Genomic DNA, 55,547 nt, shown 5'->3' with positions numbered 1-55,547 from the left:
TTCGAGGGCTTCACCAGCTGCCGCAACGAGGCGCGCAACAGCTTCGGCGACGACCGCGTCTTCATCGAGAAGTTTGTCGAAGAGCCACGCCACATCGAGATCCAGGTGCTCGGCGACTCGCATGGCAACGTGATCTACCTCAACGAGCGCGAATGCTCGATCCAGCGCCGGCATCAGAAGGTGATCGAAGAGGCACCGTCGCCCTTCATCAGCGAGGCCACGCGCCAGGCCATGGGCGAGCAGGCCGTGGCGCTGGCCAAGGCCGTCAAATACCAGAGCGCGGGCACGGTGGAGTTCGTGGTCGGCAAGGACCAGAGCTTTTACTTCCTGGAGATGAACACACGGCTGCAGGTGGAGCACCCGGTGACCGAGTGCATCACGGGCCTGGACCTGGTGGAGCTGATGATCCGCGTGGCGGCCGGCGAGAAGCTGCCGCTGGCGCAAGCCGACGTCAAGCGCGAGGGCTGGGCCATCGAGTGCCGCATCAACGCGGAAGACCCCTTCCGCAGCTTCCTGCCGAGCACGGGCCGCCTGGTGCGCTTTCAGGCGCCGAAGGAGAGCATGTTTGCATCCGATACCGTCAACCTCATGGGCGTGCGGGTGGACACCGGTGTGCAGGACGGTGGCGAGATCCCGATGTACTACGACTCGATGATCGCCAAGCTGATCGTGCACGGCAGGGACCGCTTTGATGCGATTGCCAAGATGCGCGAGGCGCTCAACGGCTTTGTGATCCGGGGTATCAGCAGCAACATTCCGTTCCAGGCCGCGCTGCTGGCACATCCGAAGTTCGTCACGGGCGAGTTCAACACCGGCTTCATTGCCGAGCACTACGGCAAGGGTTTTCATGCCGGGGACGTGCCGCATGACGATCCGGATTTTCTCGTGGCGCTGGCGGCCTATGTGAACCGCCGCATGCTGGACCGGGCCGCCGGCATCAGCGGCCAGCTGCCGGGGCATGGCGTGACGGTGGGCGAAGAGTTTGTGGTGGTCACGCTGGGCGCGGGCGGGCAGAACACGCGCAGCGATGTGCTGGTGACAAATTTTCAAGCGCAATCGGGCTCCAGCCGGGTGGATACGGGCGCCAGAAGCTATGAAATTTGTAGCAACTGGCATTTGGGCGGGGCCCGCATCCGGGGCACGGTCAACGGCCAGCCGTTTGTGGCCCAGGTTGAGCGCGGCGTGGGCCGCAATCCGCTGGCCATCCGCATCGCGCACAACGGCACCCAGCTGGATGCGCTGGTGTTGTCGCCGCGTGCGGCCGAACTGCATGCGCTGATGCCCTACAAGGCGCCGCCCGACATGAGCCGCTATGTGCTGTCGCCCATGCCTGGCCTGCTGGTCGAGGTGGCGGTGCAGCCCGGCCAGAAGGTGCAGGCCGGCGAGCGTGTGGCCGTGATCGAGGCCATGAAGATGGAGAACGTGCTGTTTGCCACGGCTGACGGCGTGGTTGGCAAGGTGCTGGCTGGCAAAGGCGAGTCGCTGACGGTGGACCAGCCTATTGTGGAGTTTGTATGAGCACTGGTAAGGGTGACCATTTCGCCGCCGGGCCGTCCCAAGGCGAAATAGCCCCCTCGGGGGGCAGCGCAGCACACGAAGTGGCAAGCGTGGGGGCCAGTTCTCGCCCTTTTAAGGTTTTAGGCATCCAGCAAATCGCCATCGGCGGCACCAGCAAGGACCGGCTGCGCACCTTGTGGGTGGACATGCTGGGCCTGGAAGTCACCGGCAATTTCGTCAGCGAGCGTGAAAACGTCGACGAAGACATCTGCAGCATCGGCAGCGGCCCGCTCAAGGTGGAGGTCGACCTGATGCAGCCGCTGGATGCGGAGAAAAAACCGGCGGTGCACACCACGCCGCTCAATCACGTCGGGCTGTGGATTGACGACCTGCCCAAGGCCGTTGAATGGCTGACCGCGCAGGGCGTGCGCTTTGCGCCCGGTGGCATTCGCATGGGTGCGGCCGGCTTTGACATCTGCTTTTTGCACCCCAAGTCGAATGACGAGTTTCCGGTGGCGGGTGAGGGCGTGCTGATCGAACTGGTGCAGGCGCCGCCCGAGGTGATCAAGGCCTTTGCCGCATTGGCCTTGGTCTGAAGCGGCAGATTCGCAGCCCTCAGCCCAAGGGCGTGGGCACGTTTTGATGCAGGTAGTCGGTGAACGCGCGCAGGCCGTGTGTGAGGTGCTTGTCCTTGTGAAGTACCAGATGCAGTGGGCGCACCAGGCGCGGCAAGCCTTCACGCAGCGCGACCAGGGTGCCGCGCGCCAGGTCGTCGCCGACCACATGCAGTGACAGGCAGCTCACGCCGAAGCCGCTCATGACCGCGCGCTTGATGGCTTCGGCATTACCGAGTTCGAGCGCAAAGCGCAGCGGGCCCAGGTGCGGCACCAGACGCTCCTCGATGATCTCGCGCGTGCCCGAGCCCGGCTCGCGCACCACCCAGTCCGCTTCGCGCAGCGCGGCTGCGGTTGCGCTGGGGCTGGTGCGGGCCAGCGCATGGGACGGGCTGACGACCACCACCATCTCGTCATCGCACCAGTGGCTGCTGAGCAGATCACCGACCTGGCAGTGGCCTTCGACCAGGCCGATGTCGGCCTCGAATTTCAGCAGCGCCTGCAGCGTCTCCCGGGTATTGCCAATGCGCATGTCCAGGGAGCAGGGCCCGCTTTGGGCATGGCGAAAGCCGGCCAGCAGGGCGGGCAGGATGTAGCTGCCAATGGTGTTGCTGGCCGCCACGCGCAGTTGCACGCCCGACGGCAGCGGCAGGCGCTCCAGCTCATGGGCCTGGTCCAGCAGCGACAGGGCGCGCGGAAACAACAGCCGGCCGGTCTCATTGATCATCAGCCGGCGCCCGAAGCGGTCGAACAGCGGGCTGTCGAGCGCCTGTTCCAGGTCGGCCAGCGCGCCACTGACCGCTGACTGCGACAGCGCCAACCCATGGGCGGCCCCCACGGTCGTGCCCTGTTGGGCCACGGCCACGAACACCTGGAGCTGGCGCAGCGTGAGACGAAGAGGGCGTGTTTCCATATCGTTGATATAGATAAGTAATATGTATATTACCGATTTTACTTATCTGCATGCGGAACTTAAGCTCCGGCCTGTCTTGACCCGGTCTTCTTGTCTTTTTGTCTTTTTGTTCTGTACATGTCGCCTTTATCCACCGTTCCCAACGCCGCCACAACTGCCAAAAGCATCAGCACACCAGCGCCCCTTGTCTGGTGGCGCGACCGGCTGCTGAGCTTGTTGCCGCTGGGCCTGCTGGCGGCGCTCACATTGGTGCTGACCCGGTGGTCGGCTTTGGCAGGCACGGGCCTGTCGGCGCTGACGCTGGCCATGGGGCTTGGCATGCTGGCCGGTAATCTGTTGCCCAGGCGCTGGCTGGCGCCGCTGGCCCCTGGCGCAGGCCTGGCGCGCCAGCAGTTGCTGCGGCTCGGCGTCGCCTTGTATGGTTTGCGGCTGACGTTTGGCGCCGTCGTGGCGCTCGGGGCGGCGGGCGTGGTGGTGCCACTGCTGATGCTGGCCGGCACCTTGCTGGCGGGGCTGTGGCTCGGGACCCGGTTGCTGGGCCTGGGCTGGCGCGAGGCCCTGGTGATCAGCGCGGGCAGCGCCGTCTGCGGGGCGGCTGCGGCGATTGCGGTGGCCTCGGTGGTGCGTACCGACGATCGCCAGACCGCCGTGGCGGTGGCCACCGTGGTGCTGTTCGGCACGCTGGGCATGTTTCTGTACCCCTCTTTGCATGAGCTGGCCGTGCAGCAGTGGCAGTGGCCCGTCAGCGCACGCCTGTTCGGCATTTTCACCGGCGCCACGCTGCACGAGGTGGCGCAGGTGATCGCCTCCGGCCAGATGGTCGGCCCGGCGGTGGCCGACGCGGCAGTGGTCGCCAAGATGGTGCGGGTGCTGGCCCTGGCGCCCTTGCTGCTGCTCATTGCGCTGTGGCCACAAGGTGCCAAGGAAGCGGCGGCGCCTGGCACGGCATCGGCAGGGCTGGGGCGCCCGGTGCTAAAGTGCGTGCCGTGGTTTGCGCTGGGCTTCATCGCCATCATGGCGCTGCACTCCGCGGGCTGGGTGCCGGCCGAATGGAAACCCGCCTTGATCGTCTTCGACGACTGGCTGCTGGCTTGCGCGATGCTGGCGATTGGTTTGCACACGCGTTTGAGCGACCTGCTGCATGCGGGCCGTCGTCCTTTGGTGCTGGCCGGTCTGCTGTTTGTTTTCCTCATCAGCGCTGGCGCGCTGCTGTGCTGGGCCGTGGCCTGAGGGCGTGCGGATCTGCGGGCTTGACCAAACTGTCGGCCTACGCTTTCTTCTCGCGCTGCGCCCGGGCCTTGGCCAGCGCGGCTTCAATCACGGCGTGCTTTTTGTCGATCACGGCGGCATCGGTGTGCTGCGTCTGTGCAGGCAGGTCGGCGAGTTTGGCGGCTGCTTTCCTCTCAAGCCTTTGATCGTTCTCTTCCTTGCTGCGCTTGCGCTGCAAGCTATGAAATTCATAGCGACCCCTGGCCGTGTCCGCCTCGGCCTGTGACCAGGCGGCCCAACCGGTGCGCTGCTGCGTGACGTTTTCCAGGCTGATGCAGTCGACCGGGCACACCGGAATGCAGAGCTCGCAGCCCGTGCAATAGGGCTCGATCACGGTGTGCATCTGCTTGTTGCTGCCCAGGATCGCATCGGTCGGGCAGACCTTAAGGCACAGCGTACAGCCTATGCACCAGTCCTCGTCGATGACGGCCACGCTGCGCGGACCTTCCGTGCCGTTGGCGGGGTTCAGGGGGATCACCGGCTGGCCGGTCAGCGCGGCCAGCCGCGCAATGCCTTGTGCACCGCCGGGCGGGCACTGGTTGATGGGCGCGTCGCCTGCGGCTATGGCCTGGGCGTAGCCGGCGCAGTCCGGGTAGCCGCAGCGGGTGCACTGGGTCTGCGGCAGGGCGGCATTGATACGATTAATACGGTCAGCGAGGGAGCGTTCGGCAGGTGGGTTCACCCGCCTATTGTCCTCCCAGTGGCACCGCCCCGGGGCAATTCACTTGCGGCGAGGGGTCTTTGGGGCCGCGGTGCGGGTGGCTGCGTTTGCTATCTTTTTGGTAGCTGCTTGCGCACGTGCAACAGGGGCTACGGCCTTGATGGCTTTGTTGTTTTCCATGATGAAGGCCTTGACCTGCGGGTAGACGATCTCGCGCCAGCGGCGGCCGCTGAAAATGCCGTAGTGGCCGGCGCCCTTGACTTCCAGATGTTTCTGGCGCGCCTTCGGCACGTTGTAGCAAAGGCCGTGGGCGGCTTCGGTCTGGCCGGCGCCGGAAATGTCGTCCAGCTCGCCTTCGATGGTGAAGTGGGCCGTGGTCTTGATATCCTGCGGGCGCACGCGCTCCAGCTTGCCGTCCACGCCCTTGACGTCCCAGGTGCCGTTGACCAGCTTGAATTCCTGGAACACCGTGCGGATGGTGTCCAGGTAGTAATCAGCGTCCATGTCCAGCACGGCGTTGTACTCGTCATAGAACTTGCGGTGCGCCTCGGTGCTGGCGTCATCGCCCTTGATCAGGTCCTTGAAGTAGTCGTAATGGCTGGACAAATGGCGGTCCGGGTTCATGGCGACAAAGCCGGTGTGCTGCAAAAAGCCCGGGTAGACGCGCCGCCCGGCGCCGGGGAAATTGCTCGGCACGCGGTAAATCACGTTGTTTTCAAACCATTCAAAGCTCTTGTTCATCGCCAGGTTGTTGACGGCCGTCGGCGACTTGCGCGCGTCGATCGGCCCGCCCATCATGGTCATGCTCAGCGGGGTCGACTCGCCGCGCGAGGCCATCAGCGAGACGGCGGCCAGCACCGGCACGGTGGGCTGGCAGACGCTGATGACGTGGCAGTTGCCGTAAATGCCCTGGATATGGCGAATGAATTCCTGCACGTAGTTGACATAGTCGTCGAGGTGGAAGGCGCCGTCTGTCAGGGGCACGGTGCGGGCGTTTTTCCAGTCGGTGATGTAGACCTTGTGGTCCTTGAGCATGGTGCGCACCGTGTCGCGCAGCAGCGTGGCGTAGTGGCCTGACAGCGGCGCCACGATCAGCACGGCGGGCTCGCCCTTGAGGCTGGTCAGCGTGGCGGGGTTGTCGGAGAAGCGCTTGAAGCGGCGCAGCTCGCAAAAGGGCTTGTCGATTTCCACGCGTTCGTGGATGGCGACATCGGTGCCGTTCACATCCACGGTCTTGATGTCAAAGCTCGGTTTTTCATAGTCCTTGCCCAAGCGGTAAATCAGGCTGTAACCGGCTGCCACCCGCTGCGCAAACGGGTTTTGTGCCAAAGGGGACAGGGGATTGCCATAGAGCTTGGCCGCCGCTTGTGCAAAATCGACAAAAGGCTCCATCAGCGTGCGCTGGGTTTCATAGGCTTGGTACAGCATGGGTGATGTCTTTATAACCGTGGGAAACTGGGTATGTTGCAATGCAATATAACAGGCGCCGGGAACATTTGGGTAAGCGCAAACACCAACTCGAGCCGCTTGCAGGTTAGAAGTGACAAAGCGCGCGCAGCGCGCATCGGCAGCGTGCGCTGGCCGATCAGGCACCGCCTGTTCGGCGGTATCGAGGGGCGCCAAGCCTGCGCGGCGGGGATTGGCTTTAGCCCGTCCCCTGGAGGCAAGCGAAGCGCGCAGGCCAGAAAGCAGGGAAGGCCCAAGGCGTCAGGGATCAAAGCCTAATGGGCGAGGCGCCCTAGCGGCTCGGGGCTGCGCCCAAGAGCCCGGCGGCATCCGCCGAGAGGTACAAGCCTTATTCGCTGCGCAGTAAATATTGCCAAAAAGCCGAATATTCGCTAGAATGCCATTATTTACTGAACAGTAAATAACCTCCACCCACCCATAATGCTTGAGTCCTCCATGACCGAACGGCAGTTGATCGTGCGGTTTCTTGAAGCCCTCCGGGAGTTGCCGGGGGTACACGCCGACCTGGATCAATGGGAACCTGCCGGCTCGACAGGCGACCGTGGGCATGACGCCCAGATCGACCTGCATGTGGGGGGTAAGTCCTTCATCTTGCTAATCGAAGCCAAGAAAGCCGTTTATCCACGAGACGTCCGTCAGGTGCTCTGGCGGTTCAGGGAGGCCAGTCATGGCCGACCTAAGGGGCAGGGCAAAGAGCCCCTGTCGCTCTTGGTCGCCGAGTCCATTTCTCCGGGAGCCAAGGAACTGCTCAGAGACGAGCGCGTCGGATACTACGACAGCGGCGGCAGCCTCTACTTGCCCGCACCGGGGGCTTATCTTTACATCGACAAGCCCCCGCCCAAGACCCTCGCGAAGTCGGTTCGCTCCCTGTTTTCGGGACGGCGCGCGCAAGTGCTTCACGCCTTGCTGGTCCAGCACCAGGACTGTCAGGACTGGTTTGGCGTCAAGGAGCTGGCGCAACAGGCGATGGTGTCCCCGGCCACCGCTTCGCAGGTGCTGACGGAGCTGGAACGTTTCGACTGGCTGGTGTCGCGCGGACAAGGTCCTAGCAAGGAGCGCCACCTTCGCGAGCCCGCAGCCTTACTGGATGCGTGGGTGAAGCAAATTGCATCAATTCGGCCCCCGAACCTGCGTCGCTATTACGTGCCCGCCACGAAGGCAGACACGTTGCTGGAACGGGTCGGCGAAGTCTTCGACGCCCATGATGCCGCTTACGCGATCAGTCACGAAGCAGCTGCGCAGCGATACGCGCCATTTCTCTCCAGCGTCTCGCAGGTGCGCACCCGGCTGCTGATCGGTTCAAACGCCGACGCCGCCATCGCCGACCTCGGCGCACGCGTCGTCAACGAAGGCGCCAACCTGGCAATCATCGAAGCGAAGTCGCCCGGTGAGTTGCTGTTCCGCGAACAAGTCGGCGGCATCTGGCTGGCCAGCCCGGTTCAGGTCTACCTCGACCTGCTGCGCGGCGAAGGCCGCTCCAAAGAAATGGCCGAGCATCTGCGCAAAGAAAGGATCGGCTTCTGATGGCCAAACCCGCAACCCTCGATGGCTACAGCGACCAGTACACCCTCGACTGCGAACGCGTCCTCGTGACGTTGCTGCGCGGGCTGGGTCCGTGGAAGGACTCGGTCTATCTGGTCGGTGGCCTCACGCCGAGATACCTGGTCGCCGCCCGGCCGCCGGTGGTTCCTGCGCATGCCGGCACCCTGGATGTCGATATCGTGATCGACCTGCAGATTCTGGCCGATACCGAGGCGTATCACACACTGGAGAACAACCTCAAAAAAATGGGCTTCGAGCGGGCCGAGAACGACAAAAAGCAGAAGCTCTCCTGGCGCTGGCAGACCCGCACCGAACACGGCGCGCTGATGGTGCTCGAACTGCTTGCCGACGCGCCGCACATCGCTGGCGGCAAGGTGCAGCCGTTGCCGACCGAAGGCACGATCTCGGCGCTGAACATTCCGCACTCGTCCATCGTTTTCGACCTCCACCAGGTCGCTGAGATCCAGGCGGAATTGCTTGGCGGCAATGGCGTGGCGACCGAGAAGATCAAGCACGCCAATCTAGTGAGCTTCACCTGCCTGAAGTCGTTCGCATTCGACCAGCGCTTCGAACGCAAGGACGCGCACGACCTGATCTATTGCATTGAACATGCGCCGGAAGGCCCAGACGCCGTCGCCGAAGCCTTCCGCAAGGAACGCGATGGCAAGCACGGCGCCGTCATTCAAGCTTCGCTGGCGATCCTGCGCGATCGCTTCGCACAGGACGACAAGACGGAGGGCTATCGCAAAGACGGCCCGGTGTCGGTGGCCAAGTTCGAGCTTGGCGACAGCGACGAACCCGAGCAGCGCGAGGCGAGGGCGTTACGGCAACGCCAGGCAGGTGACGTGATTGAACAACTCCTGAGACGAATCGGATAGGGGGCGGCGTGGCGATCAAAGCGATCTTCGTTGGCATCGATAAGCAAGCCATGGGAGGCAAATTGGATTCGAAGTCGTCCAGGCCAAGAAGCAGGGCGTTGTCTTCGGCCTCCTTTGCCATGCGGGCTTGGAACGCTGAGGGGGCGCGGCACCTGATCGTCTGGCAGATAGCAGGCGATGCCGTGGAGTTGTTCGGACAGCGGCAGCGCGGACGCAACACTTTATAAAAGCACTTAATAAATAATATGCAACGCAGAACTTTCATCACGGCCGCCCTGGGGCCTGTGATGGCCCCTACAGGAACCCTCATGACTTCTCTTGCCGACGCCGCCTCCCTGTCCCCGCTCCAGTCGCTGCCCAAAACCGACAGGATGCCGGTGCTTTTCGTCGGCCATGGCAGCCCCATGAACGCGATTGGCGACAACGAGTACCGCCGCAGCTGGCAGGTGCTGGGTGCGGAGTTTGGCGTCAAATGGCCCAAGCCGCAGCTCATTTTGTGCATTTCAGCCCATTGGCTGACCGAGGGCTGGTGGCTGACGGGCATGGCCCAGCCCAAAACCATTCATGACTTTGGCGGTTTCCCGCAGGAGCTGTTTGACCAGCAGTACCCCGCGCCCGGCGCGCCCGACGCCGCCCGCGAGATCAGCCAGGTCGTCAAGCAGCGGGCTTCCGCGCCGCTGGGGCTGGACATGAAGGCGTGGGGCCTGGACCACGGCACCTGGTCAGTGCTCAAACCCATGTTTCCCAAGGCCGATATTCCGGTGGTCCAGCTGAGCATGGACTACAGCCGTGCGCCCGAGGAGCACTACGCGCTGGCGCAGCAGCTCAAGGGCCTGCGCGAGCGCGGTGTGCTGATCGTGGGCAGTGGCAACATCGTGCACAACCTGCGCGCCACCCAGCGCGGTGCCGCGGCGAACCAGGCTTACGATTGGGCACTGGAGTTTGACCAGACCATTGGTGGCTACTTGCAGCAGGGCAACCTGGCTGCCTTGCAGAGCTTCCTGAAGCTCGGGCAGGTGGCCAAGATGGCGCACCCCACGCATGACCATTATTTGCCCTTGCTGTATGCCGCAGGCGCCGTCGGTGCCAGGGAGCCGCTGCGGTTTTTCAACACCAATTTTCAAAGTGCATCGATTTCGATGCGCTCGGTGGTTTGGGGCTAGGCCCGGCGGTTCAACCCAGGCAATTTGCTACTAATTTGATAGCTAATTACGCCCGTTTTTACTGGGCTACAGGCATTTTTCTTACAAGAAATACCGGAAATACACCCTGCAATTTTTTAAGGGTGTATTTCCAGCCAGCCCCAGCGAGCCCGGTAGTCCAGCGTCTTTTGCTCGAACAGCGGGCGGTGGTTGCACAGCGGGTTGGGGGCCAGAACCCCTTGGTACAACGCGTTCAGCCCGTTCGGTGCATAAAGCTCAATGCCTGAAGGCCCCTGGCTCAAACCGACGCAGGTGCAGCGCACCAGAAAACGGTCAATGCCCTCGCGCGAGCTGCGCAAGGCCGGGTAGGGGAAACCAAAATACGCTTCATACCAGGTGTGGACGCGGGCCTGGTTCTTCGCTTCGATCAGCACGCCGAGGTCGGCAAAGCAGGCCTGGACCCGCTCGTTGACCTGGGCTTCGGCCGCCTCTGGCAAGTCAGCGGCGTCGAAGTAGAACAGGTCGTAGTCCTTGATCTGCGCCTCGGGCAGCCGGCCTGAGCGCAGGTTCCAGACGGTCTGGAACAGGCAGCCCGCGACCAGCCAGGCGTCGGGCAGCTTCAGGGCCGGCAGGCGCTGCAGGATGGCGCGGTTGTGGCCGTTTTGCAGCGCGTCCCGAATGAACTGCGCTGGGGTGGCCGTGTCAGACGACCTTGGCAATCGAGGCGCAGACGTAGTCGATGTTTTTGCTGTTCAGCGCGGCCACGCACATGCGGCCGGTGTCGGTGCCGTAGACGCCAAACTCGTTGCGCAGGCGCACCATCTGGTCTTTGGAGAGGCCCGAGTAGCTGAACATGCCAATCTGCGTGGTGATGAAGCTCATGTCCTGCTTCACGCCGGCGGCCTTCAGGCCGTCGACCAGTTTCTGGCGCATAGCCTTGATGCGCACGCGCATCTCGCCCAGCTCCTGCTCCCACAGGGCGCGCAGTTCGGGGTTGCCCAGCACGGCAGCGACCACGGCCCCGCCATGGATGGGCGGGTTGGAGTAGTTGGTGCGGATCACGATCTTGAGCTGGCTCAGCACGCGGGCGGCTTCTTCCTTGTTCTCGCACAGCACGCTCAGGGCGCCCACGCGTTCGCCGTACAGGCTGAAGCTCTTGGAGAACGAAGTGGAGACAAAGAAATCCAGGCCGGCCGCCACAAATTTGCCGATGACGGCGCCGTCTTCGGCAATGCCGTGGCCAAAGCCCTGGTAGGCCATGTCGAGGAAGGCAACGAGGTCCTTGGCCTTGACGGCGGCGATCACCTGGTCCCACTGGGCGGGGGTGATGTCGTAGCCGGTCGGGTTGTGGCAGCAGGCGTGCAGCACGACGATGGTGCCGGGCGCGGCGGCGTTCAGGCTGGCCAGCATGCCCTCGAAGTTGACGCCGCGCTTGACCGCATCGTAGTAGGCGTAGCTGTCAACCGTGAAACCGGCTTCGGTGAACAGGGCGCGGTGGTTTTCCCAGCTCGGATCGCTGATCAGCACCTTGGCGTTGGGATTGAGGTGCCTGAGGAAGTCTGCGCCTATCTTCAGGCCACCGGTGCCGCCTATGCCCTGGACAGTGGCCACGCGGCCGGAGGTGACGGGTTCGCTGCCTTCGCCAAACACCAGGCCTTTGACAGCTGCGTCATAGGCGGGAATGCCGTCGATCGGCAGGTAGCCGCGTGCCGATGGCGTGGCCATCATGGTTTTTTCAGCGGCCTGCACGCAGGCAAGCAGGGGCAGTTTGCCGTTGTCGTCGAAGTACACGCCCACGCCCAGGTTGACCTTGTTCGGGTTGGTATCGGCGTTGAATTGCTCGTTGAGGCCCAGGATGGGATCGCGCGGGGCCATTTCGACAGCGGTAAACAAAGACATGAAAAAATCCTCAGAAAGTTAAGAAGCAATCAACGGGTAATGAACGGTACGGGCAATTAGCGGGACGGCCCCGGTTTTCTGACCGGGTTTTATGCTGACATTCAGCTGCCATTCAGGGTGTTTCGGGCCTGCAATCCCAAATTTCATCCGAATGTCGTATTCTGTCTGGTTGCCCTGAATTTTAACGGGCTCAGATTGAGGTTGTATGCCAGAAGTCACTGAAGTCATGACCGATTCGCCAGATTTATCCCGCCCCGGCGAATTCGTCAGTTTTCCCGATTCGCCTTTTCAGCTGTTCATGCCCTTCCCGCCGGCGGGCGACCAGCCCACGGCCATCGCCCAGCTGGTCGAGGGCGTCAACGACGGCGAGGTGTTCCAGACCCTGCTGGGCGTGACCGGTTCGGGCAAGACCTTCACCATGGCCAATGTGATTGCCCGGCTGGGGCGGCCCGCCATCGTGTTCGCGCCCAACAAGACGCTGGCGGCGCAGCTTTACAGCGAATTTCGCGAGTTTTTCCCGAAGAACGCGGTCGAGTACTTTGTCAGCTACTACGACTACTACCAGCCTGAGGCCTACGTGCCGCAGCGCGACCTGTTCATTGAAAAAGACTCGGCCATCAACGAGCACATCGAGCAGATGCGCCTGTCCTGCACCAAGAGCGTGATGGAGCGGCGCGACGTCGTCATCGTGGCCACGGTCTCCGCCATCTACGGTATCGGCCAGCCGGAGGCTTACCACCAGATGGTGATGACGCTGCGCGCCGGCGACAAAATGGGCCAGCGCGACGTGATTGCCCAGCTGATCCGCATGCAGTACCAGCGCAATGACCAGGATTTTTCACGCGGCAAGTTCCGCGTGCGGGGCGACACCATCGATGTGTTTCCGGCCGAGCACAGCGAGCTGGCGATCCGCATTGAGCTGTTCGACGACGAGATCGAGTCGCTGCAGCTGCTGGACCCGCTCACCGGGCGCATCCGCCAGAAAATTCCGCGTTTCACGGTCTACCCGCGCAGCCATTACGTCACGCCGCGCGACAAGGTCCTGACGGCGGTGGAAACCATCAAGCTGGAGCTGGCCGAGCGGCTCAAGGAACTGGTCGGCATGGGCAAGCTGGTCGAGGCGCAGCGGCTGGAGCAGCGCACCCGGTTCGACCTGGAAATGCTCAGCGAGGTGGGCCATTGCAAGGGCATTGAGAACTACACCCGGCACCTGAGCGGCGCGCAGCCGGGCTACCCGCCGGCGACCCTGTGCGACTACCTGCCCAAAGACGCCCTGATGTTCCTCGATGAGAGCCACGTCATGATCGGCCAGCTCAACGCCATGTACAACGGGGACCGTTCGCGCAAAACCACGCTGGTGGAGTATGGCTTTCGCCTGCCCAGCGCGCTGGACAACCGGCCGCTCAAGTTTGAAGAGTACGAAAGCAAGATGCGCCAGGCGGTTTTTGTCTCGGCCACGCCGGCGGCCTACGAGCAGGAACATGCCGGCCAGGTGGTCGAGCAGGTGGTGCGGCCCACCGGGCTGGTGGACCCGGAAGTCGAAGTGCGGCCGGCCACGCATCAGGTCGATGACGTCTTGCAGGAAATCCGCATCCGGGTGGAGAAAAACGAGCGCGTGCTGATCACCACGCTGACCAAGCGCATGGCCGAGCAGTTGACCGACTACCTGACCGACAACGGCGTCAAGGTCCGTTACTTGCACAGCGATGTCGACACGGTGGAGCGGGTCGAGATCTTGCGCGACCTGCGCCTGGGCACCTTTGACGTGCTGGTGGGCATCAATTTGCTGCGCGAGGGCCTGGACATTCCCGAGGTGTCGCTGGTGGCGATTCTCGATGCCGACAAGGAAGGCTTTTTGCGGGCCGAGCGCAGCCTGATCCAAACCATAGGCCGCGCGGCCCGAAACCTCAATGGCCGCGCCATTTTGTACGCCGACCGCATCACGGACTCGATGCAAAAGGCCATCAGCGAAACCGAGCGGCGCCGCAACAAGCAGATGGCCTTCAACCTGGCAAACGGCATCACGCCGCGCAGCGTGGTCAAGCGCATCAAGGACCTGATTGACGGGGTGTACAGCGAAAAATCAGGCAAAGAGGCCGAAAAGCTCGAGCTGCAGAAGGCGCTGGTGGAGGACATGAGCGAGAAAGACATCGCCCGTGAAATCAAGCGGCTGGAAAAACAGATGATCGAGCACGCCAAAAACCTGGAGTTTGAAAAGGCCGCCAATGTGCGCGATCAGCTGCACGTTCTCAAGGCGCAGGCTTTTGGGGCGCCGGGGACCGATAACGTACTTGTGATTGCGTCGGCCAGCCCCAAACTGGTTTAAGTCTCAGCCAGGGTAAACCCGTAATTTGTAAATTGAAGTGACGCCAAGCAAGGGAATGGTACTTTACAGGTCAAATGAAGACTGATAAGTATTTTTGTCCGAGTGGAACGTTTGGGCTTGTGTTATACTTGACTTAAACAGTCAACAACAAGACTAAAGACTCACAAAACAGCGATGAACGGGACGGCGCTTCATGTCCATGAGGTGCCGTCAAATGGGCGGAGACGGGGCCTTAGCGTGCAGATACAGGCGTGCGAGGTGTTTTAACGGTGAACAAGCCAACTAAAGGAGCTTGCTATGCGTCTCACGACTAAAGGCCGCTTTGCGGTCACTGCCATGATTGATCTGGCCCTGCGCCAGAACAAAGGCCCTGTAACTTTGGCTGCGATCAGCCAGCGCCAGCAAATCTCCCTGTCTTACCTCGAGCAGTTGTTTGGCAAATTGCGCCGTCACGAACTGGTCGAATCCACCCGAGGCCCTGGCGGCGGTTACACATTAGGTCGAAAAGCCACAGAAATTACCGTGGCCGACATCATTGTGTCGGTGGATGAGCCCATCGATGCAACGCAATGCGGCGGCAAGGAAAATTGCCAGGGCGAGGGCGGGCGCTGCATGACGCACGAGCTCTGGGCCTCCCTGAACAGCCGCATGGTGGAGTTTCTTGACTCCGTGACCCTGCAAAAACTGGTCGATGACCAACTGGCCAAGGGCGTCGTGGTTGAAAATACACCCCAGGTGAAAAAAGCGATCTTTACCGCGCCTGCGGTCAAGCCTATCCGTGTCAATGCACCGAACTCGGTGTTTGCCTTGGGTAACGTCTTTTCAAAGACCTGATTTTTCAAGGTCACATCAAAAGCCCCGAGCCTGAGTCACCGTCCCGGATGCTTAGTCATCGTCTTTTTATGCTGTCAGCCAGCCTGTGAAGTAAAGAGCTAGCCACTTATGGATACCCCACATTTCCCGATTTATATGGACTACAGCGCCACGAACCCGTGCGACCCGCGGGTGGTGGACGCCATGATTCCCTGGTTGCGCGAGCATTTCGGCAATCCCGCTTCGCGCAGCCATGCCTGGGGCTGGGAGGCCGAAGCCGCGGTCGAGAAAGCCCGCGGGCAAGTGGCGGACCTGATCGGGGCTGACCCGCGCGAAATCGTCTGGACCAGCGGCGCGACCGAGTCCAACAACCTGGCCATCAAAGGGGCCGCCCAGTTTTACAAAACCAAGGGCAAGCACATCATCACGGTCAAGACCGAGCACAAGGCCGTACTCGATACCTGCCGCGAACTGGAGCGCCAGGGCTTTGAGGTGACGTACATGGATGTGCAGACCGATGGCCTGCTCAATCTGGATGCGCTCAAGGCCACCATCCGCCCCGACACGATTCTGGTCAGCGTCATGTTTGTGAACAACGAAATTGGGGTGATCCAGGACATCCCGGCGATTGGCGCCCTGTGCCGCGAAAAAGGCATTATTTTCCATGTGGATGCCGCCCAGGCCACGGGCCGGGTGGATATCGACCTGGCCACGCTGCCCGTTGACCTGATGAGCCTGACCGCGCACAAGACCTACGGCCCCAAGGGTATTGGCGCCCTGTACGTGCGGCGCAAACCCCGTGTGCGGCTGGAAGCGCAAATGCACGGTGGCGGGCACGAGCGCGGCATGCGCTCCGGCACCCTGCCAACACACCAGTGCGTGGGCATGGGCGAGGCCTACCGCATTGCCAAGGCCGAGATGCACGAAGAAAACAAGCGCATCCAGGCCCTGCACGACCGCATGCTGAACGGTCTCAAGGACATCGAAGAGGTGTTCCTGAACGGGCACCCGGACAAGCGCGTGCCGCACAACCTGAACATGAGCTTCAATTTTGTCGAAGGCGAGTCGCTGATCATGGGCATCAAGGGGCTGGCCGTATCGAGCGGCTCGGCCTGTACCTCGGCCAGCCTGGAGCCCAGCTACGTGCTGCGCGCGCTGGGCCGCAGCGATGAACTGGCCCACAGCAGCCTGCGCATGACGATTGGCCGCTGGAGCACCGAAGAAGAGATCGATTACGCGGTCGCCGTCATCAAGGAAAACGTGGCCAAGCTGCGTGAGCTCTCGCCCTTGTGGGAGATGTTCAAGGATGGTGTCGACTTGTCCACCATCCAGTGGGCAGCGCATTGAAATGGAACACCCCCGAAGCAGCTTGCGTTGCCTCCCCCTCAAGAGGGCGACACCTGCGGCCCGGCAAAGCCGGTTCCACGCTGTCACTGGTAAAGACACGAATTTAACGGAAGGAATTGATCATGGCTTATTCTGAGAAAGTGGTAGATCACTATGAAAACCCCCGCAACGTCGGCTCGTTTGCAAAAGGCGACGACACCGTGGGCACCGGCATGGTCGGCGCCCCGGCCTGCGGTGACGTGATGAAGCTGCAAATCAAGGTCAACCCGCAAACCGGCGTGATTGAGGATGCACGCTTCAAGACGTATGGCTGCGGCTCGGCCATTGCGTCCAGCTCCCTCGTGACCGAGTGGGTCAAGGGCAAGACGCTGGACGAAGCGGCGAGCATCAAGAACAGCGCGATTGCCGAAGAACTCGCCCTGCCGCCCGTGAAAATCCACTGCTCCATCCTGGCCGAAGACGCCATCAAGGCTGCCGTGCTTGATTACAAGCAAAAGCACACGCATTGATTCATACGCACTAATTTCGAGCGATTCAAATGTCCGTTACCCTGACCGACGCTGCTGCCCGCCACGTGACCCGCTACATGCGCAAGCGGGGCAAGGGGGTGGGTGTGCGCCTGGGCGTCAAAACCACAGGCTGCTCCGGCCTGGCTTACAAGCTGGAGTACGCCGACGAAATCGCACCTGAGGACGTGGTCTTTGAAGACAACGGCGTCAAGGTGCTGGTCGACCCCAAAAGCATGGCCTACATCGATGGCACCCAGCTCGATTTCGTGCGCGAGGGCCTTAATGAAGGCTTCAAGTTCAACAACCCCAATGAGCGTGATCGTTGCGGTTGCGGAGAGAGCTTCCGAGTCTGAGCGCCCGGTATCCCGATGAAACCGCCAAACACGACCGTGCTGGCGGTTTTTTATTGAAAACGCATGAACCTGCAATCCAACGATTTCGAGCTGTTTAACCTGCCGGTGCGTTTTGCGCAGGACGGCAAGGCCATTGACGCCCGCTGGAAAGAGTTGCAGCGCGAGGCCCACCCCGACAAGTTTGCGGCGCAGGGTGCCGCCGCCCAGCGCGTGGCCATGCAGTGGTCGGTGCGCATCAACGAGGCTTACCAGCGGCTGCGGGATTTCCTGAAGCGGGCGACTTACCTGTGCGAGCTGCACGGCGCGCCCATCAATGCCGAGAGCAACACGGCCATGCCGGCGGACTTCCTGATGCAGCAAATGCAGTGGCGTGAAGCGCTGGAAGAGGCCCAAAGCCTCGAAGACCTGGAGGAAATAGCCGCCCAGTGCTTGCTGGCCAAGCGCAAGCAGCTATTAAAAATAGAGCACACGCTGGATGTGGACAAGGATTACCCGGCCGCGGCCCAGCAGGTGAGAAGCCTTATGTTCATTGAGCGTTTTGCCCACGAGATCGATGCCCGCATCGACCAGCTGGGACAATAAGGCATCACAAGACAACGCCATGGCACTACTGCAAATATCCGAACCCGGCCAGACGCCTGACCCGCACCAGCGGCGCATTGCGATCGGCATCGACCTGGGCACCACGCACTCGCTGGTGGCCAGCGTGCGCAACGGCGTGGCCGAGTGCCTGCCCGACGCCGAAGGCCGCGTCCTTTTGCCCAGCGTGGTGCGCTACCTGATCGACGCCCAGGGAGCCGGCAAGCGCCAGATCGGCTTTGACGCCCTGGCCGCGCAGGTGCAGGACCCGCAAAACACGGTCGCCTCGGTCAAGCGCCTGATGGGGCGCGGCATCCATGAGATTGGCAGCCGTGTTCAGCTGCCTTATGCGCTGCTCGACAAGCCCGGCATGGTCACGCTGGACACGGTGGCCGGCGAGAAGAGCCCGGTCGAGATCAGCGCCGAAATCCTGGCCACGCTGCGCTTTCGCGCGGAGGACACGTTTGACGATGAGGTGTACGGCGCCGTCATCACCGTTCCTGCCTACTTTGACGACGCCCAGCGTCAGGCCACCAAAGACGCCGCGCAGCTGGCCGGACTGAACGTCCTGCGCTTGATCAGCGAGCCCACCGCCGCCGCCATCGCTTATGGCCTGGACAACGCCAGTGAAGGCGTCTACGCCATTTACGACCTGGGCGGCGGCACCTTTGACATTTCCATCCTGCGCCTGACGCAGGGCGTGTTTGAGGTGGTGGCCACGGGCGGCGACTCCGCGCTCGGCGGCGACGACTACGACCGCGCGCTGGCCGACTGGGTGCTGGCCAGGGCCGGTTTGGCGCTAGCTCAGCTCACGCCGACCGACAAGGCCACTTTGCACAAGGCCACCCGGGCGGCCAAGGAAGCGCTGTCTGCTACGAATTCAGTAGCTGTTGACGCCCAATTGACGGGGGGCAGCATCAGTTTTGACATCAAGGCTGAAGACTTCGAGGCCGCCACGGCCGACCTGACCGGCCGCACCCTCGCCGCCGTGCGCAAGGCCTTGCGCGACGCCAGGCTGACCAAGGACGAGATCAAGGGCGTGGTGCTGGTCGGGGGGTCCACCCGCATGCCGCAGGTGCGCCAGGCGGTAGCCCACTTTTTTGGCCGCGAGCCGCTGGTCAACCTCAACCCTGACGAAGTGGTGGCGCTGGGCGCGGCCATTTCCGCCAACCAACTGGCCGGCAACCACACCGGCGACGACTTGCTGCTGCTCGATGTAATTCCCCTGTCGCTGGGCATTGAAACCATGGGCGGCCTGGTCGAACGCATCGTGCCGCGCAACCAGACCATTCCCACGGCCATGGCGCAGGACTTCACCACCTACCAGGACGGCCAGACCGCGCTGGCGCTGCATGTGGTGCAGGGCGAGCGCGATCTGGTGGCCGACTGCCGCAGCCTGGCCCGCTTCGAGCTGCGCGGCATCCCGCCCATGGCCGCCGGCGCGGCGCGCATCCGCGTGACCTTCACGGTGGACGCCGACGGCCTGCTCAGCGTCAGCGCCAAAGAGCAGCGCAGCGGGGTGGAAGCGCACATTGAAGTCAAGCCCTCTTATGGCCTGACCGATGACGAGATCGCCCGCATGCTGCAAGACAGCTTTTCCACGGCCCAGCAAGACATGCAGGCGCGTGCGCTGGCCGAGGCGCAGGTCGACGCCGACCGCCTGATCCTGGCCACCCAGAGCGCGCTGGCGGCGGACGCTGACCTGTTGACGCCCAACGCGCGGGCGAAGATTGACCACCTGATGGTTAGCCTTGGCCATGCCCGCCTGCATGGCGATGCTGCGGCCATTGAGGCCGCCAACCAGGCGCTGGCCAAAGGCACCGAAAGCTTTGCCGCCCAGCGCATGAACCGGGGCATTCAAAAAGCCCTGGCCGGCAAAAACATCGAGACGGTCTGACGCCAGGCCTATTCATCCACAGACTGCACGCCATGCCCATCATCAAGATCCTGCCCCATCCCGAGTACTGCCCCAACGGTGCGCAAGTCAGCGCACCGGCCGGCACCTCGATCTGCGAGGCAATGCTCGACAACCACATCAACATCGAGCACGCCTGCGACATGAGCTGTGCCTGCACCACCTGTCACGTGATCGTGCGGGAGGGCTTCAAGTCGCTCAACGAGCTGGATGAGAACGAAGAAGACCTGCTGGACCGCGCCTGGGGCCTGGAGCCCAATTCGCGCCTGAGCTGCCAGGCTTTCCTGGCGCAGACCGACGTGACCGTGGAGATACCCAAGTACTCCATCAACTACGCCAAAGAAGAGCACTGATTTGCGCCCTGGCCTGCAGTCCCGGGCGGTAAGCCCGTTGGACGCTGCCTGAAGTTCAGCGACCGGACGTTCCGGGCCAATCATTGGCAGCGTAAGAAATTACCGGCGGATTGCACCAGCACCGGGACCCATAGGACCGGCAGGACCACCAGGGCCCATAGGACCAGCCGCAGGGCTCATAGGGCCAGCTCCAGGACCCCCAGCGCCAGGACTCATGCCAGGAAGAATGCCGCCCATGACGTTGCCAATGCCAGGAAAACCGCCGCCCAGGAAATCGGGGACGGGATTTGCAGTTGCCTGGCTGCGGGCCGGACTGCCTTCAAAGTCGCCGGTGACGATCACGTTGTTGCCGTCACGCAGCACCTTGCCGCCGGTTTTTCCATCGGTGCCGATGGTGATCGATTTGGCAGGCAGGCCCGGAAAAATGAGTTTGTATTTTCCGGCGGGCAGCCCGGTGAATTGGTAAGCCCCAGTCTTGTCAGTCTTGGTGGTGATTTTTACGCCTTCAGGGTCACCCTCAAGTCCAACCCCTACGCCTGGGATGGGGTCTCCAGGGCCCGCGATGCCCGGGGGATTGTTCGCGGGGTTGACGGGAGCGACCGTTGCGGTGAATGTCACCGGTTGCCCGAATGCGGTCGGAATTGGGTCGGCTGCTTTGCTTGGGGCATCATTCACGGGGTTGACGGTGATGCTGGGCATTAACTGGAGCGTGGCACCGGAGCTGACAATCGTTGCGGGTTTTACATCCCCATTGATATCAGCTGGAGGGGGAGGGGCGCGGTTTCCCCAGCGATCAAAGATGCCCGGTGCGGTATCTCCGCTTTCCGGATGGGGAGCAGTTCCTCGGGTTGTTGACACGGGCCTTGCGCCCCCGTCACCCTTTGCAATTCCCGCTTTTTTGTTGGAACGTGTAGCGTTGACAGGAGCGCTTGGCAGTACATCGTCCGGCGCCGACTCGCCCGTTTTTAACGAACGATGGGGGCCGGTGCCGTGGCTGACCTTTTTAGGGGCGTGACCTGTGCTTAGTTCGTCACGACCATCCCCATCGACATCCCCGACCTCGACACGGATTCCTCTATCTGTCGGTTTTGGGCTTTCATTGTCCGTGATCTTGCGGCTGGGGCGGGGGTTCACAGGGTAGTCGACGCCGGGAATGGGGTCGCCCACTATGCCAGGAGCTGTTTCATCCTCGACCAGCGCCCCAGGCCTTCCAATCCTTCTCCTGGTTGTCGACACATTGCCCGTGGCCTTGATGTTGCTGCCTTCGGCGGCGACGCCCTGAGGCCCGTCGGGCGCTGCGTCGTCAACGACTGCTTTGCCAGGCCGTTTTATGTTGGAACGGGTGGTGACGATGGCACTTGGCAGGTCCGGTACAACACCGACCTGCCCGTTGAAGGTGATCGATGCCTTGCCACCGTCGCTGCTCAATACGCCGCTGATGCTGCGATTTGCGCCGACGTTGATCGTCTGCACGCGCTGGCCGCCGACAAAAAGGTCATAGTTTCCCGGTGCCAGCTCTTTGAATTGATACGCCCCGTCCGATCTCGTCGGGGCGGTGATGCCATGGATAGGGGGTTTGCATCCAAGGCACTTAACGACGATGTCGATGCCGGGAATGGGCTCACCGATTGCCAGCGCCGCCGCGCCCGGCAACACCAAAGCCAGCCCCAGGAGGAGAGCGCGTGCTGCGGGCGAGAACCCGGTTTTTTTACCTGAGGTAAATACAGTGCCGCTATCGGGATAGTTCATTGCGATGCTCCTTGTTTGCCGGGTCGATGTCATTGAACGCGGATGACTCGGAAAGAAATTATTGCGGCCTCATCGCTGCGCTGCCTGCGCCAGTGCCGGTCGTGGAAAGCGGGCCGGAGCCGGGGGCTTGCTGCTGAGTGAAGCCGCCGCCGAAGGCCTGGCTGCCCGAGCCGCTGCCGCTGAGTGGGGAGCCAAAGCCGCCGGCCAGGCTGCTGGCGCTGCCCGCGCCGCCGCCGGGGCCCATGCCGGTGCCGCTTCCGAAGCCGATAAGCGGGTTGGGTGCGGCTTGCCCCGCTGCTACGGCGCTGCCGGCGGCCTGGGTGGGCCCAGCTTGAGCTGCCGCAGTGACTGGGGTGATGGCGATGAAGGCGCATGCCGCTGTAGAAATTGCAAGTTTGATGTTCATTTCAATGAGCTTTCAGTGGGGTTGAACCGCTATGCAGGTGTTAGCTAATGTGGGGCTGTCAATAACTGAAGTTCAGGCCAAGCGACACAGTATGGTTGGTGTAGGCTGTTCCGGCAACGTTGGAATCATTGCGCCCATAGGCATAGCCGCCGTTCAGGTACCAGTTTTTCGCTAGCTGTTGTGAGACGTCGGCGAACAGCGTTTGCGTGGTGGCACTGAAAGGCGTGGCACTTTTGAAATCACGCGTCGCGTGGCTGTAGCCGAAGTTGACGAAGGTTTCCTTGCGCGGCAGGTAGCCCAGATTCACGCCGTACGTTTTACCGGTATAGCTGAAAGTGGCGAGATTGGCTTTGCTGTCCTCGTAGTCGGCAACCCCCTTGACCCAGAGCGTCGGGCTCAATTGGTTCTTGATTTCAAGGGTTGCGCCGAAGCCGTCGGAATCGCGATCGGTCTGCTTGGTGTCGCGGTTAAAACCGCGACCCGTGACCTGGCCAGACCAGGTGGGGGAAAGCTGCTGGTAGAGCCCCGCGCTCGCCAGCAGCATGGAACTGTCGAGGTTGTTGAATTTGTTGAAGGCGGAAGAATGCGCGCCAACCTGACCGATGAAATAGCGGGTTTGCGCGGCGTCGAGCGGCGTGAAGTACACCGCGGAAGCGCTCAGGGTCAGGTAGTTGTCGCTGAGCTGATTCGCCTTGGTCGGTGTATCGGGTGAGCCATTGACGTTGTTGTCATGGGACAGCCTGGCACCCGCATTGAAGGTGACATCGGCTTGAGCCGGGCCAGCCAGAGCAGCCAAAACTGAGGCGCAGACGAAAGCGGGGACTAAATTAAATCGCATTGACGTGTCCGTTCTTTTTATGGTTCGAGCTTCTTGCGAAACGCCCGGATTGAGCGGGATGAACCGCCGATGGGGTAGGGATGGACAGCCATTGCTGGCAGGATGGAGGCTTCAAAGACTTCGTCGGCGCCCGAAATGCATAGTACGCAACTTGCAGGAATGCTGCAACAATTTGTAGTAAATTCTTCTGCATGGGTTGATGGGCTGAACTGAGATCGAAAGCGGGTCGCTGACGCCCAGGCTTGGGAGAGTGCTTCATGCGTTGGAATGCGCGGAAGGTGGCGGTGCCGGAAGCACACCCCGTCGTGACGAAGCAACGCGGCCGTCCGCGCCCACCCGACGAGGCACGACCCGGAGTGATAATCTTGCCTATGCGCCAAATCGTTCTAGACACTGAAACCACCGGTCTTTCCGCTGAAAACGGCGACCGCATCATCGAAATCGGCTGCGTCGAGCTGATGGGCCGCAAGCTCACTGGCAACAACAAGCACTTTTACCTCAATCCCGAGCGCGACAGCCATGAAGACGCGCTCAAGGTGCACGGCATCAGCAACGAGTTTTTGCGCGACAAGCCCAAGTTTGCGGCCATCGCCGACGAACTGCTGGACTACCTGCAGGGCGCGGAAATCATCATCCACAACGCGCCGTTTGACGTCAGCTTTCTGAACAAGGAGCTCGAACTCATAGGCAAGCCCCCCATCAAGGACTGCGTGGCCAGGGTCACCGACAGCCTGATGATGGCCAAGGAGATGTTTCCGGGCAAACGCAACTCGCTCGATGCCCTGTGCGACCGCCTGGACGTGGACAACTCCGGCCGGACCCTGCACGGCGCCCTGCTGGATGCGGAGCTGCTGGCCGATGTCTACATCAACCTCACGCGCGGGCAAAACAGCCTGGTGATGGACCTTGGCGGCAGCACGCAGGAGGGCGGCAGCATGCCCGCCATCGACCTGAGCACCTTTGACCTGCCGCTGCTGCTGGCCAATGAGCAGGAAGTCAAAGACCACGAAAAACTTCTGGGCGATATTGACAAGGCCAGCAAGGGAAAAACTGTTTGGCGAACAGTAGCCGCAATTCCTGCCTAAAACAGCATATAATCTGAGGCTGACCAATAGGGCGGTTAGCTCAGGGGTAGAGCACTGCATTCACACTGCAGGGGTCGGAGGTTCGAAGCCTCCACCGCCCACCAGAATAAAAATATAAAAAGGCCAAGTCTTCTGACTTGGCCTTTTTTCGTTTGGGTGTGGTTGATTTGGCAGCAAATCGATTCATGCTGACGGCTGCAGCAACTCGTCATAGCCGCGCCCCTTGAACTCCAGCAAGTCCAGTCCGTGGCCAAACGGGTCGGCCAGGCCGGCGATGCGTCCCCAGGCTCGCTCGGTCGCCGGCGCTTCCAGGACCGCGCCAAAACCTTGCAGCCGGGCCACCGCGGCGTCCAGATCCGGCACGACAAAGTCCAGGTGCACCGGGGTCCAGTGGCGCTGGTAGTTGCGGGTGCTGCCTTTGGCCGGCACGCTGCCCGAGGCCTCGAGCAGCAGGTCTATCGGGCTGCCCGCGCCCAGCACTTCGACCCAGTCGTCCCCCAAGCGACGGCCCACCTGCAGGCCCAGTCCCTGCGTGTAAAAGACGACGGCACGCGCCATATCGTCAACATCAATGCAGATTCGCAGCTCCATAGGGCTTCCTTGAGTGTGCTTGCTCAAAATGGTAGCGCAGCCTGAGACAATTGGGGCATGAGCGATGAAATGCAAAACAACCCGACCCATCAAACCCCAGCGCCCGACTGGCTGGAGGTGGAGTCCCTCGACATCGAGGCGCAAGGGATTGCGCACCGGCCTGACGGCAAGGTGGTGTTTATTGAAGGGGCCTTGCCGCTTGAGCAGGTCACGGCCCATGTTTTCCGCAAGAAAAGCAGTTTTGAAAAAGCCGTGCTGACCAGCATTGGCCGGGAGTCGTCGCAGCGCGTGCAGCCAGCCTGCCCGCACTTCGGCCTGCACCAGGGGGCGTGCGGCGGCTGCAAGATGCAGCACCTGCATGTAGGGGCCCAGGTGGCCGTCAAGCAGCGCGTGCTGGAAGACAACCTCTGGCATCTGGGCAAGGTCAAGGCCGAGAGCCTGTTGCGGCCCATCGAAGGCCCGGCCTGGAACTACCGCTACCGGGCGCGCCTGTCGGTGCGTTTTGTGCGCAAAAAAGGCACGGTGCTGGTGGGTTTTCACGAGCGCAAGAGCAGCTATGTGGCCGACATGACCGAGTGCCATGTGCTGCCCAGGCATGTGAGCGACATGCTGGTGCCGCTGCGCGCCCTGATTGCCAGCATGGACGCCAAGGAATCCTTGCCGCAGATCGAGCTGGCCTGCGGCGACGACGTGACGGCCATGGTGCTGCGCCACATGGAGCCGCTGAGCCCTGGCGACCTCGCCAAACTGCGGGCCTTTGCGGCGATTCATCCCGGGCTGCAATGGTGGCTGCAGTCGGGCGGCCCGGATACCGTCAAGCTGCTCGATGAAGACGTGCCGCTGCTAAGCTACAGCCTGCCCGAGTTTGGCGTCACCATGCCGTTCAAGCCCACCGACTTCACGCAGGTCAACCCGCACATCAACCAGGTGCTGGTCTCGCGCGCACTGCGCCTGCTCGACGTGCAGCCGCACGAGCGCGTGATCGACTGGTTTTGCGGCCTGGGCAATTTCACGCTGCCGCTGGCGACCCGGGCGCGCGAAGTGCTGGGCGTTGAGGGCAGTGAGGCGCTGGTCGCCCGTTCCCGTGAAAACCTGGAGAGAAACAAGGTGTCAGTCGGCACAGGACATGCGCTGGCAGCTACCAGATTTGTAGCAAGAAACCTGTTCGAAATGACACCGGCCCTGCTCACACAGGACGGCGTGGCCGACAAGTGGCTGGTGGACCCGCCGCGCGAGGGGGCGTTTGAACTGGCCAAGGCCCTGGCCGCACTGCACCAGCAGCGCGTGACCGGCGTGCCCTGCGATGACGCGGGGCAGCAGCAAAGCGTGGTGCTGGGCGACTGGAAACCGCCCCAGCGCATCGTGTACGTGAGCTGCAACCCGGCGACGCTGGCGCGCGATGCCGGCCTGCTGGTCCATCAGGCCGGCTACCGCTGCACGGCCGCCGGCGTGGTCAACATGTTCCCGCACACCGCGCACGTCGAAAGCATTGCTGTATTTGATCGGGCATGAAAAAAGGGACCGCGAGGTCCCTTTTTGATTGAAGCGCCTGGCCGCCCTGGGCGCAGGGCTTAGTCGTTGTCGCCACCCCAAATACCCAGCAGGGCCAGCAGCGCCTGGAACACGTTGAAGAGGTCCAGGTACAGCGCCAGCGTGGCACTGATGTAGTTGGTTTCACCGCCATCGAGAATCTGCTTGAGGTCATACAGCATGTAGGCGCTGAAAATGCCGATGACCGCCACCGAAATGGCCATCATGCCGGCCGTGGAGCCGACGAACACATTGATGACGCTGCCGACCAGCACGACCATGGCGCCGACAAACAGCCATTTGCCCATGCCGGAAATGTCGCGCTTGATCACGCTGGCCAGGCTGGCCATCACGAAAAACACGCCGGCCGTGCCGCCCATGGCGGTCATGATCAGCTCGGAGCCGTTCTTGAAGCCCAGGATCATGCCGATCATGCGTGACAGCATCAGGCCCATGAAGAAGGTAAAGCCCAGCAGCACCGGCACGCCGGCCGCCGAGTTTTTGGTTTTCTCGATGGCGAAGATGAAGCCGAAGGCACCGCCGAGGAACACGATCAGGCCCAGTCCGCCGCCCAGCGAGCGGGTGATACCGGTGGCCACGCCCAGCCAGGCGCCCAGCACGGTGGGCAGCAGGCTCAGGGCCAGCAGCCAGTAGGTGTTACGCAAAACCTTGTTGCGCTGCGCGGCCGATACCGCATAGCCATGGTCAAGGGTTTGAACTTGTTCATTCATGAGAGTCATCTCCATAGGCGCCTGCAAATGCAGACCCCATCATTTTAGGGTGACTGTTCGCGTTTTCAAGGAAAGTTTGCGCTCTGCTGTCTCCTTTTTGTGAGGACTCTTTCAGCCAATAAACCGGCAATCAGCACTCTAAACCACCCCAAATTTGCGTATGCTTGGCATCTTTGCCAATCATTTTTTGAGAACACCATGAAATCAAAACCAGTCCTTGAACTCGCTGACGTCAAACTCATTGCTGCGGCTGCGGAGGCCGAGGCTCTGAAAAACAACTGGGCCGTCACCATTGCCATCGTCGATGACGGTGGCCATCTGCTGCACCTGCAGCGCATGGACGGCGTTGCCGCCATTTCGGCGCACATCGCGCCCGCCAAGGCCAACACGGCCGCCATGGGCCGCCGCGAAAGCAAGGTCTATGAAGACAACATCAACGGCGGCCGCACCTCGTTCCTCAGTGCGCCCTACCTGCACGGCATGCTTGAAGGCGGCGTGCCCATTCTCAAAGACGGCCAGTGCCTGGGCGCGGTGGGGGTGAGCGGTGTCAAATCCAATGAAGACGCACAGATTGCACGTGCCGGCATTGCCGCCATCGGGCTGTTATCTGCTGCGAGCTGAGCCGGCTGCCATTTAGCTATCAATTTGATAGCTTCTTGCGCAGATTCTGAAAGGGGAGGGCCCTGATTCGATGCAAAAAAGCCGACCTGAGGTCGGCTTTTTTGATGGGCGGTTGAAAAGAAAAGGGGTGAAAAAAAGCCTGGCTAAACGACCTGAAGCAGGTCCGTGGCTGGCTAAAACGACCTTGAGACTTGTTGCACAAGTCCCGGATCGCCCCACGATGAAACTATGAAATCGATGCCGTGCTGCTGCGCCTACTTGGTCAGAATCAGCTTGCCCAGGCGCGTGGCCTGCAGCCGGTAGACGGCGCCGTTATGGGTAATCTCGACCGCTTTCTGCCCACGCAGCAGGTCGGTGCTGTTCACGGAAAAAGGCGTGGCGTTGACCACGTCCATGTCTTGCTGGCTGGCCGCCGACCTGGCGGGTAGATGTAGCGTGGCGGGAGCCAGGGGGGCTGAGGGCAGGGCTAAAGACATGGTGATGGCTGCTTCTTGAGTGTCAGTTATTAAATGATAATCATTCTCAATTAAAAGTCAAGCGCAGCCGGCTATATTTTTTGGGAGAACCCGGCTGGCAATTGCTGCCGTGATCAGACCATCAGTGCTGCGGCTCCGTGATGAAGCCGATTTTTCGCAGGCCCGCCTGCTGCGCCGCTGCCATGGCTTGGGCCACGCGTTCGTAGCGCACCGTCTTGTCGCCGCGAATGTGCAGATCGGGCTGCGGCTCGCGTGCCGCCACCGCCTGCAGCCGGGCCGGCAGATCCTTGTCTTCAATCCGTGCCTCGTCGAGGAAGTAGGCGCCCTGGGCGTCCACGCTCAGGCGCACGGTTTCCGGCTTGGTGTTTTGTGCCTCGTTGGTCGCGCGCGGCAGGTCGATGTTGACCGAATGTTTCATCACGGGCACGGTGATGATGAAGATGATGAGCAGCACCAGCATCACGTCGACCAGCGGCGTCATGTTGATCTCGTTCATCACGTCATCGCTGTCGTCTTGGGTTCCAAAGGCCATGGTGTTTTTCTCAGGCCTTCTTCATCGGCACGACATTGGCCGGGCCCGCGGCGCTGACGCGGGCGCCGGTGACAAAGTAGGCGTGCAGGTCATGCGCAAAGCGGTTGAGCTTTTGCAGCACGCCCTTGTTGCCGCGCACCAGCGCGTTGTAGCCCAGCACCGCCGGAATGGCCACGGCCAGGCCCAGCGCCGTCATGATCAGGGACTCGCCAATCGGGCCGGCCACCTTGTCAATGGTGGCCTGGCCGGCTGCGCCAATCGACAGCAGCGCGTGGTAAATGCCCCAGACCGTGCCGAACAGGCCGACAAACGGTGCGGTGGAGCCTACCGATGCGAGGATGGCCAGGCCCGACTGCAGCTTGCCGGTGAACTCGTCGATGGTGTTGCGCAGGCAGCGCGTGACCCAGTCGCTCACGTCCAGCGCGTCGTGCAGGTGGGCCTTGGTGTTGCGGTGGTGGGCCGTGGCCTCACGGCCTTCGAGGGCCAGCTGGCGAAAGGGGTTGGACGGGTCCGAGCCCAGCTTTGTCAGTCCGGCGGCAAAGTCTTCGCTGTGCCAGAAGTCTTCGGCGGCCCTGGCGATTTTCTTGTACCTGAACAGGTCCAGCGTCTTGATGATGATAACCATCCACGAGGCCAGCGACATCACCAGCAGCAGCAGGGCCACGGACTTGGTGACGATATCGCCCTGGCTCCAGACGTTGGCAAGGCCGAATTGGGAATTCATGAATTCAATACTCCACGGTTTTCAAAAAACTTATTCAAGAACGAAATTGATCGGCACGTTGAAGGACATGGCCTCCGGGACGCCGTTGCGTTTGCCGGGTGTGAAGCGCCACTTCATGATGGCGTCATAGGCTGCTTTGTCGAGCCGTTCAAAGCCGCTGGACTTGACCAGCTTGGCGCTGACGGGGCGACCATCCACGCCAATCAATACGCTGTGAATGACCTGGCCTTGCTCACCTAGTTTCCAACTGCGGTTTGGATAAGCTGGTTTCGGGTTTTGCAGGTAGTCGGCATCGCTGGACGGCAGCTGCACCGCAGCCGGGGCTGCGGGGGCCGCCGCGACGGCGGCTGGCGCGGCCGGGGGTTGGGGGGCGGCCACGGTCGTGGCCGCATTCGGCGCGGGGCTGGTATCCGCAACGGCCATCAACTGGGGTGTGGGCAGGATGGGGGCCGGGGCTCTGGCGACGGCTTTTTTCACCGGCACGGGTGGTGTTGGTGGCGCAGGAGGGACGGGCTCGGCTTTGGCCGTGGGTGGATTGACGATCTCCGAAAGGATGATCGCCGGCACCATCATTTCAGCGGCGCGCATCAGCAAGCCGCTTTGCAGGGCCCAGAGCAGCAGTACGTGCAATGCGACGACCACCGAGGCAATGACGGCGTTGCGGTTGACGGGTAGGCTTAGCGGGCTTGAAAGGGCGGGAGCGTTCATCAGGGATGTAGTTTAGGGTGCCGGTGCACGCAGGGGCCGCCGGTTTTACCGGGCCGGTGGGCTGGCCAGCCGGCTAGCGGCGAAATATCCACCAGGCCGAACCCAGCACCAGCAGCAGGCTGCCGGGCAATGCGGCTAAAAAGTGGGTGACGTCCATGAGCTGCCTTCCAGGGGTTGGTTGGCGAGCTTGATGTGCGCTGTGGGGCAACTGGCGCTGCATTGGGCCACGACGTCGCGGGCGCAGCTTTCACACTGGCCGCATTGGGTGGCAACACCCAGCTCGAACTGGATCTCGTCAAAGCCCAGGCCGGCACGGGCGTGGCGGGCGATTTCGCGGTCGGAGATGCGGCGGCAGACACAGACAATCATGGCGTGGCTTGCTGGTTAATGAATGGGTGTGAGCAGGTGGTTCAATCAGTGTCGAATTATAAATGCGAATCTATCGCATTTGCAATTAAAAAATCCAGCTTTACTCGGGGTTTGCCGCTTGAGGCTGGAGGGAGGTGATTGAAACCAGCCATACTCCGCGTCAAATATGCGTTGTAAGCTATAAATTTAATAGCAAATTCCCCGCCTCTCAGAGGGCGTCCAGTCCTCAAACCCCCCATTAACCAGTGAACTTCCAGGGTTAAACATCGGCCCACTTATGGCGTAAAAGCCATGCCTTGGACCGTCCGGAAAAAAACAACGGGGCCCTTGAGGCCCCGTGCTTGGGTGCGCCAGATTCTGGCTCTGGCGCTGTTTGCGTTTTGCAGTTCAGCTCAACTCGCCCATCTGGCTTTGCAGGTAGTTCTGCACGCCCACTTTGGCCACCAGCTCGATCTGGGTTTCCAGAAAGTCGATGTGCTCTTCGGTGTCGTCCAGAATGCCCTGCAGCAGGTCGCGTGACACGTAATCGCGCACGGACTCGCAATGCGCAATACCATCCTTGATCGTGGCCTGCGCGCCTTGCTCTGCCTTGAGGTCGCATTTCAGGGCTTCCAGCACGTCTTCGCCGATCATCAGCTTGCCCAGGTCCTGCAGATTCGGTAGGCCGTCAAGCATGAAAATGCGGTCCATCAGCTTGTCGGCATGCTTCATTTCGCCGATGGATTCTTCGTATTCCTTCTTGGCCAGCTTGTCCAGACCCCAATGCTTGTACATGCGGTAGTGCAGGAAGTACTGGTTGATGGCCGTCAGTTCGTTCTTGAGCTGGGCCTGCAGGTGCTTGATGACTTTGGCGTCGCCTTTCATGGGGAACTCCTTTTGGTTTTTTTGAATGCCTGATTGTCCGCAGGCCGGCCGCATTGGGCAAGCAAAAAACCATAACCCTTCACGCGTGTTCTGAGAGCGAATGGGAGTGATAGGCGTTCTTGTTTGCAGAGGGGTTGCCGCACCCGGCCGCGCCCATCAAGGTGAGCGGGCCATGTCGCGTTGTGTTGTGTTGGGCCGGCTCAGGCCGTCACCGGGGCCGACGTGCGGATCAGGTGATCAAAGGCGCTGAGCGCTGCCTTGGCGCCATCGCCGGCCGCAATGATGATCTGCTTGAACGGCACTGTCGTCGCATCGCCGGCCGCAAACACGCCAGGCACCGAAGTCTGTCCCCTGGCATCGACCACAATCTCGCCGTGCCTGGACAACTCGACCGTACCCTTGAGCCAGTCGGTGTTGGGCACCAGGCCGATCTGCACAAAAACGCCTTCGAGCTCAACCTTGTGCAGCGCACCGCTGGCGCGATCCTTGTAGACCAGGCCGTTGACGGTCTGGTCGCCGGTGATTTCAGTGGTTTGCGCGTTGGTAAACACCGTCACATTCTTCAGGCTGGTGAGCTTGCGCTGCAGCACCGCGTCGGCACGCAGCGCGGTGTCGAACTCGATCGACCCGGCCAAGCTCCATGTCGGCGTGAAGTACGAGACCGCCGTCTGGGATGTGCGGCTGGATGCCGTCCGCCACTCCGCCAAGAAACGTGATGACGTGCATGTGGTGCAGTCGCAGGGCGTGAACTACCGGCCGCTGAAGGAGGAGCACAAGTGCGTCAACTGCGTGCTGGCCTGGCACCGTAACGCCGAGACCACCGGCGGTGGAGGCCTTCCTCGCATGTCGCGTTCCTCGAACAGCTTGTAGCACCTGAGGGCGCGTTGCGCAGGTCTCCAAACGGAGACTGCGCAAGCGTCGGTTCCGGATCACACTGCCGAACACCGCCATTCAACAACCATGAGGCGGCTCATCTGGAATCCCGGCTGGAACCTGAAACTCATGAGCGGTACTTGTTCAAAAATCATCACAGGCGTGCTCTTGCTCGCCCATCTCTGGGTGCCGCTGCCGGCCCATGCCGGACTGCTGGATGCCTTGCTTTCGCCCACGTATACCGAGTTCAGGAAATTGGTCGACGCCGGGGACAAGGAGGCCGCTGCCTTGTTCCTGGCTCGCGAAGCGGACTACTTCAAAAGGCTCGAAGGAGACAAGCGCGCCTATGTCGATGCGTTTCGCCAGACCTATTTTCTCGATCGGCTGACCGCATTCGTAGCGGCCGAGCGCGATACGGAAGCGCTTGCCCTGCTCAGCGCTCAGATCGAGCGCTTCCGTACGGGAGATGGGTTTTCGATGAAGGCGTCACGTCTTTTGATACAAATTCTCGCTCCTTGCGCATTGCAAGACCCTGGCGCAAAGCGCATGTTGGCGCAATTCCAGGAGGACCTCCAGAGGAACGAAACGTTCTGTTCCCAACGACCCGCCGGGGCTTGCAAAGAATGGGGTGGCTGGGAAGCGGAGAATCAGGCCTGGTTTCGATTGTTTGAGCGCGAAGCGCAGGCCGCAATCTCCAACCCCGGCGGATATTCCGCTGACCTTGATGGTCAAGACGCTCGGCAAGCGCGCCAAAGTGGCAGCATGTCTGAATCTCGCCAGTCTGCGTCGGTGGGTGCCGACACTGCCGCTTGCGAAGCGGCAATCCAGAAGTCGGAACGTGAGGTTGCAGCCGTCAGCGCACGTCCCCTGCAGGGCGCCCTGGCGAGTCAGCAACGGGTCATGTGGCTCACCCGACATCACAAGGCGGCAATCGATGCCAACTGTCCGGCCAGCGGCAAATACGCCACCATGCACCTGGAATTGCAACAAGCTTACGACAGTGCTGCCGCGGGCTGTCGCCAACTCAAGTCCGGCGGCGGAGAGTGCACGCCGGAACGGAATTGAGTGCTGCGCTCTGGAGGCGTAAACGCTTGAGCACATCAGCTGATGCGGCAACTTAACCCCAAGGAGAAGGAACTGTGAAAAACCATGCATCAACCCACCGGCTCTTCCGCACGGCGCTCTCTTTCATCGTGCTGGCCACCACTGTGGGCGTCGCACAAGCCCAGGTGCAGGTTCGGTTGATCCAGGGCTTCTCTGGCTGCAAAGATGCCGTGGTCACCAATATGTCCGGGAGACGCCTGGATGTCACGCTCAAGTACATTTACCAAGGGCGGGACGGGAACTACCCGGATCTCAAGGCCAATAGCAATTCGTCTACCCGTCTCGGGCCCATGGCGCATGGCGAACAGAAAACCGTGTCTCTGTCGCAAGTGTCCGTGAGTTGCCGGCATCCATACTCCGTGGAAACGGATGTGGTGTACACAGACCTCGATGCGGTTCGGCGCCAACAAGAAGCACAGGCAGCGCGAGAGCAGCAACGTGAACGCGAGGCGCAAATGGCGCTGGCGCGCAGGATCGACGAAAACAATCGGCGAGCCGCAGAAGCCAGGCGGCAGGAGCAACTGAAACACCAGCAGATGATGGACGAGCGCGCCAGGCAGAGGATGGCCGCCGAGCAGGCAGCTATAGCTCGTCGGCAGCAAGTCGGAACCTGTCCGAGAAATGTTTCTTGCTGACGGCTTTGCCGGGGAGTATTTACCTAGAACCTTGCTCCTCTACTACACAATGACCGAGAGGTTCTCGGATCACCTCGGTGCAAGGGGTGCGTACCCTGAGAAGTTCGTCCTGAACCCCTCGCAGCACAACGAGTACTTGCGCTGCGTGGCGCTCCTCAGCCAATCCATCGGAAAAGCCATCGATCCAACGTTGCACATGGGCGTGCGCATCGAAATCGAGGAGAACAGCCCTGGCGTGATGGTGGCCGCCGACGGCTCCGAGGTTTCGCTCAACCACCAGCCATGACCACCCTGAAACTCACCAACCACAACGCCGTAGCCGCCCGGATGCTGGCCTTCCTGCTCTTCGGCATGCCCGGCATGCTGGGCTTCTTCTATGGCACTTACCTGTGGCTCCAGGAATCCGCCGATCTCACGAGCGTCAATGCGCTGAAGGATCTGGGCGGACCGCTGCTCAGTCTGGGCATCGCCGTTGTCTTCGGCTGGCTGGCCTTCACGACCGATTGGAGCATGGAGCTGGATGCCCAGGGACTGCGTGTGCGCACCCTCGCCGGCGTTCGCTCTTACGGCTGGTCCGAGTTGTGCGGCGTGTCGCTGCGGGGCTTGACGACCAAACTGGGGCTGGTCGGGCACCTCGGCCCCACAGTGGCCAAGACAACCCAGGTGGCGTTTGAATTCAACGCAGCGGGAAAGCCCGTCGCGCATGTGGTCGTGATACGCCGCTCTGAGATCGACAGCTTGGTGCACTGCCTGCGCGCGGCGGGCAGGGATGATCTGCTCGGGTGAAAGCGCCGAGCATGGAGCACGTCCTTTCCGAAATACAATTTGTTTCAGACCGCCCTCGTGTCGCGGTCAGGGGGGACTTTGAATGCGTGGTGGCGTAACGACCCAGTTGCCGAACGTTCTGGACCTGATCTATGAAGCACCGCTCGCCGAGGGCGCCTGGCGACCGGCTCTGACCGCCGTCGCCGACTTCGTGGGTTCCGAGTCGGTCGACCTGAACTTCCTCGAGCCGAAGTTCCTTGTCTACAGACGGTTGGAGTACGCCCGCATCGACGCCGACACCATCCAGCGCTACTCCGCCGGTTTCATGAGCGACACGCGGAACCTGCATCCGCGCGCGCCCACCGTGGCCCGGCTGCGGGATGGGCAGATGTTTGCCGACAGCGAGCTCTGGAGCACTGCCGAACGCGGGCGCCACCCCTATTTCGCCGACGTGTTCTACCGTGCCGGATGGCGCGACGCAATCACCGCCTGCGTCTGCGCGGGTGGGGATGGCGCCGACCTGGTTGTTCTTGGCGCGTATTTTCCCCGCACCATCCATGCATCGCTGCTGCCCGAGCATCGCCAGCGGATCGCGGTGGTGCTGCCGCATCTGCGGCGCGCCTGCGCCGTGGAAGCCCGGTTGCTGCAGGCGCGCAGGGAAACGGCAACGCTGACGGATGCGCTGAACCGGGTCACCGACGCGGTGGCGATGCTGGACCGGGACGGGCGCGTCGTGTTCGCCAATCCAGGGGCCGCCGCGACGTTTCGCGCCGAGAACGGGATCAGCCTGGCGCCGGACGAGCGCTTGCTGCTGTCCACCAGCGAAGCCCGCGCAGGGCTCGCCCAGGCATTGAGCCGATGTGCCGGCAGCTTGTTTTGGACACCCGATCACGACACCGGGCCGCCGGTGTCCGTGGCGGTCCGGTGGCGCGACGGACAACCGCTGATCCTGACGCTTCAGCCCTTGCCCAAGGACTTGGCCGGGGCGTTCGGGGCCGTGGCCTTGCTGTTCATCTGCGACCCGGGCAGCCAAAAGGCGGACCACAGCGGCCTGCTGCGTGAGGTCTATGGGCTGACGACGGCCGAAGCACAGTTGGCGCAGGCGGTCGGCGACGGCGTGGCCCTCAAGCAGTACGCCGATGCGCGCCAGATCACCTACGAAACGGCAAGAACATTCTTGCGCCGCATTTTCGACAAGACGGGCGTCAGACGGCAATCGGAGCTGGCCAGCGTCGTCAGGGCATTGCGTTGAGGGATCGCAAGCATCTTTGTCTTGCTTTGGCACCGAAGCGTTTCCGGACAGCCATGCGCCTGCGCGGAGATGGCAAAGACAGCTCAAGCCCCGAACCCATCTCGCCCCAAACGATTTCCATCTGGAGCCGCTGCAAGCCGCTTCCTACTGATCCGGCATCAACCAAATTGAATTAGCTGAAATAATAACTTCCCGTTTGTCATTCCCGCGTAGGCGGGAATCCAGTCGTACTACGAAGCGCTGAGCGTCATTTACGTGCCGTACTGGATGCCCGCATTCGCGGGCATGACGAATCCAAATGCAAATCGGGAAGTTATTTATAGCCAACTTCTTATTGTCGGCAGGCTGACCGTATTGGACAAGTAGAAAAACCGTAACCCTTCACGCACATTCTGAGCGCGAATGGGAGTGATAGGCGTTCTTCTTTGCAGAAGAATTGCCGCACCCGGCGGCCGTGCCCATCAAGGTGAGCGGGCCATGTCGCGCTGTTGAGTGGGCCGGCTCAGGCCGCCACCGGGGCCGACGTGCGGATCAGGTGATCGAAGGCGCTGAGCGCTGCCTTGGCGCCATCGCCGGCCGCAATGATGATCTGCTTGAACGGCACGGTAGTCGCATCGCCGGCCGCAAACACGCCCGGCACCGAGGTCTGGCCCTTGGCATCGACCACAATCTCGCCGTGCCTGGACAGCTCGACCGTGCCCTTAAGCCAGTCGGTATTGGGCACCAGGCCGATCTGCACAAAAACGCCTTCGAGCTCAACCTTGTGCAGCTCGCCCGTCGCGCGGTCTTTAAAGACCAGGCCGTTGACGGTCTGCTCGCCGGTGATCTCGGTGGTTTGCGCGTTGGTGATCACGGTCACGTTCTTCAGGCTGTGAAGTTTGCGCTGCAGCACGGCATCGGCGCGCAGCGCGGTGTCGAACTCGATCAGCGTCACATGGCCGACGATGCCGGCCAGGTCAATCGCCGCCTCAACGCCCGAATTGCCGCCGCCAATCACCGCCACGCGCTTGCCCTTGAACAGCGGGCCATCGCAGTGCGGGCAATAGGCGACGCCCTTGTTCTTGTATGCCTGCTCGCCCGGCACATTGATGTTGCGCCAGCGTGCACCGGTCGAGATGACGACCGACTTGGCTTTCAGCGAGGCACCGCTTTCAAGCTGGATTTCGATCAGGTCATTGGCCGGCCCGGTGTTCGGGACGAGCGCCTTGGCACGTTGCAGGTTCATGATGTCAACGTCGTAGTGGCGCACATGCTCTTCAAGCGCCAGCGCGAACTTCGGTCCTTCGGTTTCCTTGATGGAGATGAAATTTTCAATGCCCATCGTGTCGAGCACCTGGCCGCCGAATCGCTCCGAGGCGACGCCGGTGCGTATGCCCTTGCGCGCTGCATACACAGCGGCTGCGGCACCGGCGGGGCCACCGCCGACGATCAGCATGTCGAAGGCCTCTTTGCCGTCAATCTTTTTGGCTTCGCGTTCCACGCCGCTGGTGTCTATTTTTGCGAGGATTTCTTCCAGGCTCATGCGGCCCTGGCTGAATTCGGTGCCGTTCAAAAAGACCGTCGGAACCGCCATGATCTGGCGTTCCTTGACCTCGTCCTGAAACAGCGCGCCGTCAATCATGGTGGTCTTGATGCGCGGGTTCTGCACCGCCATCAGGTTCAGCGCCTGCACCACGTCTGGGCAGCTGTGGCAGGTCAGCGAGACATAGATCTCGAACTCGAAGTCGCCATCGAGTGCTCGAATCTGTTGCAGCACCGCGTCTTCGACCTTGGGCGGGTAGCCGCCGACCTGCAGCAGCGCAAGGACCAGCGAGGTGAATTCATGGCCCATGGGCAGGCCGGCAAAACGCGGGCCGTGGTTTTCGCCGGGGCGATTGACCGAGAAAGAAGGTTTGCGCTGCTTGTCGTCGCGGCTCTCGGTCACCTTGACCAGCGGCGACGAGTCCGTGATGTCCTTCAGCAGCGACTGCAGTTCGCCCGAGGCCTTGCTGTCGTCGAGCGAGGCAACGATTTCAATCGCTTGCGTGGCGCGTTCGAGGTAGCTTTTAAGTTGGGCGAGGGTAGCGGCGTCGAGCATGGCGGACTCACTTTGCAAAGGGGAAAGGAAATAAAAAGGCCCGGACGCAAGCGCCCAGGCCAGGGGCAGTCAGGTGCTTAGATCTTGCCGACGAGGTCGAGCGAAGGCTTGAGCGTCTCGGCGCCTTCGGTCCACTTGGCGGGGCAGACTTCACCGGGGTGTGCGGCCACGTACTGGGCAGCCTTCACACGGCGCAGCAGTTCGGCAGCGTCGCGGCCGATGCCGTTGTCGTGCACTTCGATGGTCTTGATCTTGCCTTCGGGGTCGATCACAAAGGTGCCGCGGTAGGCCAGGCCTGCGTCTTCACCTTCTTCGATCAGCACCTGGAAGGCGCGGGACAGTTGCTGGCTCGGGTCGCCGATCAGCGGGTACTGGACCTTGCGGATGGTGTCCGAGGTGTCGTGCCAGGCCTTGTGGGTGAAGTGGGTGTCGGTCGACACGCCGTAAATCTGTACGCCCAGCTTCTGGAATTCAGCGTAATGGTCGGCCAGGTCGCCCAGCTCGGTAGGGCAGACAAAGGTGAAGTCGGCCGGGTAGAACACCACGACGGACCAATGGCCCTTGAAGTTCTCGTTGCTCACCGGCACGAATTTGCCGTTGTGGTACGCGGTGGCTTTAAACGGAATGATTTCTGTGTTGATCAGGGACATGTCGACTTTCTATAAGGGTTGTTGGAAATTGCGCGAATCGATAGTATATGTCTTTTAATTAAGCTTAATCGATAGATATTGACTATTCATGGGATTGGCGCTATCAATTCTTTGCATCGTGTTGTGCAAGGTGAATGACAAAGGTGCATTGCATTGAGATTTTGTTAATGAGAATTATTCGCATATACTTGCATCACTTTTGAGCCAGCCACATCCTGCCGCCTGGGTTTTTAGTCCCATGCCGGCCGGCAGCGAGCCCTTAACCCTCCCTGTTTTTTGGGCTGCTCGTGGCATCTACTCGTTTTCATCATTTCCCTTTCGCCTTGCGCGAAGTTTCCCTGCTCATCGGTCTGGCCTATGGCGCTGTTGTTGCGGCGCATGCGCAGACCGTGGCGCTCAACACCGCCTTGAAAGAAGTCGTCGTCAGCGGCTCGCGCCATGAGCAGCTGAGCGACGATCTGCCCATGTCGATCGATGTCATCAACGCCAAAGACATCGAAGAGGGGCAGATTCACGATATCCGCGATGCGGCCAAAACCCTGCCCAACGTCTCGGTCAAGCGCGCGCCGGCGCGCTTCGGGCTGGTGGGCGGCAGCAGCGACGGGCGCGACGGCAATGCCGGCTTCAACATCCGCGGGCTGGACGGCAACCGGGTGCTGCTGCTGGTCGACGGCATTCGCGCGCCGCGCAGCTATGTGTTTGGCAGCAATGCGTTCGGGCGCGACTCCTTTTCCATCGACCTGCTCAAGCGCATCGAGATCATCCGTGGCCCGTCCTCCGTGCTTTATGGCTCGGACGGCCTGGCCGGGCTGGTGAACTTCATCACCCACGAGCCGGCTGATTTTCTGAATGATGTCAAACCAGAGGGCAAAACCATTGGCGGGCGTGCCTCCACCAGCTACAGCGGCGACAACGACGGCGTGACGGTCAGCGGCACGGTGGCCGGGCGTGCCAACGAATCACTGGAGTGGCTGGTTTCGGCCTCCACGCACCGCGGCAAGGAGCTGGACAACAAGGGCAGCAACGCGTCGGCCAACGTGGACCGCACCCGGCCCAATCCGCAGACCGACCGCGCCAATGCCCTGCTGGCCAAGGTGGTGCTCAAACCCAGCGGCACGCAAAAGCATGTGCTGACCCTGGAGCATGTCGAGAAAAAGTCGGAATACGATTTGCTCACGGCACGCGCCAAGCCGCCGCTGGGGGCCAATTCGGTGCTGAAAGGCAATGCGCTGACCACCGCCGAGCGCAACCGCCTGACCTGGGACGCGCGCTACAAGGTGCAAAGCCTGCTGGCCGACACGCTGCAGACGGTGCTGAGTTACCAGGATGCGGCCTCGCGCCAGTACACGTTTGAAGACCGCAACACGTCCCTGGACCGGGTGCGTGACATGACTTACGACGAGCGGACCTGGCAGGCCGGCATTCAGGCCGACAAAACCATACGCCTGTCCCCCGACTGGTCGCAGAAGATTACCTACGGCTTTGACTACGCCCGGGCCAACATCATCAACCTGCAGACCGGCCAGGTGCCGGCGGCCGGTGAGACCTTTCCGCTCAAGCGCTTCCCGGACACCAAAGAGTCCAGCAGCGCCCTCTATCTGCAAGACGAGTTCATCAGCAAGGACTGGAGCATCACGCCGGGCGTGCGCTTTGACCGTTTCGACCTCAAGGCCAGCCAGGCGGGTTTTATCGGGCAGGCGGCCTCGCTGTCTGGCTCGGCCGTGTCACCCAAGATGGGTGTGCTGTATCGCGCCACCCCCGAATGGAGCGTGTTTGGCAACTACGCCAGCGGCTTCCGTGCGCCCAACGCCAGCCAGCTCAATGGCTTCTTTGAAAACGTCACGCAGTTTTATAAAACCATTTCCAACCCCAATCTCAAGCCCGAGAAGAGCAAGAACTTTGAAGTCGGCGTGCGCGGCCGCCTGGACCGGCTTACGCTGGATGTGGCCGCATTCACCGGCAAGTTCAAGGACCTGATTGAAGACAACGTGATCGTGGGCGGGGCCGGCGTGGTGGGCAACCCGACGGTGTTCCAGTCCATCAACGTGGGCAACGCCACCATCAGCGGCTTTGAAATCAAGGGTGTCATGGACTGGGGCAAGGTGGCGGACGGCAGGTTAAGCACGCCGTTTGGCTACGGACAAACACGCGGCAAGGACAAAACCACAGGCCGGCCGCTCAATTCGATCGACCCGGCCAAGCTGCATGTGGGCGTCAAGTACGAAACCGCCGCATGGGATGTGCGCCTGGATGCCATCCGGCATTCGGCCAAGAAAAGCAGCGATGTGTTTGTGGCCGCACCCGCGACGCAATTTGTCGTGCCCGCGGCCACCACGCTGGACCTCAGCGGCCAGTGGCGCATCAGCAAAAAGCTGCGCATCAATGCCGGCATTGCCAACCTGACCGACAAGAAGGTGTGGAACTGGTCTGACGTGCGCGGCCTGTCCGCCACCTCGGCCGTGGCGGACGCCTACACCCAGCCGGGACGGCACTTCAATGTGTCGCTGGTAGCTGATTTCTGAGCCTGACTTGCTTTATCCATCTTCAAGAAAGGAATGCACATGAGCCAATTTCCCGACCATGGCATCAACGACCCTGATGTCCAGGGCGGCCAGGAACACAGGCTGCCCGGCGCCGAACCCCTGGTCGCGGGCACGCTGGCCCTGATGACCGCTTATGCCCAGGGCTGCTGCGAGGGGCACCGCGAACTGATGGCGAAAAAAATCGTGTCCAACCTGTTCATGCTGTCGCTGCATCCCGTGGCGGCACCCGCCTTCAAAGCCATGGCCATGAACCTGCATGCCCTCTGGGTCCGGACGGTGCAGCAACTGCAGCAAACGCAAGCGCAGGGAGACGCGCATCAGGCCACACAAGGCGAAATCTCTCAACCCGATCAACATCGCGTGCTTTGGCACACCACCCCGGAGATCCTTCAATGAGCGCAGTCCTTCAAACCCAGACGCGGCCTGTTGCCGAACCGTATTCGGCCGCTGCATCCATGAACGCCGCGAGTTTACGAGCGCTTTTCAATGCCGCACGCAGCAGCGGCAAGCGCGCCAAAGACGCCGCTGAAAGCCTGGGGTTGAGCGAGGGCCAGGCGATAGCAGCGCATGCCGGGACCCATGACTACGCCCTCAAGGCCACGCCCTTGCAGGGCCCTTGGGTGGAGGTGCTGCAGGCCCTGCAGCTGTGCGGCCCGGTGATGGCGCTGACGCGCAACGCGTCCACCGTGCACGAGAAAACCGGCGTCTACGAAAACATCAACGCCACCGGCCACATGGGCCTGGCGCTGGGCGAAGGCATTGACTTGCGCCTGTTTTTCAGCCGCTGGCATGCGGGCTTTGCGGTGGTCGAACCGGCCCGCGACGCCAACAATCCGCCTGCGCAAAGCCTGCAGTTTTTTGACGCGCATGGCGTGGCCGTGCACAAGGTATTTGTGCGCGCCGAGACCGATCGCGAGGCCTTCAATGACATCGTGAGCCAGTTCAGCGATGCGGACAAAGACTATGCGTTCACGCCGGCTCCGCCCAAGGCGCCCCTGCGGCCCGATGCGGAGCTGGATGCGGCCGGCCTGGCGCAGGGCTGGAGCGAGATGACGGACACCCACCAGTTTTTCGGCTTGATCAGCAAATTCGGCGTGGAGCGCCAGCAGGCTTTCCGGCTGGTGGAGGGGCGCTTCACCCAGCGCGCCGACGTGAGCATTGTGCGCAGGCTGCTGGACGAGTCGGCCATGGACGGCGCGTCCATCATGGTGTTTGTCAGCAGCAGCGGCTGCATCCAGATTCACAGCGGCCCCGTCAAGCGGATTGAACCCCTGGTCACGCCCACCGCGCAGTGGATCAACGTGCTGGATCCCGGCTTCAACCTGCACCTGCGCGAAGACATGATCAAGAACGCCTGGATTGTGCAAAAGCCCACGGCAGACGGCGTGGTGACTTCGGTGGAGGTGTTTGACGGCGAAGGCGAGCTGATGGCCATGTTTTTTGGCAGCCGCAAACCCGGCGTGCCGGAGCAGCAGGCCTGGCGCGACATTGCGGCACGCTTGCCGCGTCTGCAAGCATGAAAACGGCGCAACCCCACAACAAAGGCTCTCATGAACTCAGATCAACCCACACTCCGGCGGCGCGACGCGTTACGGCTTTTTTCACTCCCGGTGGCTTCCGCCGCCTGCGCCGCATCCAGCCTGTCTGCGCCTGCTGCGTGGGCGCAGACGCTGCAAGCGACTTCGAAACTGCCCCGGATCGTCTCGGTCAGCGGCGCAACGACAGAAATCGTTTACGCGCTGGGCGCTGAAAAGCAACTGGTCGGCACCGACACCACCAGCCTGTTCCCCGCTGCGGCCCTGCACACCCCCAAGGTCGGCTACATGCGACAGCTGTCGGCCGAAGGCCTGCTGTCGCTCAAGCCCGATGCCGTGATCGGCACGACGGAAGCTGGCCCGACGGTGGTGATGGACCAGGTCCGCAGCGCGGGTGTCAAGGTAGAGCTGGTCGAAGCGGACCACAGCTGGGCCGAGGTGCAGCGCAAGGTGGCTGCCGTGGGGCGGGCAACCTCGCGCATTCGCGAAGCCACGGCTTTGCAAGCCCGGCTGGATGCGCAATGGGTCGAGGTACTGGCCATGGTGGCCCGCAAAACCGGCCGCAAGCCCCGGGCCATTTTCATCCTGTCGCACTCGGCCAGCCCGCAGGTAGCGGGCGACAAAACCGCCGCCCACGCGATGCTCGGGTACGCAGGCCTCACGAACGCGTTCACCGGCCCCGGCAATTCCAACAGCTTCAGCGGCTACCGCCCCATGACCGCCGAAGCACTGGTTACCGCCGCGCCCGACCTGATCGTGACCACCACGCAGGGCATTGAAGCCAGCGGCGGCATCGATAAATTCTGGTCACGCCCCGGGCTGGAACTCACCCCCGCCTACAAGCGTCGCTCGCTGGTTGTGCTGGATGCCTTGTACCTGATTGGCTTTGGCCCGCGTCTGCCACAGGCGGTGAACGAGTTGCACCGGGTCGCCTTCAAAGCCGTGGCATGAGCGCCGTGTTGCAGGGTGATCACCGGCGCTGGCCCGCGCGGGCTGTGCTGGGTCTGGGTGTCTTGCTGCTTGCTATCAGTTTCATAGCTGGTAGCGCCCGTGGTGCTTACGCCATCAGCCCTTTTCAGCTATGGACTGTGCTGGTGGACATGCTGGGCGGCACGGCTCAGCCTTCACCGGAACATTTGGTGTTCATGAACATTCGCCTGCCGCGCTTGCTGCTGGGCGTGGCGGCAGGTAGCGCGCTGGGGCTGTCGGGCGCGCTGATGCAGGGCCTGTTTCGCAACCCGCTGGCTGACCCCGGCCTGATCGGTGTCAGCAGCGGCGCGGCGCTGGCCGCGGGCATCACCATCGTGCTGGGTAGTTTGTGGTTTCCGGAGATGCCGCGCACCTTGGGCAGCTGGACGCTGGTGCTGATGGCTTTCATGGGCAGCCTGCTGGTAACCCTGCTGGTCTACGCCCTGTCGCAGCAGGACGGCGGCACGCGGGTCGGGCTCATGTTGCTGGCCGGCATTGCCATCAACGCGCTGGCCGGTGCCGGGCTGGGTTACCTGAGCTTTCTGGCCAGCGACGAACAATTGCGCAGCATCCAGTTCTGGCTGCTGGGCAGCCTGGGCGGCGCGCGCTGGAGCGCGGTCACGCTGGTTTTTTCCATGGTGCTGGTCGCTGTCTGCGCCGGGCTGACGCTGGCCAGGCCCCTGAATGCCATTGCGCTGGGCGAGGCGCAGGCGGCCTTGCTGGGTGTGCCGGTCGAGCGCGTCAAGCGTTTTGCCGTGCTGGTGACGGCGCTGGCCGTGGGCGCGGTGACGGCCACCACCGGCATCATCGGTTTCATCGGCCTGGTGGCGCCGCATTGCGTGCGGCTGGTGGCCGGGCCCGATCACCGGGTGGTGCTGCCGGGCTCGGCCTTGCTGGGCGCGGCGCTGGTGCTGGCGGCCGACAGCGTGGCGCGTACGGCCGTGCAACCGGCCGAGCTGCCGCTGGGCGTGTTGACGGCTTTTGTCGGCGTGCCTTTTTTCCTGCTGCTGCTGCGCCACTTCAGGAGCCGGCTATGAGGATCTGCGTATGAACGCACGCAATCTGACGGATTTTTCGGCGGTCGCCGGCCTGCTGGAGGCGGTGGGGGTGGGCGTTGAAGTGCCCGGCAAGGCGCTGCTGCAGGCCGCCTCGGCGCATTTCGCTGCGGGGCAGGTCACGGCCATCCTCGGGCCCAACGGCGCCGGCAAGTCCACGCTGATGTCGGTGCTGACCGGCCAGCGCCCGTCCGACAGCGGCCATGTCTATCTGGCCGGGCAGTCGCTGGCGGCTTATGCCCAGGGAGACCTGGCGCGCTTTCGCGCCTCGGTGGCGCAGGAAATGCAGGTCGCCTTTGAGTTCACCGTGCGCGAAGTGGTGGAACTGGGCCGCTACCCGCACCGCCGGCAACCGAGCCCGCACGAGGCGGTCATTGCCCTGCAGGCCATGCAGGCCACGGCGGTGGATCATTTGCAAAACCGCGCACTCAACACCCTCTCGGGCGGCGAAAAGGCACGCGTTCATCTGGCGCGCGCGCTGGCGCAGGTGTGGGAGCCGGTGGCGTTGCAGGCTAACAAGCCCGCGTGCGCAGCGCAGGGCCGCCCCAAGCAAGCACAGCCCCCCCGGGGGGCAGAGAGCTACACGCCAGTGAGCGAACGTGGGGGCCAATTACCGCGCTGGCTGCTGCTGGATGAACCGACCGCCGCGCTGGACTTGCAGCACCAGCACCGCATGCTGCAACTGGCGCGCAGCTGGGCTTGCAAGCAGGGTGTGGGGGTGGTGGCTGTGTTGCATGATCTGAACCTGGCGCTGCGCTACGCAGACCGCTGCGTGGTGCTGCAAGGCGGGCAGGTCGTCGCCAGCGGCGCGACGGCCGAGGTGCTCACCCCCGCGTGCATCCAGCAGGTCTGGAGGGTGCTGGCGCACCCGGTGCCGGGCAGCACGGAGAGCCGCCGACTTCAGTATGTGTTTGAGCCCAGCCTTGAGGACGAGCCGCAAGCACCGACCACCTGAAACTGCTGGCTGCGCAGGGCTGTCAGGGTGCAGAAACCGGGTGTCAGGTTCTTTTACATATGAAATGCGCCTACAGGCGGGCGCAGGTAGCCGAGATCGGCATTACATCCTGTTTCAAAGTGGCGCTCAATGGCGCAATCTTTACCGGCTGTTATCAGCCCTGCCACCTTCTCGCGCGTTGTATTGGAGAGGGGTCGTGTTTGTTTATCAACAAGGCGACAAGGGTCAGTCCCAGGTTCCAACGCACGACCGAGTCTCCATTTCTGGCCCGCCATGACAGGAAGAGAGCGTGCAACATGACAACCTTCCCAACTGGTTTATCAAGCCCTTATTTCTGGCTTCCCCGGCTTTTCTCGGGTTTCCCGATGCTGGTCGCCACCTTGCTGCTGTCCGTGCTGCAAGCCGCAGCCTGGGCCCAGGTGCCTGCGCAGCCAGGCGACCCACCCGGCCGTGTGGCCCAGCTCAACCTGGTTGAGGGTGCCGTGAGCTTTGCGCCGGCCGAGGTCGCATCCAGCGACGCGGCCTGGATGCCCGCTGTACTGAACCGTCCGCTGACCAGCGGCGACAGGTTGTGGACCGGCCCGCGTGCTCGCTCGGAGCTGCACATCGGCTCGACCGCAGTGCGCATGAACGAGCAGACCAGCCTGGATTTTTTGACACTGGACGACAACGTCACGCAGTTGCGCCTGGCACAAGGCACCGTCAAGCTGCGCGTGCGCGCTCTGTTTGCAGGCCAGCGACTGGAAATCAACACGCCCAACCTGGCTTTCGTGATGACGCAGCCGGGTGACTACCGCCTGGACGTCAACCCAGCCAGCGACACCACCCGGGTGGTGGTGCAGTCGGGCGGCGGCGTCATTTACGGCGACAACAACATGTCGGTGAATCTTGGCAGCCGACAGCAGGTCAGCTTTAGCGGCACGCAACTGAGCCCTGCCGCACCGGGTGCCACCGTGCAAGACAGCTTTGATGCCTGGGCCGCCGACCGCGATCGGCGCGAAGACCAGTCGGTATCGGCGCGCTATGTGCCACGCGAAACCATCGGTTACCAGCAGCTCGATGCCTATGGCGACTGGCGCCAGGACCCTGCCTACGGCGCCGTGTGGCTGCCGCGCATCGTTCCGGTCAACTGGGCGCCTTACCGCGTCGGCTACTGGAGTTGGATACCGCCCTGGGGTTGGACCTGGATTGACGACGCCCCCTGGGGGTTTGCACCGTTTCATTATGGTCGCTGGGCATTGATCGGCCTGCGCTGGGCCTGGGTGCCGGGGCAGCTGGCGCCGCGCCCGGTCTATGCCCCGGCGCTGGTCGTCTTTGTGGGCGGCTACAGCGGCGGCCTGATCTGGAACATCACCATCAGCTCGGGCGGCGCGCCACAGCCCGGCGTAGGCTGGTTCCCGCTGGCACCGGGTGAGACCTTTCTTCCCGTCTACCCGGTGAGCCCGCGTTATGTGACCAATATCAACCAGAACATCGTGGTTAACAACACCGTGAACGTGACCAACATCTATCGCTACCAACGTCAGCCTGCTGCCGTGACCGCAGTCAGCGCTGAAGACTTTGCCCGCGGCCGGCCCGTGCGCGGCAACCTGCAAACCCTGAGCGCCGCCGATCTGAGCCGCGCCCAGGTGGCAGCGGACGGCAGCGCGATACCGCAGCGGTCCGACCTGCGCGAACGGCCAAGGCTTGCTGCGGCGGCGGCACTGCCGCCCGCTGCGGTGGGCGCGCGGCCGGTGGTGAGCAGCCGCGACGAGCGTCGCAATGACAGGCGAGATGACTCGCGCGCTGGAAGGCCAGACAACAGCGGCCGTGATGCCCGAACTCAGCCCCCCGCGGCGGCAGGTCCGGTGGGCGCGCAGTTGCCTGCCGCCAAGCCTGTTCCAGCGATGCCACCGGCTGTCCATTCCGCGCCTGCCATGCAAGACCGCAATGCCATCGACGCCGAACACCGGGCGCGGCGCGAGCAGCAGCAATTGCAGCGCGACCAGGAGCGCCAGCAACGTGACCTGGCGCGGCAGCAAGACGCGCAGCGCCGGCAAAGCGAAGAAGCCTTGGGACGGCGCGCATTGCGTGAGCAAGCCCAGAAAAATGCCATCACGCCCCCGGTAAACCCGCAGGCACGGGCCGCAGCAGAACGCCACTCGGTCGAGCAGGCCTGGCAGGCGCAACAGCAACTCCAGCGTGAGCAGCAGCGTCAGCAAAAAGAGTTGATCCACCAGGAGGCGCAACAACGCCGGCAAAACGCAGCGCCACCGGGCCAACGCGCAAAGCATGAGCAGGAACAGCGCAAGGAGCAGGTCCAGAAACGGCCGCCAACGCAGCAGACAGACACGCCCCATGCGCGCGACCCGTAGCCAGAGGGTGGCCCTAACCGCAGTCGGGAACCATGATCCAGCAAGAGAAAAATAGGCCTATAGCCCTTATGGATAGGGCGTAAGAAGCTATCAAAAATGTAGCGACTGCGTGCCGGCTGGAAAATCGACCTCGGCGGTCAGTACTCCAGCCGTTCCGGCTTGACTTCCTGCAGGATGGTGGTGGCGATCTCTTCGATCGACTTGGTGGTGGTGGACAGCCAGCGTATGCCTTCGCGGCGCATCATGGCTTCGGCTTCGTGGATTTCGTGGCGGCAGTTGGCCAGGTTGGCGTAGGTCGAATTGGGCCGGCGCTCGTTGCGGATCTGGCTCAGGCGCTCGGGCGCAATCGTCAGGCCGAAGATCTTTTTGCGGTGCGGCACCAGTGCCGTGGGCAACTGGCGGCGCTCGAAGTCTTCCGGGATCAACGGGTAGTTGGAGGCCTTGAGGCCGTACTGCATGGCCAGGTACAGCGAGGTCGGCGTTTTGCCGCTGCGGCTCACGCCCACCAGAATCACGTCCGAGCCCGCCAGGTCTTTGTTGCTCTGGCCGTCGTCGTGGGCCAGCGAGAAGTTGATGGCCTCGATGCGGTCGTCGTAGGCCTTGCTTTTGGACGCGTCGGAGAATCGGCCCACCCGGTGGTTGGACTTGAGGCCCAGCTCGCTTTCCAGCGGCTCGACAAAGGTGCCAAACATGTCCAGCAGCATGCCGTGGCAATGCGCCTTGATGACCGCCAGAACCTCCATATTGACCAGCGTGGTGAACACAATCGGCTTTTTGCCCTCGACTTCGGCCGCGTGGTTGATCTGGCGCACGGCCTGGTGCGCCTTGTCCACGCTGTCAATAAAGGGCAGGCGCACATGGTGTGGTTTCAACTCAAACTGGGCCAAAATGGCGTTGCCAAAGGTCTCGGCGGTGATACCGGTGCCGTCCGAGATGAAAAATACGGTGCGATTGGGCATGGTGACTTGTTCAGGGTAGTGACAGGTGGGCATGAGCGCAGCTGGCGGCTGGCCCCTACAATTCAGGCAATTATCCCGATTCTCCCGCCATGCCCCACCTCAACCCCCTCGAACAACAACAAGGTTGCTTGTCGCGCATGGTCAATACCCCAGTTTTTAAACCTCCCGGAGTATTTCTATGTCCAAGCTTTTTGATGCGACCGCCCTGGTCGTACCGTTTGAAAACCTGAGAATGACCGATGTCGAGGCGGTCGGCGGCAAAAACGCCAGCCTCGGCGAAATGATCTCCCAACTGCCCACCGGCCCCCAAGGCGTGCGGGTGCCCACCGGTTTTGCCACCACGGCCCATGCGTTCAGGGTGTTTCTGGCCCACGCGGGTCTGGACAAGAAAATCAATGCGCTGCTCGATGCGCTGGATACCGACGATGTGCGGGCACTGGCCGAGACTGGCGCCAAGATCCGCGCGCTGGTCGAGGCCCAGCCATTTCCGGCCGATTTTGAAAAAGCCATTCGCGACAGCTTTGCCGCTTTGAGTGCCGGTAACGCCCAAGCCAGCTTCGCCGTGCGCTCCTCCGCCACGGCCGAAGACCTGCCCGATGCTTCCTTTGCAGGCCAGCAGGAAACCTTTTTGAACGTGGTCGGCATCGAGGACGTGCTGCACAAGATGAAAGAGGTGTTTGCCTCGCTCTACAACGACCGCGCCATCAGCTACCGCGTGCACCAGGGCTTTGCCCATGCCGACGTGGCTTTGTCCGCCGGTGTGCAGCGCATGGTGCGCAGCGATCTGGGCGCCGCCGGCGTGATATTCACCATCGACACCGAAAGCGGCTTTGAAGACGTGGTCTTCATCACCTCCAGCTACGGCCTGGGCGAGACGGTGGTGCAGGGCGCCGTGAACCCCGACGAGTTTTATGTGCACAAGCCCATGCTCAAGGCCGGCAAGCGCGCGGTCATCCGCCGCAACCTGGGCTCCAAGCTGCTGCAGATGGAATTTGCCACGCCGGAAGAGAAAAAGGCCGGCGGCAAGCTGGTCAAGACCACCGACGTGCCCACCGAGCTGCGCAACCGCTACTCGCTGACGGACGACGATGTGGAGGAACTGGCCCGTTACGCGCTGATCATCGAGGCGCACTACGGCCGCCCCATGGACGTGGAGTGGGGCAAGGACGGCACCGACGGCCAGCTCTACATCCTGCAGGCCCGGCCCGAAACCGTGAAAAGCCAGTCCAAGGGCAAGGCCGAGCAGCGCTACAAACTCAAGGGCATGGGCACGGTGCTGGCCGAAGGCCGCGCCATTGGCCAGAAGATTGGCACCGGCCCGGTGCGCATCGTGCACAACATCAGCGAGATGGACCAGGTGCAGGTTGGCGACGTGCTGGTGACCGACATGACCGACCCGAACTGGGAGCCGGTGATGAAGCGCGCCAGCGCGATCGTGACTAACCGTGGGGGGCGTACCTGCCACGCGGCCATCATTGCGCGCGAACTGGGCATTCCGGCCGTGGTGGGCTGTGGCGATGCCACCGAGCGGCTCTCGGACGGCATGCTGGTGACGGTGAGCTGTGCCGAAGGCGATACCGGCAATATTTACGACGGCTTGCTGGAAACCGAAGTGACCGAGGTGCAGCGCGGTGCGATGCCGCCGATCGACCTGAAGATCATGATGAACATCGGCAATCCGCAGCTGGCCTTTGATTTCTGCCAGATTCCCAACCATGGCGTCGGCCTGGCGCGGCTGGAATTCATCATCAACAACAACATTGGCGTGCATCCCAAGGCGATTCTGGACTACCCCAATGTCGATGCCGACCTGAAAAAGGCGGTGGAAAGCGTGGCGCGCGGCCATGCGTCGCCGCGGGCCTTTTACGTGGACAAAGTGGCTGAAGGCATTGCCACCATTGGCGCTGCCTTCTGGCCCAAGTCGGTGATTGTTCGCCTCTCGGACTTCAAGTCGAATGAATACCGCAAACTGATCGGCGGCTCCCGCTACGAGCCTGAGGAAGAAAACCCGATGCTGGGCTTTCGCGGTGCGGCGCGCTACCTCAGTCCCGATTTTGGCGAGGCCTTTGCGATGGAGTGCGAGGCGCTCAAGCGCGTGCGCAACGACATGGGCCTGACCAATGTGGAGGTCATGGTGCCCTTTGTGCGCACGCTGGGGCAGGCCGAGAAGGTCACCCAGTTGCTGGCGCAGCATGGCCTCAAGCGCGGGGAGCAGGGCTTGCGCCTCATCATGATGTGCGAAGTGCCCAGCAATGCGGTACTGGCCGACCAGTTCCTGGAGTATTTTGATGGCTTCTCGATCGGCTCCAACGACCTGACCCAGCTCACGCTGGGCCTGGACCGTGACTCGGGCCTCGAAATTCTGGCCAAAGACTTTGACGAGCGCGATCCGGCAGTGAAAGCGCTGCTCAGCCAGGCGATCGAGGCCTGCAAGCGCCAGGGCAAGTACGTGGGTATTTGCGGCCAGGGCCCCAGCGACCACCCGGACTTTGCGCAGTGGCTCAAAGAGCAGGGCATTGGCTCCATCTCGCTCAACCCGGATACCGTGATAGACGCCTGGAAGCGGCTGGCGGGCTGACGTCCAGCGCAGTGCGCAAAGTGGCAAGCGTAGAGGCCCGTGCGCAGCGCAGGGCCGCCCCAAGGAAAATTAGTCCCCGAGGGGCTGACGTCCGCGGCTCCAAGCTTGCCTGCGCAGGCTTGGACGGACGCAAGAACTGCTGCGTCTCGCAGCGGCACGTCCAGCGAAGTACGCGCAGCAACAGGCGTGGGGGCTACAATTTTCCGCCGGGCCGTCCCAAGGAAAATTAGCCCCCTCGGGGGCAGCGCAGTACACGCAGTGACAAGCGTGGGGGCCAGCTACCAAGGGAAAACCCCAGCGGCTGAGAGGCGTTTGGCAAGTGTTTGGTAAGTAATTGGCAAGCCCCGGCATGACAATCGGGGCATGCCATTGTCTGAAAACCGCCGCCGCTACTGGCGCAAGAACCTGCTGGTCACGGCCTTGCTGCTGGCGCTGTGGTTCACGGTCACATTTGGGGTGAGCTACTTTGCGCGGGCGCTGAATTTCAGCTTTTTCGGCTGGCCCTTCAGTTTCTGGATGGGGGCGCAGGGCGCTTTGCTGGTGTATTGCCTGATCATCGGGTTTTATGCCTGGTACATGAACCGGCTGGACATCGAGCACGGTGTGGCCGAGAACGACGAGTAAGCATGCCAGGCCTGTTCAGCGCTCACAATGGCTCGAAGGCTGCCAGGCAGGCTTTCAAGGCCCAGTTGAACCGGGTTTACTGCTGGTACACCGTGGGATTTTTGCTGTTCGTGGCGGTGCTGGCCGGGCTGGAGCCGCTGGGCCTGCCGCGCCAGTGGATTGGTCTTTCGTTCCTGATGGCGACCGTCGGCCTGTATGCGGCCATCGGCGTCATGAGCCGTACCACCGATGCCGCCGAATACTATGTGGCCGGGCGCCGGGTGCCGGCCTTCTACAACGGTCTGGCCACCGGCGCGGACTGGATGTCGGCGGCGTCCTTCATCGGCATGGCCGGAACGCTTTACCTCACGGGTTACAACGGTCTGGCTTTCATCATGGGTTGGACCGGCGGCTACTGCCTGGTGGCCTTGGTGCTGGCGCCTTACCTGCGCAAGTTTGGCCAACTCACCATTCCCGATTTTCTGGGGGAGCGTTATGGTGGGCACCTGCCGCGGCTCATTGGCCTGGTGGCCGCGATTCTGTGTTCTTTCACCTACCTCGTGGCGCAAATTTACGGCGTGGGCCTGATCACCTCGCACCTGACCGGCGTGGCCTTCGAGCTGGGCATTTTCCTCGGATTGGGCGGCATTTTGGTCTGCTCTTTCCTGGGGGGCATGCGGGCCGTGACCTGGACCCAGGTGGCCCAGTGCATTGTCCTGATCGTCGCTTACCTGATTCCCGTGGTGTGGCTGTCGGTCAAGCAGACCGGCAGCCCGGTGCCGCAACTGGTGTACGGCTTCCAACTGGAAAAGGTGACGGCCAAGGAAAAGGCGCTGGACACCGATCCCGGGGAGCTGCAGGTCCGCGAAATATTCAGGCAACACTCGCAGTCCTTGACGGACAAGCTGGCAAATCCGGTTGCAGCCCTGGCTGCCGACAGGGCGGCTGCGGGTAAAAAACTGGCTGAGTTAAAGGCGGAGAATGCACCCGTCGCCCAGATTTCTTCTGCAGGCAAGGCGCTGGCCAATATGCCCCGGACTGAAGCGGCCGCCACCAAGGCCTGGCTGGCGGCCAAGGCTTCTGCAGACCTTAAATCCCAGCCGCTCAATGGCATGCCCCGGCATGCCGCCCAGTTTGCAGGTGACCCCAATGGCACGGCCAAGGAGCGGGAGGCCTACGACACATCACGGCGCAATTTCCTGGCCCTGGTCTTTTGCCTGATGGTGGGAACGGCGGCGCTGCCGCACATCCTCATGCGCTACTACACGGTTCCCAGCGTCCGGGAGGCGCGCCAATCCGTGACCTGGTCGCTTTTTTTTATTGTCCTGCTGTACTTCACGGCGCCTGCGCTGGCGGTTTTGGTGAAGTATGAAATCTTCACGGTGCTGGTCGGCACACCGTTTGATCAGCTCCCGGCCTGGGTGGCCTCTTGGGCCAAGGTAGACCCGTCCTTGCTGTCGGTCGTCGACATCAACAAGGACAACATCCTGCAGCTCAATGAGCTGTCGATTGGCGGCGACATCATTGTGCTGGCCACCCCGGAAATCGCCGGGCTGCCTTACGTCATTTCCGGGCTGGTGGCAGCAGGTGGCCTGGCTGCCGCTCTTTCCACGGGCGATGGTCTGCTGCTGACCATTGCCAATGCCCTCAGCCATGACCTTTATTACAAGATGATCGATCCGAACGCATCGACAGTGAGCCGGGTAACCGTCTCCAAGATGCTGCTGCTGATGGTGGCGCTGATAGCGGCTTATGTGGCCGCGCAAAAGCCGGCGGACATCCTGTTTCTGGTGTCCGCGGCTTTTTCATTTGCGGCGGCATCCTTCTTTCCGGCGCTCAGCCTGGGCATTTTCTGGAAGCGCGCGACCGGTATGGCGGCCTCCATGGGCATGCTGGCCGGGTTGGGGGTTACGTTTTACTACATGGTGACCACCCAGCCGTGGATGCGCGACATGTTTCGCGTGACATCGCCCGTTGAGCTCTGGTGGGGGATTGACCCGATTTCCGCCGGGCTGTTTGGCGTGCCGGTGGGCTTTGTCGTGATGGTGCTGGTCAGTCTGGTGACCCCACCGCCGGAACAGAAGGCACAGGATCTGGTTGAGCACATCCGCTACCCCCATCTGCGGGACGGCTAGGGCCTGTTAACGCGGCTTCAGAGCGGTTTGGGCGGCTTTTTTAGTGGCAATGGCCGCTACAGCCCACTAAAACGGTGGTTTTTGCGTTTGCCATCGCCTCAGGCTATAATCATGGGCTTCGCCTTGCTGCACCCCTTAACGACGCTGGGGGCAGCTTTTACCAACCAAAAGGAGAGTTTATGCGTCACTATGAGATCGTCTTGCTGATCCACCCGGATCAAAGCGAGCAAGTCCCAGCCATGCTGGAGCGTTACAAGGGCATGATCACCGCTGGCGGTGGCAAAGTGCACCGTGTTGAAGATTGGGGCCGCCGCCAACTGGCTTACCTGATCCAGAAACTGGCCAAAGCCCACTACCTGTGCATCAATATTGAAGCCAGCCAGGCCGTGATGGAAGAAATTGAACACGCGTTCAAGTTCAACGATGCAGTTCTGCGTCACATCACCGTGCTCAAGAAAAAGGCCGAAACCGGTCCATCCCTCATGATGCGAAACGTCGAGAGGGAAGAAGCCCGTAAAGCCCAGCAGCAGGAGTATGCGGCGTAATTTCGCCCCAGATACTTTGCTGTTGAACGTCTCACTGCTGTGCAAATGCTGATTTCGCAGTGAACCACGTTGAGTTGACCGCTTGTATCGCCGAGGCGAGTCCTTTGCGCTACACCCCCGCCGGATTGCCGGCCGCCAATTTTGTACTCGAACACGAGTCGGAAATGGTGGAAGCAGGCAGCACCCGGCAGGTCAAATTAACAGTCAAGGCGGTTGCCTTCGGAACGCTGGCCGAACAAACGGGCCGGCTGACCATGGGTCAAGCCTTCAGGTTCAGTGGATTTTTAGTCAATGCCCGCGGCAACAAGAGCGTTGTTTTTCACATTCAAGCAATCGATCAAGTACTGAACCCCATTTAAGGAGTCCATCATGGCCGGACCAAAACGTTTTAACAAAGACAAGCGCCCCAAGCGCAACACCCAATCCCTGCTGTTCAAGCGCAAGCGTTTTTGCCGCTTCACAGCCGCTGGCGTTGAAGAAATCGACTACAAAGACATCGACACCCTGCGCGATTTCGTAGCCGAAAACGGAAAAATCATCCCCGCACGCCTGACCGGCACGCGCGCGATTTTCCAGCGCCAGATCAACACCGCCGTCAAGCGCGCTCGCTTCCTCGCGATGCTGCCTTACAGCGACCAGCACCGTAGCCTGTAAGGAGC

General features: G+C 62.0%; 55 protein-coding genes, 1 tRNA gene and 1 pseudogene (1 of these 57 running past the window's edge). 37 read left to right on the top strand and 20 right to left on the bottom strand.

Annotated elements, in window-relative coordinates; genetic code table 11:
* On the top strand, positions 1-1,518 hold the 3' portion of the coding sequence (locus tag V6M61_RS20745) for an acetyl/propionyl/methylcrotonyl-CoA carboxylase subunit alpha (protein ID WP_332778502.1). 531 nt of this gene lie to the left of the window's left edge; the window shows 1,518 of its 2,049 coding nt (coding positions 532-2,049); its start codon lies beyond the left edge, outside the window; the stop codon is at positions 1,516-1,518.
* Between the two features lie 89 nt (positions 1,519-1,607).
* On the top strand, positions 1,608-2,093 hold the full coding sequence (locus V6M61_RS20740; RefSeq protein WP_332778506.1) for a VOC family protein: 486 nt from the start codon (positions 1,608-1,610) through the stop codon (positions 2,091-2,093).
* Between the two features lie 19 nt (positions 2,094-2,112).
* On the opposite strand, the gene V6M61_RS20735 is transcribed toward V6M61_RS20740, so the two are convergent.
* Positions 2,113-3,024: a LysR family transcriptional regulator gene (locus tag V6M61_RS20735; RefSeq protein ID WP_332778501.1), complete on the bottom strand. Its 912-nt coding sequence runs from the start codon at positions 3,022-3,024 to the stop codon at positions 2,113-2,115.
* A gap of 117 nt (positions 3,025-3,141) precedes the next feature.
* Here V6M61_RS20735 and V6M61_RS20730 point away from each other — a divergent pair, with 117 nt between their 5' ends.
* Entirely contained in the window at positions 3,142-4,254 is a 1,113-nt protein-coding gene (locus tag V6M61_RS20730; RefSeq protein WP_332778500.1) for a YeiH family protein, read from the top strand.
* Between the two features lie 37 nt (positions 4,255-4,291).
* Here the strand turns inward: V6M61_RS20730 and rsxB are convergent, their stop codons facing one another.
* Together rsxB and V6M61_RS20720 are read right to left on the bottom strand one after the other, a co-directional pair.
* Positions 4,292-4,975 (bottom strand): electron transport complex subunit RsxB, encoded by a 684-nt coding sequence (gene rsxB, locus V6M61_RS20725; RefSeq protein WP_332778499.1) that lies wholly within the window; start codon positions 4,973-4,975, stop codon positions 4,292-4,294.
* A 39-nt stretch (positions 4,976-5,014) separates the two neighbouring features.
* Positions 5,015-6,382 (bottom strand): polyhydroxyalkanoate depolymerase, encoded by a 1,368-nt coding sequence (locus V6M61_RS20720; RefSeq protein WP_332778498.1) that lies wholly within the window; start codon positions 6,380-6,382, stop codon positions 5,015-5,017.
* A gap of 474 nt (positions 6,383-6,856) precedes the next feature.
* Between V6M61_RS20720 and V6M61_RS20715 the strand changes: the two genes are divergently transcribed.
* The 3 genes from V6M61_RS20715 to ygiD all read left to right on the top strand — a co-directional run bounded on the left by V6M61_RS20715 (position 6,857) and on the right by ygiD (position 10,004).
* The gene (locus V6M61_RS20715) at positions 6,857-7,945 is read left to right on the top strand and encodes a hypothetical protein (protein ID WP_332778497.1); all 1,089 of its coding nucleotides are present in this window, start codon (positions 6,857-6,859) and stop codon (positions 7,943-7,945) included.
* Complete coding sequence (locus tag V6M61_RS20710; protein ID WP_332778496.1) at positions 7,945-8,841, top strand: antitoxin; 897 nt, start codon at positions 7,945-7,947, stop codon at positions 8,839-8,841. Before V6M61_RS20715 ends, V6M61_RS20710 begins: the two co-directional genes overlap by 1 nt.
* A gap of 308 nt (positions 8,842-9,149) precedes the next feature.
* On the top strand, positions 9,150-10,004 hold the full coding sequence (gene ygiD, locus V6M61_RS20705) for a 4,5-DOPA dioxygenase extradiol (protein WP_332778495.1): 855 nt from the start codon (positions 9,150-9,152) through the stop codon (positions 10,002-10,004).
* Positions 10,005-10,120: 116 nt separating this feature from the next.
* Here ygiD and V6M61_RS20700 read toward each other — a convergent pair whose 3' ends face one another.
* Positions 10,121-10,702 (bottom strand): nucleotidyltransferase family protein, encoded by a 582-nt coding sequence (locus V6M61_RS20700; protein WP_332778494.1) that lies wholly within the window; start codon positions 10,700-10,702, stop codon positions 10,121-10,123.
* Entirely contained in the window at positions 10,686-11,882 is a 1,197-nt protein-coding gene (locus V6M61_RS20695) for an amino acid aminotransferase (RefSeq protein ID WP_332778493.1), read from the bottom strand. The genes V6M61_RS20700 and V6M61_RS20695 overlap by 17 nt, the downstream gene beginning before the upstream one ends.
* 205 nt (positions 11,883-12,087) lie before the next feature.
* On the opposite strand from V6M61_RS20695, the gene uvrB reads away from it, so the two are divergent.
* From uvrB to fdx, 8 genes are all read left to right on the top strand, one after another.
* Positions 12,088-14,208 (top strand): excinuclease ABC subunit UvrB, encoded by a 2,121-nt coding sequence (gene uvrB, locus V6M61_RS20690; RefSeq protein ID WP_332778492.1) that lies wholly within the window; start codon positions 12,088-12,090, stop codon positions 14,206-14,208.
* A gap of 297 nt (positions 14,209-14,505) precedes the next feature.
* Positions 14,506-15,042 (top strand): Fe-S cluster assembly transcriptional regulator IscR, encoded by a 537-nt coding sequence (gene iscR, locus V6M61_RS20685; protein WP_332778491.1) that lies wholly within the window; start codon positions 14,506-14,508, stop codon positions 15,040-15,042.
* A gap of 108 nt (positions 15,043-15,150) precedes the next feature.
* A complete protein-coding gene (locus V6M61_RS20680; RefSeq protein WP_332778490.1) occupies positions 15,151-16,368 on the top strand; it encodes an IscS subfamily cysteine desulfurase in 1,218 nt (405 codons plus the stop codon).
* Positions 16,369-16,490: 122 nt separating this feature from the next.
* Positions 16,491-16,877 (top strand): Fe-S cluster assembly scaffold IscU, encoded by a 387-nt coding sequence (gene iscU / locus V6M61_RS20675; protein WP_332778489.1) that lies wholly within the window; start codon positions 16,491-16,493, stop codon positions 16,875-16,877.
* Positions 16,878-16,906: 29 nt separating this feature from the next.
* A complete protein-coding gene (gene iscA / locus V6M61_RS20670) occupies positions 16,907-17,230 on the top strand; it encodes an iron-sulfur cluster assembly protein IscA (RefSeq protein WP_332778488.1) in 324 nt (107 codons plus the stop codon).
* A gap of 63 nt (positions 17,231-17,293) precedes the next feature.
* On the top strand, positions 17,294-17,812 hold the full coding sequence (hscB, locus tag V6M61_RS20665) for a Fe-S protein assembly co-chaperone HscB (protein ID WP_332778487.1): 519 nt from the start codon (positions 17,294-17,296) through the stop codon (positions 17,810-17,812).
* 19 nt (positions 17,813-17,831) lie between these two features.
* Positions 17,832-19,706 carry a Fe-S protein assembly chaperone HscA gene (gene hscA / locus V6M61_RS20660; protein WP_332778486.1) on the top strand — a complete coding sequence of 625 codons (1,875 nt, stop codon included), beginning with the start codon at positions 17,832-17,834 and terminating at the stop codon, positions 19,704-19,706.
* A 32-nt stretch (positions 19,707-19,738) separates the two neighbouring features.
* Positions 19,739-20,077 carry an ISC system 2Fe-2S type ferredoxin gene (gene fdx / locus V6M61_RS20655; RefSeq protein WP_332778485.1) on the top strand — a complete coding sequence of 113 codons (339 nt, stop codon included), beginning with the start codon at positions 19,739-19,741 and terminating at the stop codon, positions 20,075-20,077.
* Positions 20,078-20,176: 99 nt separating this feature from the next.
* Here the strand turns inward: fdx and V6M61_RS20650 are convergent, their stop codons facing one another.
* The 3 genes from V6M61_RS20650 to V6M61_RS20640 are packed head-to-tail and all read right to left on the bottom strand — an operon-like array spanning position 20,177 to position 23,070.
* A complete protein-coding gene (locus V6M61_RS20650; protein WP_332778484.1) occupies positions 20,177-21,826 on the bottom strand; it encodes an SdrD B-like domain-containing protein in 1,650 nt (549 codons plus the stop codon).
* A gap of 58 nt (positions 21,827-21,884) precedes the next feature.
* Positions 21,885-22,232 (bottom strand): hypothetical protein, encoded by a 348-nt coding sequence (locus V6M61_RS20645; RefSeq protein ID WP_332778483.1) that lies wholly within the window; start codon positions 22,230-22,232, stop codon positions 21,885-21,887.
* A gap of 58 nt (positions 22,233-22,290) precedes the next feature.
* The gene (locus tag V6M61_RS20640) at positions 22,291-23,070 is read right to left on the bottom strand and encodes a DUF2860 family protein (protein ID WP_332778482.1); all 780 of its coding nucleotides are present in this window, start codon (positions 23,068-23,070) and stop codon (positions 22,291-22,293) included.
* 371 nt (positions 23,071-23,441) lie between these two features.
* Here V6M61_RS20640 and dnaQ point away from each other — a divergent pair, with 371 nt between their 5' ends.
* Together dnaQ and V6M61_RS20630 are read left to right on the top strand one after the other, a co-directional pair.
* Positions 23,442-24,155 carry a DNA polymerase III subunit epsilon gene (dnaQ, locus tag V6M61_RS20635; RefSeq protein WP_332778505.1) on the top strand — a complete coding sequence of 238 codons (714 nt, stop codon included), beginning with the start codon at positions 23,442-23,444 and terminating at the stop codon, positions 24,153-24,155.
* A gap of 29 nt (positions 24,156-24,184) precedes the next feature.
* Positions 24,185-24,259, top strand: a tRNA-Val gene (locus tag V6M61_RS20630).
* Positions 24,260-24,338: 79 nt separating this feature from the next.
* Here the strand turns inward: V6M61_RS20630 and V6M61_RS20625 are convergent.
* Entirely contained in the window at positions 24,339-24,746 is a 408-nt protein-coding gene (locus V6M61_RS20625) for a VOC family protein (RefSeq protein WP_332778481.1), read from the bottom strand.
* Positions 24,747-24,803: 57 nt separating this feature from the next.
* On the opposite strand from V6M61_RS20625, the gene rlmD reads away from it, so the two are divergent.
* The gene (gene rlmD / locus V6M61_RS20620) at positions 24,804-26,258 is read left to right on the top strand and encodes a 23S rRNA (uracil(1939)-C(5))-methyltransferase RlmD (protein WP_332778480.1); all 1,455 of its coding nucleotides are present in this window, start codon (positions 24,804-24,806) and stop codon (positions 26,256-26,258) included.
* Between the two features lie 59 nt (positions 26,259-26,317).
* Here the strand turns inward: rlmD and V6M61_RS20615 are convergent, their stop codons facing one another.
* Positions 26,318-27,007, bottom strand: a complete 690-nt coding sequence (locus V6M61_RS20615; protein WP_332778479.1) for a Bax inhibitor-1/YccA family protein — start codon at positions 27,005-27,007, stop codon at positions 26,318-26,320.
* 198 nt (positions 27,008-27,205) lie between these two features.
* Between V6M61_RS20615 and V6M61_RS20610 the strand changes: the two genes are divergently transcribed.
* A complete protein-coding gene (locus V6M61_RS20610) occupies positions 27,206-27,628 on the top strand; it encodes a GlcG/HbpS family heme-binding protein (RefSeq protein WP_332778478.1) in 423 nt (140 codons plus the stop codon).
* A 254-nt stretch (positions 27,629-27,882) separates the two neighbouring features.
* Here V6M61_RS20610 and hemP read toward each other — a convergent pair whose 3' ends face one another.
* The 7 genes and pseudogenes from hemP to V6M61_RS20575 form a co-directional block, all read right to left on the bottom strand.
* The gene (gene hemP, locus V6M61_RS20605) at positions 27,883-28,104 is read right to left on the bottom strand and encodes a hemin uptake protein HemP (RefSeq protein WP_332778477.1); all 222 of its coding nucleotides are present in this window, start codon (positions 28,102-28,104) and stop codon (positions 27,883-27,885) included.
* Between the two features lie 121 nt (positions 28,105-28,225).
* The gene (locus V6M61_RS20600) at positions 28,226-28,636 is read right to left on the bottom strand and encodes an ExbD/TolR family protein (protein ID WP_332778476.1); all 411 of its coding nucleotides are present in this window, start codon (positions 28,634-28,636) and stop codon (positions 28,226-28,228) included.
* Positions 28,637-28,646: 10 nt separating this feature from the next.
* The gene (locus V6M61_RS20595) at positions 28,647-29,360 is read right to left on the bottom strand and encodes a MotA/TolQ/ExbB proton channel family protein (protein ID WP_332778475.1); all 714 of its coding nucleotides are present in this window, start codon (positions 29,358-29,360) and stop codon (positions 28,647-28,649) included.
* A 30-nt stretch (positions 29,361-29,390) separates the two neighbouring features.
* Complete coding sequence (locus V6M61_RS20590; RefSeq protein WP_332778474.1) at positions 29,391-30,068, bottom strand: energy transducer TonB; 678 nt, start codon at positions 30,066-30,068, stop codon at positions 29,391-29,393.
* 135 nt (positions 30,069-30,203) lie between these two features.
* A complete protein-coding gene (locus V6M61_RS20585) occupies positions 30,204-30,437 on the bottom strand; it encodes a (2Fe-2S)-binding protein (protein WP_332778473.1) in 234 nt (77 codons plus the stop codon).
* Between the two features lie 387 nt (positions 30,438-30,824).
* Entirely contained in the window at positions 30,825-31,301 is a 477-nt protein-coding gene (bfr, locus tag V6M61_RS20580) for a bacterioferritin (RefSeq protein ID WP_332778472.1), read from the bottom strand.
* Between the two features lie 200 nt (positions 31,302-31,501).
* Positions 31,502-31,924 (bottom strand): annotated as a pseudogene (locus tag V6M61_RS20575) (FAD-dependent oxidoreductase); the annotation flags it as partial.
* Between V6M61_RS20575 and V6M61_RS20570 the strand changes: the two are divergent.
* The 6 genes from V6M61_RS20570 to V6M61_RS20545 all read left to right on the top strand — a co-directional run bounded on the left by V6M61_RS20570 (position 31,911) and on the right by V6M61_RS20545 (position 35,930).
* Entirely contained in the window at positions 31,911-32,171 is a 261-nt protein-coding gene (locus V6M61_RS20570) for a hypothetical protein (RefSeq protein ID WP_332778471.1), read from the top strand. The pseudogene V6M61_RS20575 and the gene V6M61_RS20570 sit on opposite strands and share 14 nt — an antisense overlap.
* A gap of 90 nt (positions 32,172-32,261) precedes the next feature.
* Positions 32,262-33,239 carry a hypothetical protein gene (locus tag V6M61_RS20565; protein WP_332778470.1) on the top strand — a complete coding sequence of 326 codons (978 nt, stop codon included), beginning with the start codon at positions 32,262-32,264 and terminating at the stop codon, positions 33,237-33,239.
* 74 nt (positions 33,240-33,313) lie between these two features.
* Complete coding sequence (locus V6M61_RS20560; RefSeq protein WP_332778469.1) at positions 33,314-33,913, top strand: hypothetical protein; 600 nt, start codon at positions 33,314-33,316, stop codon at positions 33,911-33,913.
* Positions 33,900-34,199 carry a hypothetical protein gene (locus tag V6M61_RS20555; protein ID WP_332778468.1) on the top strand — a complete coding sequence of 100 codons (300 nt, stop codon included), beginning with the start codon at positions 33,900-33,902 and terminating at the stop codon, positions 34,197-34,199. The genes V6M61_RS20560 and V6M61_RS20555 overlap by 14 nt, the downstream gene beginning before the upstream one ends.
* Complete coding sequence (locus V6M61_RS20550; protein WP_332778467.1) at positions 34,196-34,699, top strand: hypothetical protein; 504 nt, start codon at positions 34,196-34,198, stop codon at positions 34,697-34,699. The genes V6M61_RS20555 and V6M61_RS20550 overlap by 4 nt, the downstream gene beginning before the upstream one ends.
* 82 nt (positions 34,700-34,781) lie before the next feature.
* Positions 34,782-35,930 (top strand): helix-turn-helix transcriptional regulator, encoded by a 1,149-nt coding sequence (locus tag V6M61_RS20545; protein ID WP_332778466.1) that lies wholly within the window; start codon positions 34,782-34,784, stop codon positions 35,928-35,930.
* Positions 35,931-36,432: 502 nt separating this feature from the next.
* Here V6M61_RS20545 and ahpF read toward each other — a convergent pair.
* Complete coding sequence (gene ahpF / locus V6M61_RS20540; protein WP_332778465.1) at positions 36,433-38,007, bottom strand: alkyl hydroperoxide reductase subunit F; 1,575 nt, start codon at positions 38,005-38,007, stop codon at positions 36,433-36,435.
* Between the two features lie 77 nt (positions 38,008-38,084).
* Entirely contained in the window at positions 38,085-38,657 is a 573-nt protein-coding gene (gene ahpC, locus V6M61_RS20535; RefSeq protein WP_332778464.1) for an alkyl hydroperoxide reductase subunit C, read from the bottom strand.
* A 323-nt stretch (positions 38,658-38,980) separates the two neighbouring features.
* Here ahpC and V6M61_RS20530 point away from each other — a divergent pair, with 323 nt between their 5' ends.
* From V6M61_RS20530 to V6M61_RS20500, 7 genes are all read left to right on the top strand, one after another.
* Positions 38,981-41,179, top strand: coding sequence for a TonB-dependent hemoglobin/transferrin/lactoferrin family receptor (locus V6M61_RS20530; RefSeq protein WP_332778463.1), 2,199 nt, complete (start codon positions 38,981-38,983; stop codon positions 41,177-41,179).
* Between the two features lie 39 nt (positions 41,180-41,218).
* Positions 41,219-41,596 carry a hypothetical protein gene (locus V6M61_RS20525; protein WP_332778462.1) on the top strand — a complete coding sequence of 126 codons (378 nt, stop codon included), beginning with the start codon at positions 41,219-41,221 and terminating at the stop codon, positions 41,594-41,596.
* Positions 41,593-42,720, top strand: a complete 1,128-nt coding sequence (locus V6M61_RS20520) for a hemin-degrading factor (protein ID WP_332778461.1) — start codon at positions 41,593-41,595, stop codon at positions 42,718-42,720. Before V6M61_RS20525 ends, V6M61_RS20520 begins: the two co-directional genes overlap by 4 nt.
* 30 nt (positions 42,721-42,750) lie before the next feature.
* Positions 42,751-43,686, top strand: a complete 936-nt coding sequence (locus V6M61_RS20515) for a heme/hemin ABC transporter substrate-binding protein (protein ID WP_332778460.1) — start codon at positions 42,751-42,753, stop codon at positions 43,684-43,686.
* The gene (locus tag V6M61_RS20510) at positions 43,683-44,741 is read left to right on the top strand and encodes a FecCD family ABC transporter permease (RefSeq protein WP_332778459.1); all 1,059 of its coding nucleotides are present in this window, start codon (positions 43,683-43,685) and stop codon (positions 44,739-44,741) included. Before V6M61_RS20515 ends, V6M61_RS20510 begins: the two co-directional genes overlap by 4 nt.
* A 10-nt stretch (positions 44,742-44,751) precedes the next feature.
* Positions 44,752-45,714 carry a heme ABC transporter ATP-binding protein gene (locus V6M61_RS20505; protein ID WP_332778458.1) on the top strand — a complete coding sequence of 321 codons (963 nt, stop codon included), beginning with the start codon at positions 44,752-44,754 and terminating at the stop codon, positions 45,712-45,714.
* 365 nt (positions 45,715-46,079) lie between these two features.
* Positions 46,080-48,068, top strand: a complete 1,989-nt coding sequence (locus tag V6M61_RS20500; RefSeq protein WP_332778457.1) for a DUF6600 domain-containing protein — start codon at positions 46,080-46,082, stop codon at positions 48,066-48,068.
* A gap of 137 nt (positions 48,069-48,205) precedes the next feature.
* Here V6M61_RS20500 and ppsR read toward each other — a convergent pair whose 3' ends face one another.
* Entirely contained in the window at positions 48,206-49,027 is an 822-nt protein-coding gene (gene ppsR / locus V6M61_RS20495; RefSeq protein ID WP_332778456.1) for a posphoenolpyruvate synthetase regulatory kinase/phosphorylase PpsR, read from the bottom strand.
* A 178-nt stretch (positions 49,028-49,205) separates the two neighbouring features.
* On the opposite strand from ppsR, the gene ppsA reads away from it, so the two are divergent.
* The 6 genes from ppsA (at position 49,206) to rpsR (ending at position 55,542) form a co-directional block, all read left to right on the top strand.
* Complete coding sequence (gene ppsA / locus V6M61_RS20490) at positions 49,206-51,605, top strand: phosphoenolpyruvate synthase (RefSeq protein ID WP_332778455.1); 2,400 nt, start codon at positions 49,206-49,208, stop codon at positions 51,603-51,605.
* 363 nt (positions 51,606-51,968) lie between these two features.
* Complete coding sequence (locus tag V6M61_RS20485) at positions 51,969-52,229, top strand: DUF4212 domain-containing protein (protein ID WP_332778454.1); 261 nt, start codon at positions 51,969-51,971, stop codon at positions 52,227-52,229.
* Positions 52,230-52,231: 2 nt separating this feature from the next.
* A complete protein-coding gene (locus tag V6M61_RS20480) occupies positions 52,232-54,343 on the top strand; it encodes a sodium:solute symporter family protein (protein ID WP_332778453.1) in 2,112 nt (703 codons plus the stop codon).
* Positions 54,344-54,522: 179 nt separating this feature from the next.
* Entirely contained in the window at positions 54,523-54,888 is a 366-nt protein-coding gene (gene rpsF / locus V6M61_RS20475) for a 30S ribosomal protein S6 (protein ID WP_332778452.1), read from the top strand.
* 59 nt (positions 54,889-54,947) lie between these two features.
* The gene (gene priB / locus V6M61_RS20470; RefSeq protein WP_332778451.1) at positions 54,948-55,247 is read left to right on the top strand and encodes a primosomal replication protein N; all 300 of its coding nucleotides are present in this window, start codon (positions 54,948-54,950) and stop codon (positions 55,245-55,247) included.
* A 10-nt stretch (positions 55,248-55,257) separates the two neighbouring features.
* Positions 55,258-55,542, top strand: a complete 285-nt coding sequence (rpsR, locus tag V6M61_RS20465) for a 30S ribosomal protein S18 (RefSeq protein WP_011483947.1) — start codon at positions 55,258-55,260, stop codon at positions 55,540-55,542.
* Positions 55,543-55,547 lie beyond the last annotated feature (5 nt).

The organism is Polaromonas sp. (assembly GCF_036676035.1).
In the GTDB taxonomy this organism is placed as follows: domain Bacteria; phylum Pseudomonadota; class Gammaproteobacteria; order Burkholderiales; family Burkholderiaceae_C; genus Polaromonas.
This window is presented reverse-complemented; position numbering and strand designations above follow the sequence as displayed.

What these genes read in the sequence shown, in the direction of transcription:
- ppsA (WP_332778455.1), top strand. Translation starts at nt 49,206, where the DNA reads ATGTCCAAGCTTTTTGATGCGACCGCCCTGGTCGTACCGTTTGAAAAC.
- hscA (WP_332778486.1), top strand. Translation starts at nt 17,832, where the DNA reads ATGGCACTACTGCAAATATCCGAACCCGGCCAGACGCCTGACCCGCAC.
- rpsF (WP_332778452.1), top strand. Translation starts at nt 54,523, where the DNA reads ATGCGTCACTATGAGATCGTCTTGCTGATCCACCCGGATCAAAGCGAG.
- V6M61_RS20610 (WP_332778478.1), top strand. Translation starts at nt 27,206, where the DNA reads ATGAAATCAAAACCAGTCCTTGAACTCGCTGACGTCAAACTCATTGCT.
- rpsR (WP_011483947.1), top strand. Translation starts at nt 55,258, where the DNA reads ATGGCCGGACCAAAACGTTTTAACAAAGACAAGCGCCCCAAGCGCAAC.
- V6M61_RS20730 (WP_332778500.1), top strand. Translation starts at nt 3,142, where the DNA reads ATGTCGCCTTTATCCACCGTTCCCAACGCCGCCACAACTGCCAAAAGC.
- ahpF (WP_332778465.1), bottom strand. Translation starts at nt 38,007, where the DNA reads ATGCTCGACGCCGCTACCCTCGCCCAACTTAAAAGCTACCTCGAACGC.
- hscB (WP_332778487.1), top strand. Translation starts at nt 17,294, where the DNA reads ATGAACCTGCAATCCAACGATTTCGAGCTGTTTAACCTGCCGGTGCGT.
- V6M61_RS20520 (WP_332778461.1), top strand. Translation starts at nt 41,593, where the DNA reads ATGAGCGCAGTCCTTCAAACCCAGACGCGGCCTGTTGCCGAACCGTAT.
- V6M61_RS20480 (WP_332778453.1), top strand. Translation starts at nt 52,232, where the DNA reads ATGCCAGGCCTGTTCAGCGCTCACAATGGCTCGAAGGCTGCCAGGCAG.
- V6M61_RS20615 (WP_332778479.1), bottom strand. Translation starts at nt 27,007, where the DNA reads ATGAATGAACAAGTTCAAACCCTTGACCATGGCTATGCGGTATCGGCC.
- V6M61_RS20595 (WP_332778475.1), bottom strand. Translation starts at nt 29,360, where the DNA reads ATGAATTCCCAATTCGGCCTTGCCAACGTCTGGAGCCAGGGCGATATC.
- V6M61_RS20550 (WP_332778467.1), top strand. Translation starts at nt 34,196, where the DNA reads ATGACCACCCTGAAACTCACCAACCACAACGCCGTAGCCGCCCGGATG.
- V6M61_RS20555 (WP_332778468.1), top strand. Translation starts at nt 33,900, where the DNA reads ATGTTTCTTGCTGACGGCTTTGCCGGGGAGTATTTACCTAGAACCTTG.
- fdx (WP_332778485.1), top strand. Translation starts at nt 19,739, where the DNA reads ATGCCCATCATCAAGATCCTGCCCCATCCCGAGTACTGCCCCAACGGT.
- V6M61_RS20645 (WP_332778483.1), bottom strand. Translation starts at nt 22,232, where the DNA reads ATGAACATCAAACTTGCAATTTCTACAGCGGCATGCGCCTTCATCGCC.
- V6M61_RS20565 (WP_332778470.1), top strand. Translation starts at nt 32,262, where the DNA reads ATGAGGCGGCTCATCTGGAATCCCGGCTGGAACCTGAAACTCATGAGC.
- V6M61_RS20505 (WP_332778458.1), top strand. Translation starts at nt 44,752, where the DNA reads ATGAACGCACGCAATCTGACGGATTTTTCGGCGGTCGCCGGCCTGCTG.
- V6M61_RS20650 (WP_332778484.1), bottom strand. Translation starts at nt 21,826, where the DNA reads ATGAACTATCCCGATAGCGGCACTGTATTTACCTCAGGTAAAAAAACC.
- V6M61_RS20585 (WP_332778473.1), bottom strand. Translation starts at nt 30,437, where the DNA reads ATGATTGTCTGTGTCTGCCGCCGCATCTCCGACCGCGAAATCGCCCGC.
- iscA (WP_332778488.1), top strand. Translation starts at nt 16,907, where the DNA reads ATGTCCGTTACCCTGACCGACGCTGCTGCCCGCCACGTGACCCGCTAC.
- iscR (WP_332778491.1), top strand. Translation starts at nt 14,506, where the DNA reads ATGCGTCTCACGACTAAAGGCCGCTTTGCGGTCACTGCCATGATTGAT.
- dnaQ (WP_332778505.1), top strand. Translation starts at nt 23,442, where the DNA reads ATGCGCCAAATCGTTCTAGACACTGAAACCACCGGTCTTTCCGCTGAA.
- V6M61_RS20680 (WP_332778490.1), top strand. Translation starts at nt 15,151, where the DNA reads ATGGATACCCCACATTTCCCGATTTATATGGACTACAGCGCCACGAAC.
- V6M61_RS20710 (WP_332778496.1), top strand. Translation starts at nt 7,945, where the DNA reads ATGGCCAAACCCGCAACCCTCGATGGCTACAGCGACCAGTACACCCTC.
- V6M61_RS20525 (WP_332778462.1), top strand. Translation starts at nt 41,219, where the DNA reads ATGAGCCAATTTCCCGACCATGGCATCAACGACCCTGATGTCCAGGGC.
- V6M61_RS20715 (WP_332778497.1), top strand. Translation starts at nt 6,857, where the DNA reads ATGACCGAACGGCAGTTGATCGTGCGGTTTCTTGAAGCCCTCCGGGAG.
- V6M61_RS20640 (WP_332778482.1), bottom strand. Translation starts at nt 23,070, where the DNA reads ATGCGATTTAATTTAGTCCCCGCTTTCGTCTGCGCCTCAGTTTTGGCT.
- ppsR (WP_332778456.1), bottom strand. Translation starts at nt 49,027, where the DNA reads ATGCCCAATCGCACCGTATTTTTCATCTCGGACGGCACCGGTATCACC.
- ygiD (WP_332778495.1), top strand. Translation starts at nt 9,150, where the DNA reads ATGACTTCTCTTGCCGACGCCGCCTCCCTGTCCCCGCTCCAGTCGCTG.
- V6M61_RS20695 (WP_332778493.1), bottom strand. Translation starts at nt 11,882, where the DNA reads ATGTCTTTGTTTACCGCTGTCGAAATGGCCCCGCGCGATCCCATCCTG.
- uvrB (WP_332778492.1), top strand. Translation starts at nt 12,088, where the DNA reads ATGCCAGAAGTCACTGAAGTCATGACCGATTCGCCAGATTTATCCCGC.
- iscU (WP_332778489.1), top strand. Translation starts at nt 16,491, where the DNA reads ATGGCTTATTCTGAGAAAGTGGTAGATCACTATGAAAACCCCCGCAAC.
- rlmD (WP_332778480.1), top strand. Translation starts at nt 24,804, where the DNA reads ATGAGCGATGAAATGCAAAACAACCCGACCCATCAAACCCCAGCGCCC.
- V6M61_RS20515 (WP_332778460.1), top strand. Translation starts at nt 42,751, where the DNA reads ATGAACTCAGATCAACCCACACTCCGGCGGCGCGACGCGTTACGGCTT.
- V6M61_RS20485 (WP_332778454.1), top strand. Translation starts at nt 51,969, where the DNA reads ATGCCATTGTCTGAAAACCGCCGCCGCTACTGGCGCAAGAACCTGCTG.
- ahpC (WP_332778464.1), bottom strand. Translation starts at nt 38,657, where the DNA reads ATGTCCCTGATCAACACAGAAATCATTCCGTTTAAAGCCACCGCGTAC.
- hemP (WP_332778477.1), bottom strand. Translation starts at nt 28,104, where the DNA reads ATGTCTTTAGCCCTGCCCTCAGCCCCCCTGGCTCCCGCCACGCTACAT.
- V6M61_RS20735 (WP_332778501.1), bottom strand. Translation starts at nt 3,024, where the DNA reads ATGGAAACACGCCCTCTTCGTCTCACGCTGCGCCAGCTCCAGGTGTTC.
- V6M61_RS20545 (WP_332778466.1), top strand. Translation starts at nt 34,782, where the DNA reads ATGCGTGGTGGCGTAACGACCCAGTTGCCGAACGTTCTGGACCTGATC.
- V6M61_RS20625 (WP_332778481.1), bottom strand. Translation starts at nt 24,746, where the DNA reads ATGGAGCTGCGAATCTGCATTGATGTTGACGATATGGCGCGTGCCGTC.
- V6M61_RS20500 (WP_332778457.1), top strand. Translation starts at nt 46,080, where the DNA reads ATGCTGGTCGCCACCTTGCTGCTGTCCGTGCTGCAAGCCGCAGCCTGG.
- bfr (WP_332778472.1), bottom strand. Translation starts at nt 31,301, where the DNA reads ATGAAAGGCGACGCCAAAGTCATCAAGCACCTGCAGGCCCAGCTCAAG.
- V6M61_RS20510 (WP_332778459.1), top strand. Translation starts at nt 43,683, where the DNA reads ATGAGCGCCGTGTTGCAGGGTGATCACCGGCGCTGGCCCGCGCGGGCT.
- V6M61_RS20720 (WP_332778498.1), bottom strand. Translation starts at nt 6,382, where the DNA reads ATGCTGTACCAAGCCTATGAAACCCAGCGCACGCTGATGGAGCCTTTT.
- V6M61_RS20590 (WP_332778474.1), bottom strand. Translation starts at nt 30,068, where the DNA reads ATGAACGCTCCCGCCCTTTCAAGCCCGCTAAGCCTACCCGTCAACCGC.
- V6M61_RS20600 (WP_332778476.1), bottom strand. Translation starts at nt 28,636, where the DNA reads ATGGCCTTTGGAACCCAAGACGACAGCGATGACGTGATGAACGAGATC.